General features: G+C 70.2%; 39 protein-coding genes. 23 read left to right on the forward strand and 16 right to left on the reverse strand.

Translation table 11 applies throughout. The features are described from left to right. The 6 genes from FMP39_RS24125 to FMP39_RS24150 all read left to right on the forward strand — a co-directional run. Positions 1 to 2,058: AAA family ATPase (locus tag FMP39_RS24125; protein ID WP_141592580.1), on the forward strand; the 2,058-nt coding region annotated here is incomplete at its 5' end. Positions 2,059 to 2,152: 94 nt separating this feature from the next. After that, the gene (locus FMP39_RS24130; protein ID WP_141592581.1) at positions 2,153 to 3,298 is read left to right on the forward strand and encodes an LOG family protein; all 1,146 of its coding nucleotides are present in this window, start codon (positions 2,153 to 2,155) and stop codon (positions 3,296 to 3,298) included. Positions 3,299 to 3,460: 162 nt separating this feature from the next. Then, a complete protein-coding gene (locus FMP39_RS24135) occupies positions 3,461 to 4,144 on the forward strand; it encodes an HAD family hydrolase (protein ID WP_141592582.1) in 684 nt (227 codons plus the stop codon). After that, positions 4,135 to 4,944 (forward strand): STM4013/SEN3800 family hydrolase, encoded by an 810-nt coding sequence (locus FMP39_RS24140; protein ID WP_194858540.1) that lies wholly within the window; start codon positions 4,135 to 4,137, stop codon positions 4,942 to 4,944. The genes FMP39_RS24135 and FMP39_RS24140 overlap by 10 nt, the downstream gene beginning before the upstream one ends. Continuing rightward, positions 4,941 to 6,257: an STM4012 family radical SAM protein gene (locus tag FMP39_RS24145; protein ID WP_141592584.1), complete on the forward strand. Its 1,317-nt coding sequence runs from the start codon at positions 4,941 to 4,943 to the stop codon at positions 6,255 to 6,257. The genes FMP39_RS24140 and FMP39_RS24145 overlap by 4 nt, the downstream gene beginning before the upstream one ends. After that, complete coding sequence (locus FMP39_RS24150) at positions 6,254 to 7,165, forward strand: STM4011 family radical SAM protein (RefSeq protein ID WP_141592585.1); 912 nt, start codon at positions 6,254 to 6,256, stop codon at positions 7,163 to 7,165. The genes FMP39_RS24145 and FMP39_RS24150 overlap by 4 nt, the downstream gene beginning before the upstream one ends. Here the strand turns inward: FMP39_RS24150 and FMP39_RS24155 are convergent. The 11 genes from FMP39_RS24155 to FMP39_RS24205 are packed head-to-tail and all read right to left on the reverse strand — an operon-like array spanning position 7,153 to position 21,508. Then, the gene (locus FMP39_RS24155) at positions 7,153 to 8,286 is read right to left on the reverse strand and encodes an STM4014 family protein (RefSeq protein ID WP_141592586.1); all 1,134 of its coding nucleotides are present in this window, start codon (positions 8,284 to 8,286) and stop codon (positions 7,153 to 7,155) included. The two genes, FMP39_RS24150 and FMP39_RS24155, sit on opposite strands and share 13 nt — an antisense overlap. A 9-nt stretch (positions 8,287 to 8,295) precedes the next feature. Continuing rightward, on the reverse strand, positions 8,296 to 9,645 hold the full coding sequence (locus FMP39_RS24160; protein WP_141592587.1) for a WGR domain-containing protein: 1,350 nt from the start codon (positions 9,643 to 9,645) through the stop codon (positions 8,296 to 8,298). A 29-nt stretch (positions 9,646 to 9,674) separates the two neighbouring features. After that, positions 9,675 to 11,030 carry a WGR domain-containing protein gene (locus FMP39_RS24165; RefSeq protein ID WP_141592588.1) on the reverse strand — a complete coding sequence of 452 codons (1,356 nt, stop codon included), beginning with the start codon at positions 11,028 to 11,030 and terminating at the stop codon, positions 9,675 to 9,677. 50 nt (positions 11,031 to 11,080) lie between these two features. Continuing rightward, entirely contained in the window at positions 11,081 to 12,580 is a 1,500-nt protein-coding gene (locus tag FMP39_RS24170) for a hypothetical protein (protein ID WP_141592589.1), read from the reverse strand. A 7-nt stretch (positions 12,581 to 12,587) separates the two neighbouring features. Then, positions 12,588 to 13,610: an AAA family ATPase gene (locus FMP39_RS24175; protein ID WP_011552956.1), complete on the reverse strand. Its 1,023-nt coding sequence runs from the start codon at positions 13,608 to 13,610 to the stop codon at positions 12,588 to 12,590. Continuing rightward, on the reverse strand, positions 13,607 to 16,879 hold the full coding sequence (locus FMP39_RS24180; RefSeq protein ID WP_141592590.1) for a hypothetical protein: 3,273 nt from the start codon (positions 16,877 to 16,879) through the stop codon (positions 13,607 to 13,609). The genes FMP39_RS24175 and FMP39_RS24180 overlap by 4 nt, the downstream gene beginning before the upstream one ends. After that, positions 16,879 to 17,145 carry a hypothetical protein gene (locus tag FMP39_RS24185; protein WP_011552958.1) on the reverse strand — a complete coding sequence of 89 codons (267 nt, stop codon included), beginning with the start codon at positions 17,143 to 17,145 and terminating at the stop codon, positions 16,879 to 16,881. The genes FMP39_RS24180 and FMP39_RS24185 overlap by 1 nt, the downstream gene beginning before the upstream one ends. Further along, positions 17,138 to 19,258 carry an AAA family ATPase gene (locus FMP39_RS24190; RefSeq protein ID WP_141592591.1) on the reverse strand — a complete coding sequence of 707 codons (2,121 nt, stop codon included), beginning with the start codon at positions 19,256 to 19,258 and terminating at the stop codon, positions 17,138 to 17,140. Before FMP39_RS24190 ends, FMP39_RS24185 begins: the two co-directional genes overlap by 8 nt. Then, positions 19,255 to 19,821 carry a hypothetical protein gene (locus FMP39_RS24195; protein WP_141592592.1) on the reverse strand — a complete coding sequence of 189 codons (567 nt, stop codon included), beginning with the start codon at positions 19,819 to 19,821 and terminating at the stop codon, positions 19,255 to 19,257. The genes FMP39_RS24190 and FMP39_RS24195 overlap by 4 nt, the downstream gene beginning before the upstream one ends. Continuing rightward, positions 19,818 to 20,903, reverse strand: coding sequence for a hypothetical protein (locus tag FMP39_RS24200; protein ID WP_141592593.1), 1,086 nt, complete (start codon positions 20,901 to 20,903; stop codon positions 19,818 to 19,820). The genes FMP39_RS24195 and FMP39_RS24200 overlap by 4 nt, the downstream gene beginning before the upstream one ends. Continuing rightward, positions 20,900 to 21,508, reverse strand: coding sequence for a 4Fe-4S single cluster domain-containing protein (locus tag FMP39_RS24205; RefSeq protein WP_228558289.1), 609 nt, complete (start codon positions 21,506 to 21,508; stop codon positions 20,900 to 20,902). The genes FMP39_RS24200 and FMP39_RS24205 overlap by 4 nt, the downstream gene beginning before the upstream one ends. Positions 21,509 to 21,719: 211 nt before the next feature. On the opposite strand from FMP39_RS24205, the gene FMP39_RS24210 reads away from it, so the two are divergent. Continuing rightward, a complete protein-coding gene (locus FMP39_RS24210; protein WP_194858541.1) occupies positions 21,720 to 23,510 on the forward strand; it encodes a sigma 54-interacting transcriptional regulator in 1,791 nt (596 codons plus the stop codon). Between the two features lie 10 nt (positions 23,511 to 23,520). Here FMP39_RS24210 and FMP39_RS24215 read toward each other — a convergent pair whose 3' ends face one another. Then, a complete protein-coding gene (locus FMP39_RS24215; protein WP_228558290.1) occupies positions 23,521 to 24,861 on the reverse strand; it encodes a hypothetical protein in 1,341 nt (446 codons plus the stop codon). Between the two features lie 566 nt (positions 24,862 to 25,427). On the opposite strand from FMP39_RS24215, the gene FMP39_RS24220 reads away from it, so the two are divergent. After that, positions 25,428 to 26,273: a ThiF family adenylyltransferase gene (locus FMP39_RS24220; protein WP_228558291.1), complete on the forward strand. Its 846-nt coding sequence runs from the start codon at positions 25,428 to 25,430 to the stop codon at positions 26,271 to 26,273. Positions 26,274 to 26,301: 28 nt separating this feature from the next. Here FMP39_RS24220 and FMP39_RS24225 read toward each other — a convergent pair whose 3' ends face one another. Then, a complete protein-coding gene (locus FMP39_RS24225; protein WP_011552966.1) occupies positions 26,302 to 26,748 on the reverse strand; it encodes a hypothetical protein in 447 nt (148 codons plus the stop codon). A 214-nt stretch (positions 26,749 to 26,962) separates the two neighbouring features. Further along, positions 26,963 to 29,383, reverse strand: coding sequence for an acylase (locus FMP39_RS24230; protein WP_305036077.1), 2,421 nt, complete (start codon positions 29,381 to 29,383; stop codon positions 26,963 to 26,965). Positions 29,384 to 29,616: 233 nt separating this feature from the next. Here FMP39_RS24230 and FMP39_RS24235 point away from each other — a divergent pair, with 233 nt between their 5' ends. The 13 genes from FMP39_RS24235 to waaL all read left to right on the forward strand — a co-directional run bounded on the left by FMP39_RS24235 (position 29,617) and on the right by waaL (position 49,496). Further along, entirely contained in the window at positions 29,617 to 30,261 is a 645-nt protein-coding gene (locus FMP39_RS24235; RefSeq protein WP_141592598.1) for a phosphatidylcholine/phosphatidylserine synthase, read from the forward strand. A gap of 156 nt (positions 30,262 to 30,417) precedes the next feature. After that, positions 30,418 to 33,384: a choice-of-anchor D domain-containing protein gene (locus FMP39_RS24240; protein WP_194858542.1), complete on the forward strand. Its 2,967-nt coding sequence runs from the start codon at positions 30,418 to 30,420 to the stop codon at positions 33,382 to 33,384. 112 nt (positions 33,385 to 33,496) lie between these two features. After that, a complete protein-coding gene (locus FMP39_RS24245; RefSeq protein WP_090492734.1) occupies positions 33,497 to 33,883 on the forward strand; it encodes a hypothetical protein in 387 nt (128 codons plus the stop codon). Between the two features lie 130 nt (positions 33,884 to 34,013). Next, on the forward strand, positions 34,014 to 36,347 hold the full coding sequence (locus tag FMP39_RS24250; protein ID WP_141592600.1) for a serine/threonine protein kinase: 2,334 nt from the start codon (positions 34,014 to 34,016) through the stop codon (positions 36,345 to 36,347). 20 nt (positions 36,348 to 36,367) lie between these two features. Next, entirely contained in the window at positions 36,368 to 38,818 is a 2,451-nt protein-coding gene (locus tag FMP39_RS24255) for a serine/threonine-protein kinase (protein WP_141592601.1), read from the forward strand. Positions 38,819 to 39,125: 307 nt separating this feature from the next. Then, positions 39,126 to 39,650: a MerR family transcriptional regulator gene (locus tag FMP39_RS24260; protein ID WP_090492740.1), complete on the forward strand. Its 525-nt coding sequence runs from the start codon at positions 39,126 to 39,128 to the stop codon at positions 39,648 to 39,650. 42 nt (positions 39,651 to 39,692) lie between these two features. Continuing rightward, entirely contained in the window at positions 39,693 to 40,184 is a 492-nt protein-coding gene (locus FMP39_RS24265) for a sigma factor-like helix-turn-helix DNA-binding protein (protein WP_002635080.1), read from the forward strand. Between the two features lie 105 nt (positions 40,185 to 40,289). Continuing rightward, entirely contained in the window at positions 40,290 to 41,834 is a 1,545-nt protein-coding gene (gene purH, locus FMP39_RS24270) for a bifunctional phosphoribosylaminoimidazolecarboxamide formyltransferase/IMP cyclohydrolase (RefSeq protein WP_141592602.1), read from the forward strand. A gap of 3 nt (positions 41,835 to 41,837) precedes the next feature. Beyond that, positions 41,838 to 44,681: a zinc-ribbon domain-containing protein gene (locus FMP39_RS24275; protein ID WP_141592603.1), complete on the forward strand. Its 2,844-nt coding sequence runs from the start codon at positions 41,838 to 41,840 to the stop codon at positions 44,679 to 44,681. A 1-nt stretch (position 44,682) separates the two neighbouring features. After that, on the forward strand, positions 44,683 to 45,948 hold the full coding sequence (gene purD / locus FMP39_RS24280; protein ID WP_141592604.1) for a phosphoribosylamine--glycine ligase: 1,266 nt from the start codon (positions 44,683 to 44,685) through the stop codon (positions 45,946 to 45,948). Next, the gene (locus tag FMP39_RS24285) at positions 45,945 to 47,057 is read left to right on the forward strand and encodes an LptF/LptG family permease (RefSeq protein WP_141592605.1); all 1,113 of its coding nucleotides are present in this window, start codon (positions 45,945 to 45,947) and stop codon (positions 47,055 to 47,057) included. Before purD ends, FMP39_RS24285 begins: the two co-directional genes overlap by 4 nt. Then, complete coding sequence (locus FMP39_RS24290) at positions 47,054 to 48,169, forward strand: LptF/LptG family permease (protein WP_141592606.1); 1,116 nt, start codon at positions 47,054 to 47,056, stop codon at positions 48,167 to 48,169. The genes FMP39_RS24285 and FMP39_RS24290 overlap by 4 nt, the downstream gene beginning before the upstream one ends. 1 nt (position 48,170) lies before the next feature. Then, on the forward strand, positions 48,171 to 49,496 hold the full coding sequence (waaL, locus tag FMP39_RS24295; RefSeq protein ID WP_141592607.1) for an O-antigen ligase WaaL: 1,326 nt from the start codon (positions 48,171 to 48,173) through the stop codon (positions 49,494 to 49,496). On the opposite strand, the gene FMP39_RS24300 is transcribed toward waaL, so the two are convergent. Further along, the gene (locus tag FMP39_RS24300; protein WP_228558293.1) at positions 49,493 to 50,626 is read right to left on the reverse strand and encodes a glycosyltransferase family 1 protein; all 1,134 of its coding nucleotides are present in this window, start codon (positions 50,624 to 50,626) and stop codon (positions 49,493 to 49,495) included. The genes waaL and FMP39_RS24300 overlap by 4 nt on opposite strands. A gap of 86 nt (positions 50,627 to 50,712) precedes the next feature. On the opposite strand from FMP39_RS24300, the gene FMP39_RS24305 reads away from it, so the two are divergent. Both FMP39_RS24305 and wbaP read left to right on the forward strand, forming a co-directional pair. After that, positions 50,713 to 51,858, forward strand: coding sequence for a glycosyltransferase (locus FMP39_RS24305; RefSeq protein ID WP_141592609.1), 1,146 nt, complete (start codon positions 50,713 to 50,715; stop codon positions 51,856 to 51,858). A 218-nt stretch (positions 51,859 to 52,076) separates the two neighbouring features. Further along, positions 52,077 to 53,471: an undecaprenyl-phosphate galactose phosphotransferase WbaP gene (gene wbaP / locus FMP39_RS24310; RefSeq protein ID WP_141592610.1), complete on the forward strand. Its 1,395-nt coding sequence runs from the start codon at positions 52,077 to 52,079 to the stop codon at positions 53,469 to 53,471. 68 nt (positions 53,472 to 53,539) lie between these two features. On the opposite strand, the gene FMP39_RS24315 is transcribed toward wbaP, so the two are convergent. Then, a partial coding sequence (locus tag FMP39_RS24315; RefSeq protein WP_194858543.1) for a PPC domain-containing protein occupies positions 53,540 to 54,203 on the reverse strand: 664 nt, incomplete at its 5' end.

Consider the following 54,203-nt stretch of genomic DNA (forward strand, 5'->3'; position numbering starts at 1 on the left):
GTGTGGTTGATGGGGGAGGCGGGGATGGGCAAGACGCGCATCAAGGACGCCTTCGTGGAGCGCCTGGCCTCGGATGGCTTCGAAGTCTGGGAAGGCAGTGGCCTGGCGCTGCCGGGCGCACCGGCGGGCATCTTCCGGGAGCTGCTGGACGCCACGCGGGCGCTCAGCCCGCCCGCCGGGACGGGCCGCGTGTCCAGCGCGGACGCGGAGCGAATCCAGCGCTTCCTGGAGGGCCGCGAGCGCCAGGGCATTCCGGCGAGCCTCGCCTCCGAGCGCACCGCCCTCTTCGACTCCCTGTGCCACGCGCTGATGCCCCACCGCCGTCCGCGCCTGCTGGTGCTGGAGGACTGGCAGCATGGGGACGCGCTCAGCCATGCGCTGGTGGAGGAGCTGGTGTCGCGGCTGTCGCACACGCCGCTGCTGTTGCTGGCGCTTCAGCGCCCCAGTGGCACGGCGCCAGCGCCTCTCACGGCGGAAGTCCTGACGGTGGGGCGGCTGGGGCCCACCGAGTCCGCGGCGCTGCTGGAGGGCCGGCTGCGGAACCGGGGGACACTGACGCCCGAGGCCCGGGTGGCGCTGCTGCGCGGCAGTGCCGGACACCCGCTGCACCTGCTGCACGCGGTGACCCTGCACGAGGAGCAGCCCGAGCAGGAGGTACCACTCACCGGCGAGGCGGTACATGCGGCGCGGCAGGCCTTGCTGCCTCCGGCAGAGCGGGAGGTGCTGCGGGCGGCGTCGGTGCTGGGCCCGTCGTTTCCCCGGTCGGTGCTGGTGGCGTTGGCGGGTGGGGTAGGGCCGCTGGCGCTGCTGGAGACGGGGGGCTGGCTGCGCTCCGTCGCGGGAGGCAGGTACACGTGGGCGGTGGAGCCCGCCCCGGGCGTCGACGAGCTGCCGGAGGCGGAGTTGCCCGCGGCACACCGGCGGGCCGCGGAAGCCTATGAGGCCCTTCCGGAGCCGCTGCGCCAACGCGCCTGTATGGAGTTGACGCGGCAATGGCTGTCAGCGGAGGAGTCCTCCCGGGCACTGCCTTATCTGGTATCACTGGCAGGCTGGAACCTGGCGGCATTGGAACCGGGGCCCGCCATGGCTGTGTATCGCTTCGCGTTGGGACTGGCGGATGCGCTCAAACCAGATGCCGCGCGGGAGTGGCAGCGCCGGCTCTGGGAATACATGGGCGATGCGCACCGGCTGGCGGGCGAGCCCGCGGAAGCGGATGCCGCGTGGCATACGGCGCGGAAGCTGGATGATGAGGGGTTGGCGTCTCCCGCGGGGGACCGGGCCCGGCGTCTGTTCAAGCGGGCGTCGGTGGTGCTCGCGCTCGGCAGGTATGAGGAGGTGCTGGGGCTCGACAGGGAGGGGCGCCGGGATTGTCTGTCCGCGGCGCCGCTGTTGTCCGTGTCGCTGGACGCGCTGTCCGCGTTGGCGCTGTCCGCGCTGGGGCGGTTCGAGGAGGCGCGCGCGAGGATTGTCCTGGCCCGCGAGCAGTTGCAGCAGGCGGTCCGGGAAGACGGCCCCGCGTGGGCGGGCGTGGAGGCGCTGCTCCACCGGGCCATGGGCAGTGTGCAGCTCGGGCTGGGATTTCCGGAGGCCGCGGCGTCCGAATACGCCCAGGTCCTGCGCTGGAGCGAGCGCGCGGGGGATACGTGGGAGCACTCCACCGCGCTGCTGAGCCTGGGCGATGCGTATTCGCGGGCGGGAGACAGGGAGCGCGCGGCGCACTTCTTCCAGCTCGCGCTCGAGCTGGACTCCCGCACGGGAGACCGCCGGGGCATGGCCTACACGCACCATGGCCTGGCGCTGCTGCACACGCGCGCGGGCGCGCCCGAGCTGGCGAAGGAAGATGCGCTGCGAGGGCTCCAGTTGGCCTCCATGCTGGAGGACCGGCGCCTCCAGTCGTTGCTCCGGTGCGTGCTGGGGCGGGCCCAGTTGCAGTTGGGCGAGTTGGATGAAGCCGGACGTCAGCTCCAACTCGCGGCGAGAGATGCGTCCGCCGCGGGAGCCCGCTTGGAGCTGCTTCAAGCGGAGGCGTGCCTGCGGGTGCTGGAGGCGCGGCGCTGAGCGTCAGGGGCCCATGGGCCCGCGAAGATGCACATTCGCCTTGAGCTGCACTCCTCGCTACCCACAGGGCCGCGAGGCATGAAATTGTTCATGCGTGATCGAAATCGAGACCATCGAGGCATTCGAGCGGCACCTCGCGGCGGGCGTCGGGTTCGCCAACGTCATCATCCAAGGGCTGGATCTGCGGCGGTACACCCAGGAGCTGGCCTCCGCTGAGCTCGTGGGCGCCGTCTTCCTAGGCTGTGAGCTGGAGAAGGATGCGCTGAAGGCCACCGTGGAGCACGGGGCCATGGTGTTCCCGCCCATCTCCGGCGTGCCCTATCAGCCCTACCGTGGCGCGCTGTACACGCCGGAGGAACTGTACGCGGGCTTCGACCCGGCTCGGCCGGAGTCCTACGCGGACACGCCGGATGCGCGCATCTACGCGCACTGGGCGGCGAACGGGCGCGGCAGTCCTCCCACGCTGCTGGAGACGCTGGCGCAGCGGCTCCACGACCACTCGGTGACGGCGGCCATGGAAGGGCTGTTGTACCGGTCCGGGGGCGTGCGCAAGGTGGTGGCCATCATGGGCGGTCACTCCATGAAGCGCGGCCAGTCGGATTATCGCGCGGTGGCTTCCCTGGCGCGCGAGCTGGCGCGCCGTGGCTTCTTCATGGTCAGCGGCGGTGGCCCAGGCGCCATGGAGGCCACGCACGTGGGCGTGTGGTTCGCGCGGCGCACGGATGCGGAGCTGGACGCGGGACTGGCCCTGCTCGCGCAGGCGCCCAGCTACACCGACCGCGAGTGGCTCTCGCGCGCCTTCGACGTTCGCCGGGCGTTTCCCCTGGGCGAGGACGACCTTCCTTACTGCTCCAGCCTGGGCATCCCCACGTGGCACTACGGGCACGAACCGCCCAACCCCTTTGCCACGCACATCGCGAAGTACTTCGCCAACAGCGTGCGGGAAGACGGTCTGCTGACCATCGCCAAGGGCGGCATCGTCTACTCACCCGGCAGTGCGGGCACCATCCAGGAAGTGTTCCAGGACGCGTGCCAGAACCACTACAACTCGGTGGGCGTCATCAGCCCCATGATCTTCCTGGGCACCGAGTTCTGGACGCGCACCCGGCCCGTGTACCCGCTGGTGCACCAGCTCGCGCAGGGCTACGACTACGCGCGCTACCTCATGCTCACGGATTCGCAGGAAGAGGTCGTCCGGGCGCTGGAGGCGTTCAACCGCGAGGCGCACCCGTCCCGCTGAACGTCCGCTGCTTCGCCGGGAATCTCCGAGTCCCCCGCCTTCCAACGGGCAGGCACGGGGGCAGGGGCCCGGCGAATCCGCCTGGATGCGGTCGCCCCACTGCGTTGTCGCTGTTCGACGCAGCCGGGGCGGCGTATCTTCGCCTCGGGAAGGAGTGCTCGGATGCGGCCCCGGGCCGTCTTCTTTGACTTGGATGACACGCTGATTGACCGCGCGGGCGCCTTCTCGCGCTACGTGGACACGCTCGTCTCCCGTTACCTGTCGTTGCTCCCCGAGGTTCGGCGTGCCGAAGCCGTGGCCTGGATGCACGAGGTGGATGGGCGTGGCGGCGCGTCCCGGAGTGCGTTCTGCCAGCAGGTGACGAAGGCGTTCCCATGCCTGGGCCTCACGCCAGACGCGCTCTGGGAGGACATGGCGTCGCGCCTGCCTCTGCTCGTCCAGGAGGACGCGGGCGTCTGTGATTGGGTGGCCTCCGTGGCCCGCTGCCGGCCGGTGGCGGTGGTGTCCAATGGCTCGGCGCGGGTGCAGCGCACGAAGCTGGCCCGCGCGGGGCTCGCGAAGGTGCTGCCGGATGTCTTCCTCTCCGGTGAGGTGGGCGCTTCGAAGCCGGATGCCCGCATCTTCGAGGCCGCGCTGGCCCACGTCGGACGTTCGCCGGAAGAGGTGCTGCACGTGGGCGACGACCCGGCGCGGGACGTCGTGGGCGCCGCGCGGCTGGGAATGGCCACTTGCTGGGTGTCTCACGGCCGCCCGTGGCCGTCCGCGCTGCCTCCGCCCATGTTCACGGTGGAGTGCATTCCATCGCGCATCGACGACATCGCCGGAGTGCTCACGCGATGGACATGAACGCGGTGGTCGGCACGCACGACCTGCTTTTCATCACCCTGGACACCCTGCGCTACGACGTCGCCGAGGTGCTCGCGACCCAGGGGCGCACGCCGAACCTCTCCGCGCTGCTGCCCGGAGGCCGGTGGGAGCAGCGGCACTCTCCCGCGAGCTTCACGTACGCGGCGCACCACGCCTTCTTCGCGGGCTTCCTGCCCACGCCCGCGACGCCGGGGCTGCATCCCCGGTTGTTCTCGATGCGCTTCGAGGGCAGCGAGACGACGGCCTCGGACACCTGCGTGCTGGACGCGCCGGACCTCGTCACCGGGCTGGCGGGCCGCGGGTACCACACCGTCTGCATTGGTGGCGTGGGCTTCTTCAACAAGCGCAATCCGCTGGGCAACGTGCTCCCCGGGCTCTTCAAGGAGAGCCACTGGAGCCCCGAGCTGGGCGTGACGGACCCTCGGTCCACCGAGCACCAGGTGACGCTGGCCGTCCAGCGGCTGGAGGCGCTGCCGCGTGAGCAGCGCGTCTTCCTCTTCATCAACGTGTCGGCGCTCCACCAGCCGAACCGGCACTATGTGCCCGGCGCCATCCAGGACTCGCGCGAGTCGCACGCCGCGGCATTGGCGTACGTGGACTCGCAGCTCCCTCCGTTGTTCGCCGCCTTGCGGCGCCGGGGCCCCGCCTTCTGCATCGTCTGCTCGGACCATGGCACTACCTACGGCGAGGACGGCTTCACCGGCCATCGCCTGGCCCACCCCGTGGTGTGGACGGTGCCCTACGCTGAATTCCTGCTACCTCGAGAAACCGCACCATGACGCGTCTGGAGCAGATGCTCGAAGGGTCGCCCTACGTGGCGTACCTCTACGGCTACCCGCACAAGACGGCCTACCGGCCCTTCACGCCCGCGCTCCCGTTGGAGTCCGTCTGGGCGGAGGAGCGGCGCGACGCGCTGTTCCTCTACATCCACGTGCCCTTCTGCGAGATGCGCTGCGGCTTCTGCAATCTCTTCACCGCCGCCGGGCCGAAACAGGACGTGGTGGACGGGTACCTGGGCGCGCTGGTGCGCGAGACGAAGCGGGTGAAGGAGGCGCTGGGGACGGCGAGCTTCGCCCGGGCCGCCATTGGCGGCGGTACGCCGACGCTGTTGGACGTGGCGGGGTTGAACACCGTGTTCGACATGGCCGAAGGCGTCATGGGCGCGGACATGAAGAACATCCCCGTGTCGGTGGAGGTGTCTCCGGAGACGGTGGACGCGCAGAAGCTCCAGGTGCTGCGCTCGCGCGGCACGGACCGGGTGAGCATGGGCATCCAGAGCTTCATCGAGGCGGAAGTGGCCGCGGTGAAGCGGCCCCAGAAGACGGCGCAGGTGGAGGCCGCGCTGGACCTCATCCGCTCCACGGGCTTCCCCACGCTGAACCTGGACCTCATCTACGGCATGGAGGGGCAGACGGAGGAGAGCTTCCTCTACTCGCTGCGCACGGCGCTCCGTTACTCGCCGGAGGAGATTTATCTCTACCCGCTCTACGTCCGGCCGCTGACCTTCCTGGGCAAGAAGGCGCGAGCGTGGGACGACCTGCGCCTCTCGCTGTATCGCGTGGGCCGCGACTTCCTCCTGTCGGAGGGCTACACGCAGGTCTCCATGCGGATGTTCCGTGCGCGCCATGCGCCGGACGCGGGCGGTCCGGTGTATCGCTGCCAGGAGGACGGCATGGTGGGGTTGGGCTGCGGGGCGCGCTCGTATACGGGCGGGGTGCATTACTCGTCTGAGTACGCGGTGGGCTCTCGCGAGGTGCGCTCCATCATCTCGTCGTACAGCGAGCGGACCGAGGCGTCCTTCGGCGAGGTGGGCTACGGCTTCCGCCTGGACTCCGCGGAGCGGCGGCGCCGTTACATGCTGTTGTCGCTGCTGGCAGATGGCGTGGACCTCGCCGTGTACCGGCAGCGCTTCTGCACCGACGCGCTGGAGGACTTCCCGGAGCTGGAGGAGCTGGAGGCGCACGGACTGGCGCGGAAGAACGGTGGCGTGGTGCAGCTCACCGCGGCGGGCGTGGAGCGCTCCGACATGATTGGCCCCTGGCTGCACTCCGACCAGGTGCAGGCGATGATGAAGGAGTACGCTTGGCGATGAAGCTCACCGTGCTCTATCGAGGCCCGCTGTCCAGTTGCAACTACGGCTGCGAGTACTGCCCCTTCGGCAAGTGGAAGCACACCGACGAGGAGCTGGCCAAGGACCGCGCGGACCTGGAGCGCTTCGTCGCGTGGGTGGAGGCGCGTACGCAGGACACGGTGTCGGTGTTCTTCACGCCGTGGGGCGAGGCGCTCATCTGGCCCTGGTATCAAGAGGCGCTGGCCCGCCTGTCGCATCTGCCGCATGTGGAGCGACTGGCCATCCAGACGAACCTGTCGTGCAAGCTGGACTGGGTGGCTCAGGCGCGAGCGGACAAACTGGGCATCTGGGCCACGTACCACCCGGAGTGGACCAGGCGGCACCGCTTCGTGGCCCAGTGCGCGAAGCTGACCGAGCTGGGCGTGCGGCACAGCGTGGGCGTGGTGGGGTTTCTCCGCTTCACGGAAGAGGCGGAGGCCCTGCGTGCCGAGCTTCCCCCGGACACCTACCTGTGGATCAACGCGGTGAAGGACGGGCAGGAGGAGCCGTACACGGCGGAAGACGTGGCGCGCTTCACGCGGTTGGACCCGCTCTTCCCGGTGAACAACACGCGCCACCCGAGCCTGGGCCGCGCGTGCCGAGGCGGGGAGTCCGTCATCTCCGTGGACGGCGAGGGCACGGCGCGGCGGTGTCACTTCATCGATGAGCCGATTGGCAACATCTACGCGCCGGACTTCGACGCTGCGCTGAGACCCCGGCCGTGCGCGAAGCAGACCTGTGGGTGCCATATCGGGTACGTCCATCTGGAGTACCTGGAGTTGGACCGCGTCTTCGGCCCTGGAATCCTGGAGCGTGTCCCGGCCACGCCCTTGTGGAAGGCCGGGCTTGGGGGGGCTCCCTCCGTAGGGGGTGTCCGTCACGGAAGCTGAGGCAGGGCTTCTTGAATCTCCCACTCGTAGACGGTGAGCCCATCGCGGCGGAGGTTGGGGAGCAAATCGCCGAAGGCGTTGGCCTCCAGCACCCGGTGCCCGGTGAAGTGCTCCTCGTACATGAGGTCGATGCCAACGTGCAGGCAGTCATGGGCACGCGCCACCGTGCGGCAGCTCTCCATGGCATCCGCGAGTTCGTTCCGTGGCACCGCCGCGTGGAAGTCGCCCAAGTCGCCCCGCCAGCCGCCCAGGTGCAGGTTGGTGATGGGCCGCATGCTCTGCCGCACCACCGTGAAGGCCGGTTCGCCTCGGACCATCAGCACCCGGCAGTCGAAGTAGTCGCCGCCCAGCCGCGCCTTGGGAATCGAGCGCTCCACCTGTGAGCCCTCGCCCAGCAGATACGTGAGGATTTCATCCACCTGCGCTGGGGCCTCGACGCGGCGGACCTTCAGCGAGTTGTACCAGCCCGTCTTCGCCACTTCGATGGTGGTGGTCAGCGTGTCCGCCGAGCGCCCCCGCCGGTAGATGGCGAGGCACGACGCGGAGGAGCCACACGACACCTTCACGAACACCTCGCGGCAGTCCTCCTCCCGCATCCGTTCGCGGAGTGATTCCACGTCCGTGACACCGTCCAGCGGCTCGGGAACCGGCACGCCCAGGGCGGCGTAGCGGCGGGAGGTGATGCGCTTGTCGAAGAGGTCCGCGATGGCGGAGGGCTTCTGGAGGATGCGCCAGCGGGGATGCGCCGCGAAGATGGACTCCAGCTCCGCCAGGACTCGCAGGAAGCCCAGGTGGTGCTGCCGGGGGCTGAGAATGCGGCCACGGTCCACGGGCAGGCGGTCCACCTGCTCCGGCGTCAGGACGGAGCAGCCCTGGCCCACGGCGTCCGCGTAGCCCCGCTTGAGCAGGGCCTTCTCCACGTCCCAGTTCTCGCCCGTGGAGTCGATGCGGACGAGCGCCTCCGAGTCTGGCAGGTCCGCCAGGAGGCCCGGCGACGCCAGCAGCTCGCGCCAGGGCACGACGTGCGCGGTGGGGCGCCCCTGCCTGGCGAGGGCGTCCTGGAACAGCGTGACGCGCCGGTTCTCCGGATTGCCGATGAGGATGAACGGAGGCGCGCCCATGATGCCGGACTACTCGCTTACCGCGACGTATCGGCCGCCTTCGCCATCGTCGTAGATGTCGCGCTGGTTCCCCGCCGCCACGTCCGGGCACAACGAGGCCAGCAGCTTCACGCCTTTGCGCGTGAGCTGGTTCTGCGACACATCCAGCTTCTTGAGGTGTTTGAACGCCGCCGCGTTCGCCGCCAGGACCTCCGCGTCGGTGTCCATCAGCGTGCCCTTCGACAAGTCCAGCGACTCCAACTGCTTCAGCACCTTGGCCTTCGGCAGCACGGTCGCGAGCTCGTCGGAGAAGGCCGCGTTGCAGAGCCCCAGGTGCTTCAGGTTCGGCAGCCCCGTGGCGTCGAGGATGGGCTGGATGTCGCTCGGGCGGAACCGTCCGCCGTACTCCTCGCTGCCGAACCAGACTTCCAACTGCTCCAGCTTCGGCCACTTCGCACTGGCGATGGACTGCACCGCGGGCCGAGGAAGGCCGCCTGACTCCATCGTGAAGCGCCGCAGCTCCGGCAGCTCCACCGGCCCCAGGCGCACCTCGCCGCCACGCAGCCTCAAGGTGGTGAGGTGGGGCAGGGCCTTGAGCAGGGGCGCGAGGTTCCCCAGCTTGACCCATGAGATCTCCGACTCGTCCGGGAAGACGAAGTCACCGATGAACAGCCGCTGAAGCGTCTTCGGCGCCAGCCTGGTGACGACCTTGATGAGGTCGCCGTACTCGTTGTCACCGTCGTTGTCCGGCAGGCCGAGCGTCAGCTCCTGGAGGAACCGCGCGGAGGGGCTGCGGAGCAGCATCGTCAGTGTTTCGACGACGTCGAAGTCAGCGTCCGAGTCGAACCCCGGCGCCGCGACGCGCGCGCCCCGGATGAAGCCCAGGTGCCACTCCAGCATCAGGGCTTTCTCGCCGAGCATCGACGTGAGGCCCACGCCCAGCAGCGCTCCCTGGTGCTTCTTGTACAGGGCCGCGACCTTCCGCTTGAGGTGGGTGGCCTCCGCGCCCTGCGCCTGACGCTGCGCGTGCTGGAGGGCCATCAGCTCGCCGCGCGGGTCGCCCTGGCCCTGGAGCCAATCGGCGTAGACGAGGTAGCCGTCGTCAGACTCCGGAGCCTGGAGGATGGCGGCCTCCAGCTCCGGGTTCGTCTTGGACGCGGGCGCCGTGTCCTTCGGCTTGATGCGCGTGTAACCCTTCTTCGTCTTCTCCAGGACCTGCTTCTGGTACGCCTGCCGCGCTTCATACATCTGCTTGAACTTCTGGGTCTTCTCCTGGCCCTCCGCGCCGATGCGGCCCCAGCGGGTGGTGACGACGGTGTCCTTCCGTTCGATTTCCCAGAACTTGCTCGAAGTGCCTTCGGTGTACTCGAAGCGCGGCATGGTGTGTCCCCCTGGAGTTCGCCGCGACGCTACTCGCCCACCGCGGAGTAGCGGTACTCCTCTTCGTAGTCGCGCTGGTTGCCCACGTTGGCCTGGGGAATCGCCTTGGGCAGCAGCGCCTGGCCTTCGTCCGTCAGCGTGTTCTCCGTGACGTCGAGCTGCTTGAGGTGGGCGAAGGCCGCCGCCTTGTCCGCCAAGGCGCGCGCGCCCTCGTCGGACAGGGTGCCCATGGAGATGTCCAGCGTCTCCAACTGCGGGAGCACCTTCGCGGTGGGCAGCGCCTGGGCGAGCGCGTCCGTGAACTCGGAGTTGCGCAGGCCGAGCTGCTTGAGGTTCGGCAGGCCCTTGCCGTCAAGGATGGGCTGGATGTCCTCCACACCGCCCTCCGCGCCGTAGTTGTCGCTGCCGAACCACACCTCCAGGCGCTCCAGCTTCGGCCACTTCGCGTTGGCGATGGACTTGACGGCCGCCAGCGGCAGGCCGCCCGTCTCCACCGTGAACTCGCGCAGCTCAGGCAGGTCGATGGCGCCCAGCTCCAGCTCACCGCCGCGCAGCCGCAGCTTGCGCAGGTCGGGCAGCACCTTGAGCAGGGCGGAGATGTCGGTCAGGTGCGTCCAGGAAATCTCGGTGTCGTCCGGGTACTCGAAGTCACCGATGAAGAGCTCCTGAAGCGTCTTCGAGCCCCCGGCCTCGACGAGCGCCTGGACGGTCTCGCCATACTCGTTCTCACCGTCGAAGCTCGCCATGCCGATGGTGAGGCTGCGGATGAAGCGCGCGGAGGGGTGCTTGAGCAGCGCCCCAGCCATCTCCGGGACGTTGAAGTCAGAGTCGTATTCCTTCTGGCCCACGCGCGCGGAGCGGATGAAGCCCAGGTGCCACTCCAGGGACAGCTCCTCCGACTTCACCCCGGCCGCCAGCTCGCCGAGCAGCAGCGTCTGGTACTTCTTGATGTGCGCGGTGGCCTTGCGCTTCAGGTCGCTGGCCTCCGTGCCGCTGGCCTGGGAGGCCGCGTGCTGGATGGCGATGAGCTCGCCGCGCGGGTCGCCCTGGCCCTGGAGCCAGTCGCTGTAGACGAGGTACGCGTCCACGTTGTCCGGGTCCTTGAGGATGGCGGCCTCGAGCTCCGGATTGGATGCAGGCTCCTCACCCCCACCGCCTTCGGAATCGTCACCGTCGCTCTTGTCGGCCAGGACGTAGCCCTTCTTCTCCTTCTCGCGGACGAGCTTGTCGTGCTCCTTCTGGGCCTCGGCGGGAGAGCCGAAGGTCTGGGTCTTCTCCTGGCCGTCGGTGCCGATGCGGCCCCACCGCGCGGTGAAGCTGTTGCCGGAGAGGTTGATTTCCCAGAACTTGCTGGAGCTGCCTTCCTTGAACTCGTACCGCGGCATGGCCCGTCCTTCGTCCGTTGCGCCGAGTGGGGCGCGTTGTGAGACGGACGCTAGAGAAGCCCTTGCGCAAGCTCAAGCGTTACGCCGAGCCATGCCTCCCAATGCGCGCTGCCGAGGGCGGCACCCAGCGGCGCTTCCGACTTTCGAGAATCCAGGTCTTCTCGCTTGTCTCGGATGGTCCGCACACGGGGGGAGGGGCCGCTGAGGTCGAGCACGTGTCGCTCGATGCGGGAGGCGCCGGGATGAGACACCTTCTCGACTTGACTACTTGCGTCGAGGAGCACCAGGTCCACCCGCGCGCGCTTCGCACGCGCTTCCGCATCCGTCAGGACCTCGTCGAGCGTGGCGGCGGTGAGGACCTCCGCCGTACCACGGGCGCGCCACTCGCGCAGCAGCAGCTCGCAGAGGCCGCGTTCAGCCTCCAGGGGCGCCGAGCCGTCATGGGCGTGCAGGAAGACGGCGCGGAAGTGGAGCTCCTCGCTGCCCAGCCAGAGGGAGAGCCGCCGCACGAGGCAGAGCAGCAGGCCCATCGACACCACGACGCGCTGCCAGCGGACCCCCGCGTCCTTCACGCGCGCATCCACGAGGTCCGGCGGCAGGACGAAGGTGATGACTCGCCGGCGGCGAACGGAGATGCTCTCGTCGCGCGTGTAGTAGAGGAGTTCGCCCTCCACATAGCGCACGTCGAAGAGGTCGAGGTTCGGCTCGTCCTCCATGTAGACCAGCTCGGAGGTGACGAGGTTCTCCAGGCTGCCCACGTTGGACACGGAGGAGAATCCACCTTGTGGGAAGGCGGCCTCGTCCTCCAACGCCATGGGGAGCGGTGCGGTGCTCACCGGACGGGCGCGGAGCTTGGGCGGCAGGGTTCGCGACAGGGCCTCGGCCGCCTCCACTGCCTGCTCCAAAGCCATCCGCTGCGCCTTGCCCTGGAGGTGTTCCAGGTTCTCCAGCGTGAAGGACTCAGCATCGCCGAGCAGGGCATGGGCGCGCCGGGCCGCGCTCGCCAGGGCTTCGTAGCCTTCCGTGAGCCGTTCCAACGCGGCGCTGGTTCCTGATTCGCGCAGGGCCGTGTAGCCCGCCTGGAGCAGCTCCGTGGGCGGACGCTCCAGGACGCGCCGGGCCAGGGCGGGGCTCACCGGGCTTCCCGCGGTGAAGCCCATGCGGGTCAGGACGCGCGCGACGAGGAAGGCGACCCCTCGCGGCCGGAGCGTTTCGGGCAACCGTGCGAGGGCGGCGGAGACCGCCTCCAGGTGGGGCTCCGCGGCCAGGCGCGCCAGTACGTGGTCGTCATACGCGCGCACCGCCGCGCGCAGCCGAGGCTGGGTATCGGGAACGGGCGCGGAGGGCGCGAGCGGAACGCCCGCGACGAGCCGGCCGAGGTCCGCGATGAAGGCGGGTGGGGGCAGGGCAGGCGACTCCGCGAGCGTGGCGAGGAGCCACGGCACGGCCGAGGTCAACGCGTCGGCCGTGAGGTCCTCGTGCCGAATCAGGCACAGCCCCGCGCAAAGCCAGCGCTCCGTGTCCTGAGGGCTTCTCAGCTCCGAGCTCATCCGCGACTCACGAGAGGCCCAGCAGCCGGGGCACCTTCTCCTCCAGCAGGTCGATTTCTTCTCGCGTCTCGCCCAGGTACGAGAGGAGCTGGAGGTCCTGCCGCTCCACTGCGCCGCCGTGGAAGATCCACGCCCGCGTCCGGAGCAGGCGGTAGAGCTTCACCAGCTTGCGGTCGCTGATGAACACGCCGTCCTCGCGCGTCAGCGTCTGCACCACGCGGCGGAACTCTCGCAGCAGGTCATCGCGGAAGAACAGGTCGCGGTCGCGCAGCTCGCGGCCATCCGGGCCCGTCTCGCGCTTGCCCATCATCAGCGTCAGGTAACGGTGGGCCTTGAGCACGTCGTCCAGCGTGGCGTGCCCTTCAGCCCAGGGCTTCTGGTTCATCTCACGGTGCGTCTGCGAATCCAGGCCGGAGTCCAGCAGCTCCAGGAAGTAGCGGTCCTGCACCGGACGGCACGCGGCCTTGAGGCAGAAGCGGTCCTTGAGCGCGCCCAGCTCGGCGTGTTCGGGCAGCTCGTTGGTGGCGGCGAAGAGCACCTTCAGCTTCACCGGCTGCGGCGCGCCGTCCTGGTAGAACTTGCGCTCGTTGATGACGGTGAGCAGCGCGTTGAGGATGGCGGAGCTGGCCTTGAAGACCTCGTCGAGGAAGACGAGCCGCGCGGTGGGCAGCTTGCCGCCTTCGCGCCGGATGTAGCGGCCCTGGCGCAGCAGGTTGATGTCGATGGGGCCCAGCACCTCCGACGGCTCGGTGAAGCGCGTCAGGAGGTACTCGAAGTAATCCTCGTTGGGGATGCGCAGCGCGTCCCGGAACTTGAGGACCAGGTCCGACTTGGCCGTGCCCGGTGGGCCCACGAGCAGCAGCGGCTCCTGCGCCACCGCCGCCACCGTCATCAGGTCCACCAGCGTCTGCTTGCCCACGAAGTGACGGCCCAGCGCCAGGCGGAAGCGGTTGAGGCGCTCGCGAAGGCCGTGGGCCTCGCTCGAGAGCGCGTCGAACGTCAGCTCGGAGATGGCGGGAAGACTGCTCATGTGCGCTCCTCCAGCTCCCGATGGATGCGCCGTCGCACCAGGAATTCGTCTTCGTCGAGCCAGCTTCGTGCGCGCTCTCCGGTGCCTTGCGCCACCTCCACGTGGCCCTGCACCAGTGCGTCCGCCAGCTCCACCACGGAGAGGCAGAAGTGGCTGTTGGTGTTGTAGCTGTCCGTGATGATCGGCAGCCCTTCCGAGATGCGCGCCAGCCCCGGAAGCGCCAGCTCCACGGGGGCATGTGCCAGTGCGCTCGCGAGGCTGCGCATCAGCGCCAGCCGCTCAGGGAGTCCGCCCTTCGCCGCGCCCAGTGACTCGAACGCGGCGTCGAACACGTCGACGGCCTCGGCCGTGCGCCCCTGCATGGACAGGCCCGCCGCGACGCCGAGCCGCGCCGTCAGCGGTGTCTTGGGCCCCGTCAGGCGTTCTTGCGCCGCGTCCACCAGCTCGGCGGCTTCGCGAGACAGGCCGACCCGGCGCAGGCCGCGCAGGCTCACCCCCAGGATGCCCTGGCCCCATGCGGGCGACGTGGGAGCCAGCGCCGTGAGCACCTTGCGCAGCCGAGCCGCCAGCGTCATCGCGTGGTCCGCGCGACCGAAGAGGGCCGCCAGCGTCAGGGCATCCCCCAGCATCACGGCCTGGGCTTCACCGGGAAGCGCCTCCATCGATGAGACGAGCCGATTCAGGAGTGGAAGCGCACGCGCCGGCGCGACGCGGGGCAGCGTGTCGAGCAGTCCTCCGATGAGCCGCTGCCGTTCCTCGGCGGGCAGCGTCGCATCGGTGGCCCGGCCCGTCAGGGCCTCCACCTGCGCCGCCACCTGCGCCGGGTCCTTCAAGTCGCGGAGGGCGGCGAACTCCTCTCCACGCAAGTCCCTCGCGCCACGCCCGAAGGCCCTCGCGGGGTCGAGCCGCTCGCTGGGCTCCAACAGCGCCGACGCCTGCCGCAGTCGATCCACCTTGTACCGCTGGAAGGTCCCCAGGGCATTCAGTTCGGCGGCGATGTCGGAGGGCAGCGGTGTCTCGGGCGGCTGGCCTTCCAGGGCCTGGGCCACGCGCGCGCCGTATGCCCGGGAAAGGAAGCCGTGGATGGCTTCCGTCGCATCGACTGCCTTCGCCGCCTCGGACGCCAGGGTGCGGGCACGGTCCGCCTGCCCGAGCCGCGCGAGTCCCACGGCGAAGACATAGCGGACATAGGCCAGCGTGAGGGCGGGCGCCGCTTCGATGGACGAGCGGCGGCGGGGCGTGTGCTCGAACCGATTCAGCAGGGCTTCGAGCTGGGCCAGCACCCGGGGCGCATGGGCCGAATCGGTGCCACCTCGCAGGAAGCGCGGCACGTCTCTCGCGAGGGAAAGGCCTCGCTGAAGCAGCTCCAGCAGCCGGTCGCCCGCACGTGCAAGGCCGAGCGCATCGCCACCCGCCAGCGTGTCGAGCGCCGTCCGCGTGAGCCAGAGCGCCCGGACGTCGAGCTCCGCGTCATGCCTGTCCAGCCACCGCTGAAGTGCCGCCACGTCGACAGGCGCGGGCGCACCTGGGACGCACATCGCGCGCACCAGGCTGCTGGCGACGCCGCGCACGTCATCGCCCGTGGGCGCGGGTGACGCCATCCTTTCGGCAGGGGAGGCGCCTCCTTCGTTTTCTGAATCGGACCAGCGCCGAGCAAGCTCGGTGGCCTCGGCGTCGGACGCTGACCACAGCGCGCGTGTCCAGCACAGGCTCGCGTCGCGCTTGCGGCCCAGCCGTCCGTTCAGCTCCGCCATGCGAGTCCAGAGCTCCTGCCGCTGCGGCGAATCGGCGGGCACCTCCAGGGCCAGGAACGCCTTCTCCAGAGAACTCAGCTCTTCTTCCACCGCGCTGGATTGCGCGGGCGTGAGCGGCGCCAGGCGGACGCCGGTGGGCACGGGTTGGGCGACGCGGACCGCGACAATGGGGGGCGGGCTCGCGGGCGTCACGGGGGGCGCCGGCACTTCACGGCGGCTACGGCGCGCGCCTCGCGGGCTCCGGTCGTCGTCTTCGTCCGGTTGCATCGCGCGGGCCGCGCTCTGCCACTCACCCTCCGCGGCCTCGAAGGCGGCGAAGTCGAAGCTGGCGCTCCGGACCCACGGCATGAGCACGCCGGCGTTGGCATCCACGACGTAGTCCACCCACGTGTCGAGCGGCTGGAACGCGGATTCCGGCAGCCGTTCCGCGCGGAAGCCTCCATCCCCGGTGGGGTGGAGCCACGTCACGGTATCGACCTGGGGCACGAGCAGCGCGCGCAGGCGGTCCCTTCGCACGGGGGGCTCCAGCAGTCCGTCACACGGCAGGAAGAGGTCCGCGAGCTGAGGCAGCGGCGCGTACGCCATGCCTGACAGGCCCAGCTCCGGGGGCCGCTCCCGGCCCGCTCGGGCACGGAGCACGATGCACGGCGCCTCCGGTGGCCCCGTGACAGCGAAGCGGAGCTGCGCGAGCAGCGGCTCCGGCACCGTGTGGACCAGGGACTCCACCTGGGCGAGCGCATTCTCGCGCAGCACCCAGAGGCTCGCGGGTTCCGTACGTGCGGCTCGCGTGAGGCGCAGCGGCACCGTCAGCCGGCCCGGGGTGGGCGCGGGCGTCCAGTCCTCGCCCGGGGCTGGGAGCCGCAGGTCGGTGTGTTGGTACAGGTCCGTCCACGGGCCGTCCGGCGCGGTCAGCCAGGGGGCTTCGCCGCGGACGAGCAGCAACGTCCCCGCGGGCGCTTGCAGCGTGCGCGCGAGTGGATGCGTGTAGCCCACCTCGACCCAGACGGCGTGTTGCCCTGGGACAGCGGGAACGAAGGCGCGCAGCGGACCCGAGGCGTCCAGCGCGCTGGTGAGGGTGAAGTAGGGTGGCGCCATCGCGCGCAGCAAGGCGCGCTGTCCGCTTCCCCCCGAGGCTTGGGCGAAGCACACCTCCTGCCGGTCGCACCCCAGGCGCAGCATCTCGCCCGCCAAGGGGAGGAGTGCATCGGCGCTCGGGGGCAGGAACAGCACCGGGCCGGTCGGTGCGCTCTCCAGCGGCACGCGCCGCGCCGTCACCAGCTCCGCCCAGCAGAGGACCGGCGTGGCCTCGTTCGCGCGGCTCCGCGTCACCTGCACGCCGAGGGACGCGAGGTGCGCGAGCACCTCCTTCGCGGGCATCACCTCCGGCAGGACGTGAAGCGCGCCGTCGGGCGTCCGATGATAGCGGGCGGGTTCGGCCTGGACTTCGGCGGGGATGAGTCCGGAGGTCAGCGCCAGGTGGAGCGCCTCCTCACTGGTGAAGACGAGCATGGACATCAGGCCTTCTGGCTGACCTTTTCGGAGGCATCCTCGGCGGTGGAGGTGGGCTCGGCCGCCTTGCCCGACGGCGTGTCGCGCTGGACGATGACGCGGCCCAGTTCGGAGGCCTTCAGCGTGCCGCCCTGGATGAGCGAGTCCACGAGCCGCCGGTGCTCGTCCTCGTGCTCCATGGGCAGCGCGTCCGCGTCGCTCTCGTACTGGATGATGACGTCCTTGCGGCCCGTCGCCGGGTCCACCTGGAGGCGGAGGATGAGGCTAGCCAAGCGCGGGCTCCTTTCTCGGCGCCACGGGCGCGGGCACCAGATGGGTGAAGGCCTCGCGGTCCAACACCTTGCGTTCGATGAGCAAATCTCTCAGGGCCACGACCCGCTCCTTCTCGCGCTGGAGGATATCGCGGGCCCGGGCCCGTTGGACGGCCAGGACTTCCTGTATCGCGGCCTCCAGCGTGCTTCGCGTCGCGTCGGACAGGGCATGCCGGTCCCCCTGCCGTCCCGGTGCATCAAAGCGCCGCACGGGCACGCCGTCTCCGCCCATGCCCAGGTCCTCCACCAGCTCGCGCGCAATCTCCGTGGCGCGCTCCAGGTCGTGTGCGCTGCCCAGGGAGAGGTCATCCAGGAGCAGCGCCTCCGCCTCCCGGCCGCCGAAGAGCATGCAGATGCTGTCCAGCAACTGGCCTCGCGTGACGACGTACCGGTGCGCGGGGTCCGCGTACTGCACGTGCCCCAGCGAGCCCGCCAGGTCACCCCGGATGCTGATGCGGTCGATGGCGGGCGCGTGCTCACAGAAGAGCGCGCACACCGCGTGCCCCGCCTCGTGTGTGGCCACGACGCGCTCCTCCATGGGCGTGAGCTCCGGCCGGTCCAGGAACTCCGTGAGGGCGCGCTCCACGTCCACCGCTTCGGTGGGGCCCTGGGCGCCATCGCGCAACCGCCGACGTGCGAGTGCCCGGCACAGGGCCTGGATGTGGTCGCCGGAGAATCGCGTGCCGGTGCCTTCCACCCGGTCGCCCGTGCGCTTCACCGCGTAGTCCAGCGCGCGCTCCGTCATCTCCAGGCCCAGCTTCTGGTTGTAGATGGACAGGATGGCGCGCCGGTCCGCGCTGTTGGGGTAGGGGATGCAGAGCTGGAACTCGAAGCGGCCCGGGCGCAGCAGCGCAGGGTCCAGGGACTCCACGAAGTTGGTGGTGCCCACCACGAAGACCAGCTCCTCCTTGCGGAAGCCGTCCATCTCCGTGAGGAGCTGGTTCACCATGGAGTGCTCCACGCCCGAGCCCGTGTACGTGCCACGCGCCGACGCGAAGGAGTCCAATTCGTCGAAGACGATGATGCTGGGCGCCGCCTGCCGCGCGCGGACGAAGATCTGCCGGAGGTTCTCCTCGCTCTCGCCCACCCAGCGGCTCTTGAGCTCGGGGCCGCTCACCACCTGGACGGCCGCGCCCAGCGACGAGGCCATGGCCTTGGCGAAGAGCGTCTTGCCGGTGCCGGGAGGGCCCCAGAAAATCATCCCGCGCGGCAACAGCGCCTCCACGCGCTTCACCGCCTCCGGGTCGCTCAGCGTGTCCTTGTGCGCCAGGACGTCCAGAATCTCCTGCTGGAGCCGCTGCTTCACCTTGGCGTAGCCGCCGATGTCCGCGTGCAGCTCCAGTTCCGGCACGCTGAGCGAACCGGTGAGCGTGGCCGAGCGCAGTTGCGCATACGCGGGCTTCGGGTTGGCGGGGTAGTCCTCGCCGGTGATGGCGCCCAGCAGGCGACGCAGCCGCACGGCGTTGACGCCGGAGACGTGCTTGTAGAGGGCGTAGGGCTGCAGGCCCCTTCCGAACTTGCGGCACTCGCGCTGGGTGATGAGGTAGCGCAGCCGGTCGCGCCCCACGCCGAGGATGCTCTCCTTGTGGGGGAAGAGGTTCTCGATGACGCGCGGCACGGGGAAGGACGGGTCCTTGAACCCGACCCAGACCATCTCCGGGTTTTCGTACAGCAGGGGGATGACCTCACGCGCCTCGCTGGTGAGCCCGCCGCTGCTGGTGGTGAGCAGGTCCAGGTGGGGCAGCACGACGATGCGCTCGCGCACCGCGCCACGCACCGCGTCCCGGAGCTGCGCGATGAGCGTGGCCATCATGCTGGGAGCGGGCATTCCCGGTGGAGGCTCCTGCGCGGTGCGGCCGTCCAGGTAGAGGAACTGCTTGCCGTCCTTCTTCAGCCTGTCTCGCAGGCACTTGTAGAAGTAGGGCGTCAGCTCCTTGTCCGCCTCCACCATGACGGGCAGCCCGCGCAGCAGCGCCTCGCAGACACGGTTCAGCTCGGCGGGGTAGGCGGCCTCGACGGCGGCGAAGGGCGACAGCTCCGTGGGCAGTGACTCCTCGGGGATGCGCTGACTCATACGCGCACCTTGATGGTGAGTGAGCCCGTCGCCGCGTCCTCGTGGACCTCCTCGATGGTGCCGAGCTGCCCGGCGCGCACCTTGAGCGCCTCCGCCGTCACCTTGTTGGAGATGGAGTCCAGCTCTGACTTGAGGTCTTTCAGCCGGCCTTCGAGCTTCTGGGTGACCTGCTGTCGCAGCGTGTCCGTGGCGACGTCCGCCGCGTCCTCCAGCCGCGCGCGCGCCAGGTCCTGGGCCCGCAGCTTCGCCTGCTCCACCTCGTGAGGGCTCTCCACGGCCAGCTCGCCGCGCGCCTTCAGCTCCACCTCCTGCTCGCCGCTGAGGGTGACGCTGACGTCACCGGTGGTGACGTCGATGGCGATGCGGACACCATCCGCCTCGGTGCGCAGGGCCACGTCGCCCTCTTGCGTGAAGCCCCGGTTCGCCAGCTCGGCCGCGAGCAGCCCAGCCAGCTCCTCGCGCGACAGGAGGGGGAGCAGCTCCAGCTTGGAGCAGAGGCCGTCCTCGGCCTGGACCACGCGGTTGAGGGACTCGGAGACGGAGACTCGGTAGGCGCGGCTCATGAAGCGCTCCCGGCGGAGGAAGGTGGAGGTGTGGCGGAGGCGCCGCTGGCGCTGGTGAGGGCGGTGGCCAGCTGCCGGGCGTGGTCCTCGGCGCGGCGGAAGCCTGCTTCACCGAAGGCGTTCCATTCAGACAGCAGGTGCTGGGCGGCGTCGTAGTCGTCGTCGAAGAAGCGCACGGCGCGGTGCTCCGCGTCCCAGCGCGACAGCCGTCCCAGCGCGCGCAGGAAGGCTGCGGCGGCACGAGCTGCCGCGGCCCGCGAGGACAACGTCGTCGAGGAAGACAGCCCCTCCACCCAGCGCGTGGCGGGCTGCTCCAGCAACGGGCGCGCCGCTTCGAGGAGGAAGCCCGCGAGGTCCCTTCGGCCCGCGCCATCCACCGCGTCGAGGAACGCGGCGAGCACGGCCTCCTGCGCGGTGCCCAGGGCCAGGGCCCCCTCGGGAGACGCGATGTGACGCTTGGACTCCTCCAACCCACGCCAACGCAGCACGAGCTCCAGCCGCAGCGCCTCCAGCAGCCACGCGCCGTCCGCCAGCAGTGGCGCGAAGGCGGTGGCATCGAACTCCGGACGGTGCGTCCCGAACTGCTCCGGGAAGCCCAGCCAGCAGAGGGCGGAGCGGCGGAAGAGGTGCTGTGCGCCCAGGGCCGGCGCACAGGGGGTGCCCGCCACCAGACGGCAGCAGAGAAAGAGGATGAGTTCGTCGGCGAGCGTGGGGGTTCCGTCCACCTCCAGCGGCATGGCCCCGTGTTTCGTCAGGGGCTGTTCCAGAAGCCACTTCAGGACGTGGAAGGTGAGGGGGGAGAAGCGCAGGGGGGGCGGAGCATGCCGCTCCCAGAGCCGGCCGGTGTGTGCCTGCCCGTCGCGCACCGTGAGCTGCTGGCGCCAGCCGCCGCATCGGGCGAGCGCCAACACACTGCCCTTGGCGAGCGTGTCCCGCAGGACCTGCATCGCGCCGGGACTGAGCTTCGCTGGGACGGCGTGCCGGTTGCGGAGCAGGTCCTCCACGGGGGCGTACTGCCCCAGGCCGACGATGGCGCGGGCGAGCGTGAGCAGCTCGAGCTCGGACGGAGCGACGCGAATCATGGACGGAGCCGGTCGGCGAGCGCGGGCCAGCCGTTGATGACGAGCTTGCCGCCGACGAAGTGCACCTCCGCCGTGTTCGGGGCGGTGAAGCACGCGTCGTCCTGAGAGTAGCGGCCGGTGAGGAAGTGCATCACCTGGTTGCGTGAGCCAATCCACCGCCGCGCCGTCTCCGGCTGGTCCTTCTCGAAGCGGCCGTCCACCAGCAGGTCCACCGTCGCGAGGAGCCGGTCCACGTCGTCCCGCGCCTGGGCCCGCAGCTCCGCGAGCGTGTGGCCGGTGAAGACCATGATGCTCAGCCCGGCGGCGCGGACGCGCTCGCACAGCGCCGCGGCGGGACCGGGCTGGGAGAAGGGCTCGCCGCCCAGCAGGGTGAGTCCCTCGATACCGGGCGTGGCCAGGATTGCCTGGGCCAGTGCCTCCACCGTCTCCACGGTGCCGCGCTCGGTCGCGAACATCTCCGGGTTGCAGCACCCCGGGCAGCGCAGGGGGCAGCCCTGGACCCAGAGGGCGTAGCGCACACCGGGGCCCTCCGCTTCCGTGCGGGGGACTCGCTGGGCAATCCGGAGCGTCGGGCCGGAGCTGGGGGTGCCTGCGGCGATGGCCATGAAGACGGCTCCAGCATGCCAGCAGCGGCGGCGCAGGGGGAGCGCGAGGACGTGTCTCATGCCGCGAGACGGGCTCGTTTGCTTGTTGATACCTTCCGCCGCCCGGTCGTTCATGACCTGTACCTACATCCAGGTCGAGTGATGGCTGGCGAATCTTCTCGCGTCGCAAATTGTCAACGCCGCTTCATCCCTCAAGTAGACTGTGGTGGTCATGACGCGGCCTGTGTCCGCCTACGCCCCTCGAAGCGAACGCAAGCCGTTGTACGTGAAGGTGGTGACGCAGCCCGCGCTCCATGGGTGCTGGGCCGTCAACATCAGTGAGACGGGCATCGGGCTCATCGCCACGCCGCACACGCCGTCCGAAGGGCCGCGTGAGGGCGAGGACGTGGAGCTGTCGTTCTCCCTTCCGGACTCCGGTGAGCACATCCGCGTGCGCGGCGTGGTGCGCTGGCGTCACGACGCGTCTGGCGCGGTGGCGGCCATGGGCGTGAGCTTCCGCGCCTTCGAGGAAGCGGACGGCGTGAAGCTGGCGCGCTACCTTGCCTCGTCGCACCTCCAGGTGGTGGTGGCCTTCGCCACCGAGCAGGAGGCGCGCGCGGTGACTGCCGCGCTGGAAGGGGTGGCCAAGCTCCACTTCGCCGCCAGCCCGTCGGACGCCCACGCGCTGGTGACGCGCGGGGACGCGGCGTGCCTGGTGGTGTGCGGTCAGGACGAGGAGCAGGCCCTGGCCCTGGTGGAGTCCCTGGCCGCCCGCCGCGCGGACGCGGACCCTTCCGGCGCGGGGCCGCCCAGTGACCTGGCATCGCGAATCGTCTACTGCGCGCCGGCCGCGCCGGAGCGGCTGGTGGCCCTCTTCAACGCCGGGCGCATCTTCCGCGCGCTCGGGCCTTCACCCACGCGGGAGGCCCTGCACCAGGCGGTGCTTCAAGCGGGGCGCGAGCACGGCGTGCGCACCGAGCAGTGGCGCATGGCGCTGGAGCTGGAGCGCAGCTTGCTGCGCGAGCGCGCCCTGTCGCAGAAGCTGCCGCCGGCCCCCGGTGGGCGCGGCGGGGACGAGGTGGGCTTCCGCAGCGCCGCCATGCAGCGGGTGATGGAGCTGGTGCGCCTGGTGGCGCCCCACCGCGTGGCCGTGCTGCTCCAGGGCGAGACGGGCACGGGCAAGGAGGTGCTGGCGCGCATCCTCCACCGGCTCAGTGGCCGGGGGGACGTGCCGCTCGTGGTGCAGGACTGCGGCGCGCTGTCGGAGACGCTGCTGGAGAGTGAGCTCTTCGGTCACGTGAAGGGCTCCTTCACGGGCGCGGTGGCGGACCACCCCGGGCTCTTCGTGCTCGCCAACGGCGGCACCATCTTCCTGGACGAAATCGAGAACACCACCGCCAACCTCCAGGCCAAGCTCCTCCGCGTGCTGGAGACGGGGGACGTGCGTCCGGTGGGAGGCACCCAGGTGCGCCACGTGGACGTGCGCGTGGTGGCCGCCAGCAACAAGGACATGGGCGAGGAAGTGCGCGCCGGCCGCTTCCGCGCGGACCTCTTCTACCGGCTCAACAGCTTCACCGTGGACATCCCCCCGCTGCGGGACAGGCCGGAGGACGTTCCGGAGCTGGCGCTCTACTTCCTGGAGTTGTTCAACCGCACCTTGCGTCGCTCAGCCAGCGGCATCGCGCCGGACGCGGTGGACGCGCTGCGGGCCTACGCCTGGCCGGGCAACGTGCGCGAGCTGCGCAACGTCATGGAGCGCTCGGTGCTGCTCTCCCGCCCGGGCGAGGTGGTGTCGCGGCGGCTGCTGCCGCCGGTGCTGGGCTCCACCTTGGCCCTGCGGAACGAGCCGGGTGGGGATGGCTCGCTGCGCGCGCGGCTGGATCGGGTGGAGCGGGAGTTCATCCGCGAGGCACTGGAGCGCCACGGCGGGGTGCTGCGGCGCGCGGCCGTGGCGCTGGGGATGGACCCGGTGACGCTGGGCCGGCGGGTCCGGCGCCACGGCTTGTGGAAGGGAGACACCTAGCACTTGCGCCTCAGTGGGCGCGAATCCACTGGAGCATGGGCTTCCAGACGCGCACGCGCGCGTCGTCCGCCAGGAACAGGTCCGCGTGCCCGTAGTCCAGGGCGCGCGCGGTCTCCGGCAGCGTGCTGATGTTGAGCAGGGTGACGTCCCGGCTGCCCAGCAGCGTGACGCTGTGCTCGCCGTAGCGGCCCACGCCGCCCGCGGCGCCCACGTACAGAACCGGCACCTTCACGTCGCGCAGGCGGTCGCCGTAGGGCACGTGCTTCCCGCAGGCCCACGCCTCCGTCTCCACCACCTCGTTGATGCTCTGGTACGGGGCGGCGCGCTGGCCGAACTCGAAAAGGTAGCCCTCGTGGGTGAAGGCCAGCCGCTCCGGCAGGCCCAGGGTGTCCGGCGTGCTGCCCATCAGGTGGTAGGCCGGGACAACCGGCTGCAACGGCGCGAAGAGCACGCTCGTCGCGCCCGCCGCGACCAGGGCCAGCTTGCGGTTCGAGGGACGGCCCGTGCCCGGCCCGAAGATGTCGTCCTGCACCAGCGGCGACGGCGCGGCCGGCTGCACCGCGGCGAGCTGGCCAATGGCCTGCAGCATGATGCCCGGCGCCGGCCCGAGCAGGCCACCCTCCAGTTGGCCCTCCTGGCGGGCATTGCTCAGCGCCTCATAGCGCTCACACGCCCACGCCTGCTGCTGCGCGTCCTCCGGGGAGAAGCGCACCGCCATGTCCATGGGGATGAAGCCGTCCACCAGGCGCAGCGCGCGCGGCAGCCGGGCCTCGCGGTTGAGGTACGCGTAGCCCACCACCGCGCCCCGGCTCCAGCCCAGCAGGTGCATGGTGCCCATGAAGTTGCCGCCCGCCAGCCGCAGCAGTTTCGCCACCCCCAGCGCCACGCCCACGTCGGCCGCGTGCGTTTCCAGCGTCCAGTTCTTCATGAAGCGAAAATCCTGCGTGTTCTGCGGCACGCCCGCCCACCGCAGGTCGATGCCCCACACGTCCACGCCCTCCTTCGCCAGGTACGCGGCGATGGACTGCTCCGGCGGAACGAATGCGGAGCCGATGCTGGAGAGGAACGCGGCCTCGAATCCCCACCCGTCGCCGTGCACCATGAACACCGCGCGCGTCGCACGCGCCGGCCGCCACGCCCGGTCCTCCCGCACCACCCGGTGCAGGGTGATGACGTCCTGCTGCGACGGCCCCACCTGCAGGCGGTAGCGGTAGTGGGCCACGTCGCCGAACAGCGCCACCCGCTCACTGCTTCCCAGATTGCTGGAACCGAGGAGCGCGGCGCCGACCGGCGCGCCTTCCGCCAGCGCCACGCCCTGGAGTGCCGCGGCCCGTGAGACAGCGTGTCGCATGTCATCAGAAGGAGCCCCTTCGGCGGTTCGAGCCAACGACAGACATGCCAACGAGACGCAGAGGAAGAACACGGAACGCATACAGACCTCGGATCGGCTGAAGAGGTTCGGGGGAGTCGAGTTACGCCGGCCCATGACGCCCCTGACGTGTCGCCCCCCCGAGCAGAATTCACGCCAATCATTAAACCCCTGTAACTCCTGGAGTGTTATCCAGACAGGGACTTCATGGGTGAATGCCACTGTGGATCGAACCTCTGACATCCCCTGCCAGGTGGGGTACTTCGGCGCGTGCTTCATCGCTGAAGCCCGCGCATCACCGGTGCGGCTTCCGGGGCGTCACGAGGAACCCAGCAGGGATTGAGAGGCGTGGGTGACGAGCGCGCGCAAATGACCACAGGCGACCAGAACGGGCAAGAACCGATTAGCTCTCCAGTACGGGTGGACTGACGGGGTCCGAACGGCACCAGGTGACGTGGGAGGGGTGCTGAACACACGCGCCCGTGGGGCTCTCGCCACCCTCCTGGGTGGGGGGCACATGGAAGCCAGACTTCAACGTGAGGCGGCCCATGTTCGAGCAGCGGTTCCAGCGCAATCTGGGCGTGGTGGATGCGGAGACGCTGGACAAACTGTCACGCACGCATGTGTTGGTGGCGGGCGTGGGCGGCGCGGGTGGCCAGTGCGCGGTGGACCTGGCGCGGCTGGGGTTCGGCGGCGTGACGCTGGCGGACTTCGACGTCTACGAGCGCCACAACATGAACCGGCAGGTGGGCTGCTTCGAAAGCACGTTGGGCCGCTCCAAGGTGGAAGTGGTGGGGCGGATGTGCCGGGACATCCACCCGGCCCTGCGGCTGCGGGAAGTGCCAGAGGGCATCACCGAGGCCAACGTGGAGGACGTGCTTGGCGGGGGCGGTGCGCTGGGGCCGGTGGATTACGTGGTGGAGGTCATCGACATCGCGGGGGCGCATGAGAAGCAGGTGCTCCACCGCGCCTGCCGCCAGCGTGGCGTGCCGGTGATGACGGGGCTGATGTTGGGATTCGGCGCGGCGCTGCACGTCTTCCAGCCGGACGCGCCGCTGTACGAAGCGCTCTACATCCTGCCGGATGGGCGCATCGACCTGCCGGCCATCATCCCCCACCTGGGAAGCTACATGCTCCGCGAGTACATGGACGCGTGCTTCCAGGGCCGGGGCCACGCCCCCACCTGCGTGGTGGGCGCGACGAGCGCTGCGGGGATGATGGTGACGGAGTTGACGCGCGCGGTGATGCGGGGCCCCCGGTCCATGGTGTCGTGGCCGGAGTATCTCTATGTGGACTTCTTCGACCACAGCTTCGTCCGGGGCACCGCCGCGTCGGCCCTGGCGCGGCGGGCGGTCCCGGCGTCGCGGGCCGGAGGTGCCCCGGCCGCGAGCTGACGTCGCTGGACGGAAGGGCGGGCCGCGCTCACACCACGCCGCGCGCCCGGGCCTCTTCGATGACCTTCACGCCGTCCACGCCCAGGCTCTTGCCCAGATAGGGGGCGACGAGGTCGGCGTGCTTGTGCACGCGGTGGAAGGCCTCGTCGAAGGTGCGCGTCACCAGGTTGATGCCGGAGATGATGACCCGCTGCAGGTTGTATTGCAGGTCATTGCCTTCGACGATGGCGTGAATCTCCGTGAAGAGGGGGCGCGCGTCCGAATGGAAGGTGGACAGGTTGCGCCGCTGCTCCGAATTGGGCACGGAAGACTTCGGTGAAAGGCTGGCGACGAGGACGAGCGGGTGCTGAAGCTGCTCGTGCGCGCCCTTCATCTGCTGGAAGACGGTGTGGATTTCTTCCTGACTGGGTGGTGCCTCCCAGCGGAGGAAGAACACTCTGCCGATGATGGCGGTCTTGTAGACGGATGTGGCCATGATGTCCCCCTGCTGCTGCCGCGGTGATTCCACCGGGAAATCCCGGTGCCCCTTCGCCAGGAACGAACGGCGGCGCCTGGCGGTCTGCGCACCCATTGGCGCGCGTCCCTGGAGCAGACGGAATCAGACTGGAGGGCGGACATCCGCGGCCCGACATTGCCCCGCCGGGCCGCGAGGTGTCCGGCCCCCGACGAATCGGGGGCCGGCGGGGACATCAGTTGCCGGTGAGGGTGATCTGCTCAGCCGGCGCGGCGGCGATTTCCTCGGCGGTGAAGAGGATGGGCCGCCACTGCTTCTGGGAGAACAGCCGCGTCTGGTCCGCGTAGTACGGCGAGGCCGGGTTGCTGGACTCGCTGTAGGTCAGCAGGGCGCTGGCCTGCACGCCGGTGGGCGTGAACTCCATGGCCATGATGAAGCTGCTGCCGTTGTTGATGACGTAGCCGCCGTTGGCCAGGGCCGTGCGTCCGTTGACGACGGTCCGCGTGGCGCTGCCCACCTCGGCTTTGGGCGTGGTGGACTTCAGCGTGCCGAAGCCGACGATGTTCGCCGCGCCATCGTAGTTGCCGCCGCCGTGGATGGGGATGCGCTCGCCGCTCACGCGGGGGGTGAACTGCGCCTCGCCCAGCGGGAGGTCCAGCGCCAGCCCCGCGCGCGTCAGCGTGGTCACGGCCTGGGCCAGCTTGGTCAGGACGGGGTCGGTGCCCTGGGCGGGCGCGGGCGCCAGCGTGTGGGGCGTGGCGATGGGGTCGGCCGGGTCGAAGGGCGTGGCGTACAGCGCCGGGCTCGCCTGCAGCTCGCCCATGGTGAACGTGCCCGCGAACTCGCGCCACACGATGGCGCCCACGCTGTCCAAGTCATAGCGGCGGTCCCACTGGGCAAGCAGCGAGCACGCCTGGCTGATGTCCACGGTGTCCGCGCCGTACGGCACCGTCGTGTGGCCGGTGCAGCGGGCCACCACGTCGTCGACGAGCAGCTCGGCGATCATGCCGCGGTTGTTGAGGATGGCGTCCTGCAGCTCGGTGCGGGTGAAGAGGCCATCCGCGCCGGACGCGCCACCTTCGACCTGCTCGGTGAGCATGACGGCGTTGAGGCGCGTGCGCGGCGTCTGGGGCACGTCCTCCAGGCCGTGCAGGGGCGAGAAGCCCTTGAGCGGCGCGGCGGGGTTGGTCAGCCAGTAGCTGTCATTGGCGTTGAAGACGAAGTCGGTGCGGTCCAGCTTGGGCACCTTGCTGAAGGGGACCAGGCCCGGGCTGCGGGCGCCGGGCTCATCCTGCCACTCGTTCTGGCTGTTGCTGCCGTCGAGCAGCACCAGGCCCATCTGCTGCCAGATGGCGGTGGTGGCCAGGTCCGCGCCCTGGCGGGCGAAGTTCCAGGTGGTCAGGGCCGCTTGGGACAGGTTCGGCGTGGGCGTGGCATCCGTGTACCAGGTGTTGCCCGCGCGGTCGGCCGCCATGGTGTTGACCCAGGGGATGCCCTGCTCGCGCGCGTAGACGGCCTTGAACTCATCCATGCTGCGGGCCTGGTTCATGCCCAGGAACTGCGCCAGCAGGGTGTCGTTCTCCAGGTTGGCGTCGCGGTAGGTGAGCACGGACTGCTCGGTCCACTCCGCGGTACCGGGGATGGAGATGATGGGGCCGTAGTGGCTGCTGTACATGCGGCGCGTGACGTTGACGAGCGTGCCGTTGTCGAGCAGGACCAGGATGGTGATGTCCTTCCAGGTCATCTCCCGCTCTTCGTTGTCGTAGTAGTACGAGGTCGGCTTGCCCGGCACCAGGCGCAGCCCGTACAGCGTCATGCGCTGGCCGGAGGAGAAGGTGTGCGTCCAGGCCACGTCGTTGTTGAAGCCGATGAGGACCGCGGGCACGCCCAGCAGGCCCACGCCGTAGATGTCCAGCTCACCGGGGACGGTGAGGTGGCTCTCCCACAGCTTGAGCTCGCCTTCCCAGGGGAAGTGCGGGTTGGCCACCACCATGCCGTGGCCGGTGGCGGAGCGGTCGCGGCCAATGGCCCAGCCGTTGCTGCCCACCTGGTGCAGCTCGGGCCGCTGGACCTTGACGTAGTCGCGGTCCGGCGTGCCCACGGTGGTCGCCGTCACGTCGGGCGGCGTGGCCGCGGCGAGGGCGAGGGCGACCTGATAGCTGCTGCCCGTCAGCGCCACGCTGTAGGCGTAGGCCAGCAGGTCCACCTCGGAGATGGGGCGCACCCACTTGGCGCCGGTGCAGGGCGCGGGGAGCTGATCCTTGGGCGTCTCCTCGAGGTAGCGGTTGAAGCCGGCCGCGTAGCCCTTGAGCATGGCCTGGAGGGTGGCGGGCTGCGTGCTGAAGCGCTCCGTGGCGCGCGCGTGGAGGCCCAGCGAGCGGTAGGCGAAGTCGCTGCCCGCGTAGGTGCTGCCGGGGCCCATGCCCATGAAGCGGGCGCGCTCGCCGCGCACCTTGAGGATCTGATCCGCGAGGATACAGACGTGGTCCTGGGCGAAGGCATAGCCATTGCCGTACGCCACGCTGCCCATGTCCTTTCCGGTGATGTGGGGGACGCCGTGGGCGGTGCGGCGGATGGTGACTTCGTAGGTGGGCGTCGGGGTCGGAGGCGTGCCTTCGTCGTCGTCACCACAGGCGGAGCTGAATAGCAGGCTCACGCCTGCGAGAAGGGAGAACTGCCAGCGGGTGCTCCGCGTACGCCGGAGCACACCGCGCCGGAGGGGCGAGGGAGATTTGGGGTGCATGACAGTCGTCGAGCGTAGGGAGTGGCTGATCACACCGTCAAAATGTTTCTGAAACTGGAATGGTTTCTCACACCGCCGGGCACAACGCAGTGTGGCAAGAACGAGCTTCCGGCCGAGCGGGAGGGGTGTGGTAGGAAATCGCGCATATGTCGACCGAGCCGTCCCGTGCCCGCCGCCCGCGCCGTCACTTTTCGATGATTCGCACGTTCGTGCTCGCTGACTTCGTGACGCTGGGCAACGGCTTCGCGGGCGCGGGCGCCATCCTTTCCTCCATGCAGTACCTGGCTTCCGGGGACGTGAGCTGGCTGTGGGTGGCCTTCGGCCTGATGCCAGTGGCGCTGGTGATGGACGTCATGGACGGGCGCATCGCGCGCTGGCGCTTCAAGAAGTCGCCTCTGGGCGCGGACCTGGACTCACTGGCGGACGTCATCTCCTTCGGCATGGCGCCGGCGGCGCTGGCCTTCGCGGTGGGGATGCGCGGCTCCCTGGACGTGGCGGCGCTCCTCTACTTCGTGGCGTGTGGCATCAGCCGGCTGGCGCGCTTCAACGTCACGTCGGCGGACCTGTCGGACGAGTCCGGGAAGGTGAAGTACTTCGAGGGAACCCCCATTCCCACCAGCCTGGCGCTGGTGATGGTGATGGCCGCAGCGACGTGGGCGGGGCGCATCGGTCCTGACCTGTGGGGTGGTGAGTGGCGCCTGGGACCCTTGGTGCTGCACCCGTTGGCGCTGATGTACGTGGCCAGCGGAAGCGCGATGATCAGCAAGACATTGCGCATTCCGAAGATTTGATAGCGGACACCCACCCACCCCTGGGCGCGGGGTTACCCACGCATGGCCGGTTGCCCACCCTGAAGTGGGTGCCTAGCTTCGCCACCGTTCCTTCCGCCGTCCCCCATGTGGGGCGCGCGGCGGCCAAGGTTGACGGTAGTGGGGAAGGGGTGGGCCATGACAGGGCGCTTGGGCTGGGTCGCCCTCGCGGTGGTGGGGTTGCTGGTCGGTTGTGCGGATCGCGAGCGCTCGGCGCTGGCGGACGGAAGGCTGACGGCGACGCCGGGTGGCGTCGACTTCGAGCGGGTGGCCATCTTCGATGCGCGCGAAGCGGAGATTTCGCTGCGTAACGTGGGCCGCGCACCCGTTGACGTGAACGAGGTCTGGGTGGAGGGCCCCGAGGGGGCCTACCGCGCCGAGTTCACCCATGAGGGGCCGCACAGCTTGCAACCCGGGAGCGCGTGCTCGCTGCGCGTGCGCTTCGCGCCGCCCGCCGAAGGTTCCCTGCCGGGGGTGTTGGTGGTGCGCTCGGATACGCGCATCGAGCCCCTGCTGCGCATCCCCCTGACGGGCACCGGCGTGGACGCCTGGGCCCGCGTGTCGCCGCGTCGGCTGGACTTCGGCCGCATTGAAGCGGACGCCACGAAGACGCTGCCGCTGCGGCTGGAGAACCCCACGGAATTATCCGTGGAGGTGACGCCGCGGCTGGTGGGCGCGGACCGCGACGAATTCAGCGTGGCGCCGGTGACGCTGGCGCCCGGTGAGAGCCGCGAGCTCATGGTGACGTTCCACCCGGTGCGGGTGGGCCGCAAGCAGGTGGCGCTGGCGGTGTCGCCCTGCCGCGGCTGCGCTGACGTGACGGTGCAGGTGGCCGCCGAGGCGCTGGAGCGCGCGGTGGTGGCCGAGCCGGAGGTCCTGGACTTCGGCGCGGTGCCCGTGGACCGGGACGCGGTGCGCGAGTCGAGCATCCGCAACATCAGCACGGAGCCGGTGACGGTGACGCAGCTGACGCTGGAGGGCCGTGACGCGTCCTTCACCCAGAACAACGCTGGCTTCCCCTTCGTGCTCCAGCCGGGCGAGGTGCGGACCTTCACGTTCCGCTACAGCCCGGACCACCAGGGCGCGGCGCAGGACACCGCGCTGTACCACGTGGAGAGCCGCCGCCATCCGACGACGCCCGTGCAGCTGCGCGGCTACGGCGGCGCGCCGGAGCTGTGTGTGTCCCCGTCGTTCTACGACTTCGGCACGCAGCCGCTCGGCGCGAAGGTGCGCGTCATCATCAACGTGAAGAACTGCGGCGCGTCCAATGAGGGCGGGCTCACCATCAACACGCTGGACTGGCTGCCGCAGCAGGGTGGGGCGCCTCAGTTCAACCACACGCCGCTGGCGCTGCCGGTGACGCTGCCGCCCGGCGGCGAGGTGAACCTGGAGGTCTTCTACGAGCCCACCGAGCTGCGCGCGGCGGAGGGCTCGCTGGTGATGACGACCAACGCCTTCTCCGCGGCCATGGTGCAGATGGACTTCCGCGGCAACCCGGAGGCGCACGCGCCCTGCGAGCTCACGCTCACGCCGCAGGCCCTGGATTTCGGCACCATTCCGCCGGGGCAGGGCGCGGTGCTGGGACTCAAGCTGGAGAACCGCGGCACCGATTTGTGCCCGGTGAAGAACCTCCGCCTGCGAGATGACGGCGGCGGCGTCTTCACGTTGCCGGGCGGCGACATCTACGGCGGCATCATGTACCCCGGCGACTGGTTCAGCTTCCAGGTGGCCTTCATGGCGCCCGTGGCGGGCGGCCACTTCACCGGCACCGTGCAGATTGAGCAGATGCAGCCGGCGAACCCGGTGCTGCTGGTGCCGCTGGTGGCGAACACGCAGGCGGTGTGCCTGGTGGCCTCGCGCCGCTACATGGACTGGGGCGTGGCCCGGCCGGACTGCCCCGCCGAGCCCATGGAGGTGAACTTCCTCAATGCCTGCGCCGCGCCGGTGACGGTGAACGACGTGTGGATTGGGCCGGGCACCACGGATTCGGAGTTCGGGTTTTCGGCGGTGCCGGCCTCCATCCCCTTCGTGCTGCCGCCCAACGAGGCCTTCACGGTGGGCGTGGAGTACTTCGGCCTGGTGTCGGGCATGAACCTGTCGCCGCTGTACGTGGGCTCCAGTGACTTGCCGGCGCCGCTGATGGTTCCGCTGGTGGGCGAGTCGTCGATGCGCGTGGAGAAGACGGACAACTTCATCCAGCAGGACGTCAGCAAGGTGGACGTGCTGCTGGTGGTGGACAACACCGCCTCCATGGCGGTGGAGCATCCGCGACTGGTGGAGGCCATTCCGACCTTCGTGCAGACGGCGCTGGACCGGGGCGTCAGCCTCAACGTAGCGGTGACGACGACGGGCATCCATCCGGTCACGCCGACGGACCCGGCCAACGCGTGCCCGGGCGGCGCGGAGGGTGGCGAGGCGGGCCGCTTCTTCCCGGTGGACAACTCGCTGCCGCGCATCCTCACGAGCGCGACGCCGAACCTGGCCCAGCAGCTCCAGCAGAACGTGCAGGTGGGCCGGTGCGCGGAGGTGGAGCAGGGCTTCGAGGCGATGCGCCGCGCGCTGTCCCGGCCGCTGGTGAACAGCGCGGATGACCCGCGCACGCCGCTGCCCAACGACGGCAACGTGGGCTTCCTGCGCGAGGAGGCCGCGCTGGTGGTGCTGTTCGTCAGCGACGAGGACGACCACTCGCCCGACGCGGTGGACACCTACGTGGACTGGGCCCAGCAGCTCAAGGGGCAGAACCAGCCGCAGCGCGCGACCTTCTATGCCATCGCTCCGCCGGCTGAAGGCTGCGCGACGGCGGGCGGCGCCGGTACGCGCTACGCGCAGGCCACCTCCCGCACAGGAGGCGAGGTGGTGAGCGTCTGCGCGGAAGACTACCGGCCGCTGTTGCAGGCAGTGGGTGACAAGGCCTTCTCCGCGCAGGAGCGCTTCCCGCTGAGCGACATGCCGGAGCCCGGCACCGTGACGGTGACGGTGAATGGCACGCCGTCCACGTCCGGCTGGACCTACGACGCGGCCACCAACAGCGTGGTGTTCGACGTCGTGCCGCCAGCGGGCACCCGCATCGCCATCAACTACCGCCGTTCGTGCGACGCGATGTAGCGAACGCACCCGGAGGGCCGGACATCCGGCCCTCCACAGTGGTGTCAGTCCCCGGTGCTACAGGTCTGCTTCCGCCTGTGCGGATGACCAGAAAATTGGAGGTCACCTCGCGGTGTGTACCCTGAGGTCGTACCTGCAGCTGCCGAGGAGGCACCCGGTGAACTCCCAGGATTTTGAAGGAACGATGACGAGCGCGGCCCGCCCCTCTGGACGGGCTCCAGGACTGCGCGTCATCAAGGGAGAAGGGCAGCGGAGGGAGGAGCCGCTCGCCTCCCGGGACGCCGTGGCCCGGGTGCTGATGGAGGCCGGGGCGGACCTGCTGCTGCGGCGAATCAGCCCGGCGCGGGCGGGGGAGATTGAGCGGAAGGTGGACCGGGTCCTGGACCTGTTCGACCGGGTGGACGTGGCGCCGGTGCTGATGCCGGTGCTGAAGCGGCACCTGGATGAGCTGGAGGCCCTGATGCGAGAGACTCGCGAGGTGCGGGCCGCCCGGAGGTAGCCACAAAGGCCGTTTCCGGAGCAGTTGGGGGTTTGACCCTCCTTCCCGGTGCGCTTACGCTCGGGGCCATCCCGCGCCCGGAACTCGGGGCCACTCCAAGGGTGGTTGTCCAGGGGCCGGTCAGGTCGCCGTGTCCATCGAAACCTATGGCAGGTATCAGCTCCTGAGTCGTCTCGCCACGGGCGGGATGGCGCAGATCTATCTTGCGCGGCCTCAGGGCGCGGAGCCTGACAAGCGGGTGGTGGTCAAGCGGATCCTTCCGCACCTCGCGGAGAACGACGACTTCGTCAAGATGTTCCTGGACGAGGCGCGCATCGCCGCTCGGCTGAACCACCCCAACGTGGTGCAGATTTTCGACCTGGGCGCCCAGGACGACTCCTTCTTCATCGCCATGGAGTACATCCACGGCGACGACCTGCGCCGGCTGTGGCGGCAGTCGGAGCTGATGGGCCAGCCGCTGCCGGTGCCGCTGGTGTGCCGCATCCTCATCGAGGCCTGCGCCGGCCTGGACTACGCACACAAGCGCACGGACCCGACGACGGGCCGTCCGCTGGGCATCGTCCACCGGGACGTGTCCCCCCAGAACATCCTGGTGACGTTCGAGGGCGGGGTGAAGGTGGTGGACTTCGGTATCGCCAAGGCGGCGGACCAGGCCACGGTGACCCGCTCCGGCGTGCTGAAGGGGAAGTATTCGTACATGTCCCCGGAGCAGGCGGCGGGCATGCGGGTGGACTGCCGCGCGGACATCTTCGCGCTGGGCATCGTCCTGTACGAGCTGCTCACCAGCACGCGCCTGTTCAAGCGCCCCAACGACATCCAGACGCTGACGGCGGTGTCGGAGTGCCGGGTGTTGCCGCCCTCGCATGTGACGTCGCGCGTGCCGGCGGATCTGGACGCCATCGTCCTCAAGGCGCTCGCGAAGGAGCTGCCAGACCGGTACCAGGAAGCGGCGCACCTCCAGCACGCGCTGGAGGAGTGGCTGCGCGTGCACCAGGCGCCCGCCACGTCCGCGCACCTGTCCGCCTTCATGAAGGAGGTCTTCGCGGAGCGGCTGGCCGAGGAGGCCCGGGCGGGCGACGTGCTGGGCGAGGACTCGGATTCGGGGACGTCGAGGCAGGAGGCTCCGCCGCGCCGCACGGGCCTGCGGCCCGCGTTGCCGCCGCGTCCACCGTCGATGTCTCCGGAGGACGACGCGACGGCGGCGCTGCGTCCACGACCGGCGTCCCGCACAGGCCGCTTCGAGCTGGAGCCGGAGAAGCCCGCGCCGCGGCTGACGGGACAGCGCCGGGCGGTGGAGCCCGAGCGGCCCTCTCGCTCCGGCATGAACGTGACGCCTCCGCTGCCGCCGCGCGTGGAGGAGGACGCACCCACGGTGGATGCGCGCGCGCCCGCGTCCGTGACTCGGACGGACGTGAAGCTGGGCGGGGCCGCTGCTGCCGCGCCGACGGAGCCTCGTGGCGCTCCGCGGCCTTTCGGCGGCACGGGCCGCTTCGACCTGGGTGCGCCGGTCCTCCCCGTGGATGACGAGGACGCCCCTACGGTGGATGCCCGCGCTGGCGCGCGCTCGCAGGCGCGGGGTGGGTTCGTCGTGGAGGAGGACGCGCCCACCATCGCCATGATGGAGACGGGCCGGCCTGCGCGGGTGGTGATTCCACTGCGGGACGGGGAGCCGCTCGAGGAGGACGCCCCCACGCTGTCGCTGGGCATGTCACGCGCGGCGAAGCGCCCCGTGGCGGCCGCGGGCAGCAAGACGTGGCTGTACGTGGGGCTGGTATTGCTGGTCGTCGTGGCGGTGGGCGTGGTGCTCTGGTCGATGCGGTCGCCGGAGCCCATGCCGGTGTCGTTGGACCCGGAGGCCGTGGTGCCCGCGCCCGTGCCCATGAAGGCTGAGGCGCCGGTCCAGGCTCCGACGGAGCTGCGGCCCCCGCCCGTGGTGCCCCAGCCTCCCGCGGAGACCGCGCCGGCGCCGGTGCGGCTGCGTATCGAGACGCAGCCCGCGGACGCGGTGGTGCTGGTGGATGGCCAACGCCATGACGAGCGGCCGGTGATGCTCGAAGCGGCGGTGGGCCAGCAGGTCGCCGTGCGGGTGGAGGCCGACCGGCACCAGGCGCAGACGCGCACGGTGACGGTGGGGGAGGACGCGGAGCAGGTGGCGCGCTTCACGCTGGCGCCCGAGCCCCGGGCGGTGGCTGCTGCGCCCGTGGCGGCGGTGGTACGCGAGCGTCCGGCCCGGCCCGAGCCCCGGCAGGAGGGGCGACTGGCCCGGGTGCGCTTCATCGTGCACCCTTGGGCGGAGGTGACGTGCGGTGGCAAGCGGCTGGGCGAAACGCCCTTCGAGGCCGTGGAGCTGCGCGTGGGCAGCTATGACTGCCGCTTCGTCAACCCCGACCTCAAGAAGACGCTCAGTCGACGTATCGAGGTGAAGCCCATCGACCTCAACGTCGTGAGCGTGAAGTTCGAATAGCACATGCCTTGGATGCTCCCGTGACGCTCGAAGCCGGCACTCACATCGGCAAGTACGTCGTCCGCCGCAAGCTCGCCGAGGGCGGCATGGCGGAAATCTACCTGTGCACGGCGCGCGGCGCGGAGGGCTTCGAGAAGGAAGTCGTCATCAAGCGGGTGCGCGCCTTCCTCGCCAGCGACCCGGAGTTCGTGGGGATGTTCATCGCCGAGGCCCGGCTGGCCTCGCGGCTGAACCACGCGAACGTGGTGCAGATATTCGACTTCGACAAGCACGAGGACACGTACTACCTGGCCATGGAGTACGTGCGCGGCTGCTCATTGTGGGAGCTGCGCAAGCGCGGCAAGGAGCTGATGGAGCCGGTGCCGCCCATGCTGGTGGCGCACATCGGCGCGGAGGTCGCCCGGGGCCTGCACTACGCGCACCGCGTCCGCGTGAATGGCCAGCCGCTGGACCTGGTGCACCGGGACGTCACGCCGCACAACGTGCTGCTGTCCTTCGATGGCGCGGTGAAGCTGACGGACTTTGGCATCGCCAAGGCGGGCAACAAGCTGACGCAGCCGGGCGTGCTGAAGGGCAAGTTCGCGTACATGTCGCCCGAGCAGGCCCGGGGCGAGGCCGTGGATGCGCGCACGGACATCTTCGCGCTGGGCGTGGTGCTGTGGGAGATGCTCACCGGAGGCCGCCTGTTCGACGGGGACTCCGAGGTGGCGGTGCTGCGCGCGGTGCAGCAGAGCACCATTCCGCCTCCGGCCCGGCTGAATCCGGACGTGCCCGCGGACCTGGATGCCGCCGTGGTGCGAGCTCTGGACAGAGACCCCGCGCTCCGCTTCCAGACGGCCGCGGAGTTCGAGCGCGCCCTGGCTCAGTGCGTGCTGACGCATGCGAGGTCCTTGGACGACACGGACCTGAGCGCCTTCATGCGCCGCTTGTTCCCCACCAGCCTCACCCAGGCGATTCCCACCGTGCAGGAGCGCACACACGTCGTGGAAGGGGAGCCGGCACCTGGGGCGGAGGCGTCGCCCGTGCCGCGCGAGCCCACCGCGGTGATGGTGTCTGCTGGCCGCAGCGGCCTGGCGTTGCCGACGTCTCCGGACGAAGACGTCAATGCGCCGACCTTCGTGTTGCCGCGCAGGGGCGAGGAGGCCGCGCTGGATGCGGCGCCACTGCCGCCCATGGCCACGCCGATGATGCCGCTGCCGGCGGTGGCGTCGTCGCCGGTGCCTCGCGGCGCATCTTTCGAAAGCGCGCCTTCCACTCCGGGCCGGCAGAGCCGTCCGGAGGGTGTGGTCGCGGTGTCGGGGCCTCCCTCTGGCGGAGCCGAGGATTTTCGCGGTGCCGCCTCCAGCGAGGATGCACGGGCCGAGAAGACGCCGAGCAGGGGCTCAGGTGTTCCGGCGGTGTCCGGGAGCGCGCGGCCCCCGAGTCGTCCGGAAGGAATCGCCGCCGTCGCGTCACCGTCAGGGTCATCCGGGAGTCTGAAGCTGGCCAGCGCCTGGGACGATGAGGACGACGACGAGGAAGGTACCCCGTCGAATACGGAGCCTGAGGCGCATCCCGGGATGTGGGCAGCCGTGCCTGGAGCTTCCGAGGTGCCTGCGGCGGGCGTCCATGCGTCCGGCCCCGAGGGCTCTGCGGCGAGTGCCCGTGCGTCCGGAACCGGGGTTCCTGCGGCGGGTGCCCATGCGTCCGGATCCGGGATTCTCGGGACGAGTGCCCGGGGCGCCGGAGCCGAGGTGCCTGCGGCGGGTGTCCATGCTTCCGGATCCGGGGTTCTCGGGACGAGTGCCCGGGGCGCCGGAGCCGAGGTGCCTGCGGCGGGTGGCCATGCGTCCGGCCCCGAGGCTCTCGAGGCGGGTGCCCGTGCGTCCGGCCCCGTGGCCTCGGTGGCCGTGCCGGCGGCGCGCCGTCCGTGGGCGCTGGGACTGGCCGTGGCGTTGGGGCTCGCCGTCGTCGGAGGCGGCGTTGCTGTGATGCGGGGGACCGAAGCGGCTCCTCCGGTGGCGCCGGCAGAGCCCGTGGTGGCCGCACCCGCTGTGGATGAACCCGTGCCGACCGCGCAGCCCGCGCCTTCCGCGGTCCCTGGGAACGCCGAGGGCGGGGAGACCGGGCCCGCCGATACCGCCGACACCGAATCCGAGGTGGACGGGCTGATGCGCGAGGAGGTGCTCGCCGCTGCCGCCACCCCCCCGGCCTCCGACCCCGCGCCGAGTGCGGCTGGCACCCACCAGGAGCCGGAGCGCGTGCGCGCGGCACCGGCCAGCGGAACGCTCCAGGTCCAGGCCGCGCCCTATGCCACCGTGTTCATCAACGGCAAGCGCATGGGCGAAGTCACGGGGCGAGCGTCGTACCGGTTGCCCGTCGGCAACCACAAGCTCGTCTTCCAGCACCCGTCCGGCGAGCGCCGCTACGACGTCACCGTCACCGCGGGCGGCACCGTCAGCCGCGAGTTCCGCGCCCCCCGGGGGCGCTGAGCCAGTCCGGCTCCCGGCACGGCGGCCTCACCGGCAGCCGTGCCGCAACCTGAGCCCAGGTCCGAAGTCACCCGCCGTGCCCGTGCTCGCTTCCGCTTGAGCACCCCCAACGTCCACTCCTGAACGCTGCTGCCTCGCACCCAGCGGGGCCGCCTTCGGGCTGTCACGCCTACCTTGTCCCACCTGCCGCTCCGCCTGTTCAAAGGCGCGCGATTCGTCCGTCGCCGCTTGCCTGCCTGGTGGTCTGCCTTGACACCCAACCGCCCGTTCTGGCACTCAGTGGCCCCCACTCAGTGGATTATATTCAATGGAATCCATGGACCTGCTGGCTCCTGAGGAGATTGCTCGGATCGAGCGCGAGAACGCGGGCGGTCTGCCCGCGAGCGCCATCCTGGAAATCTTTCGGCCACGGGGCGTGCGCCTGTCGGAGGCGACGTTCCGGAAGTACGTGCAGGCGGGCTTGCTACCCAGGAGCCGTCGGGTGGGCCGGAAGGGGAAGCATCAGGGGAGCGTTGGGCTCTACCCGGTGGAGGCGGTGCGCCGCATCAATGTCATCAAGAAGATGATGGCGGAGGGGCACACCCTGGAGGACATCAAGCGGTCCTATGTCTTCCACAGCAACTACATCGACCAGTTGGAACGGGACCTTGCAGGCCTCCTGAACGGATTCCAGGAGGAGCTGGGGGACCGCGCCTTTGGGGGGGAGCATCGGCGTACGCTTGAGGCACAGCTAGCAACCTTGCGGCAAAGAGCGCAGGATCTGGTCCGGGATGTCGCCCGGCTCGGTAGCGCCGTGACCGCACGCGCAGACGAAACCATCCGTTCGCAATAGAATACCCGGGAACCGGGTAGACTGGCCTCACGTGGAGGGGACATGTCGGAAGTGAAGCAGCTACAGGAGGAGGGGGGGGACCAGGAATCGGACCAGGCGCAGGAGCGCCGCCGTTCCAAGACCATGTCGCGCAAGGAGATGGCGCGCGACCTGCGGAGGCGTCGCCTCACAGGTCAGGTGGACCCCGAAGAGGCCGACCTGCTGAAGCAGATGGACGACACGCGGCCGCGTACGCGCGCGGACTGCATCAACGGTCCCCGGCCGTGCAACTTCGTCTCCTGCAAGCACAATCTCTACCTGGACGTGAACCCGGAGACGGGGTCCATCAAGCTCAACTTCCCGGACAAGGAGATCTGGGAGCTGGAGCACACCTGCGCCCTGGACGTGGCGGAGAAGGGCGGCATCACGCTCGAGGAGGTGGGAGAGATCATGAACCTCACCCGTGAGCGCATCCGCCAGGTGGAGACGCGCGGGCTGATGAAGCTGCGCGAAGCCACCGAAGCCGAGCCGCCGGTTTCGGCTCGTAAGCCCTGATGTTCGCGGGTGGTTTCCACCCGCCAACGGAGGGCCGACGTGTTGCGTTGACACCCCAGGGGGTGGTTGCTACTACCGCCGCTTCCCGCACACCGAGGCCCACACGTGCTGGCTCTCCTGAGCGTTTCTGATAAGCGAGGTCTGGTTCCCTTCGCCCAGGGGCTCGTCCGCCTGGGCTTCCGGTTGTTGTCCACCGGGGGCACGCTGGAGGCGCTCAAGGGCGCGGGGGTGCCCGTCAAGAAGGTGTCCGAGCACACGCAGAGCCCCGAGATTCTGGGTGGCCGCGTGAAGACGCTCCACCCCCGCATCCACGGCGGCATCCTGGGACGGCTGGAGCTGGAGGCCGACCGGGAGGAGATGAAGGCGCACGGCATCGAGCCCATCTCCCTGGTCGCGGTGAACCTGTATCCCTTCCGGCAGACGGTGGCCTCGGGCGCCGCGGAGCCGGAGGTCATCGAGCAGATTGATATCGGCGGGCCCGCGATGGTGCGCGCCTCCGCGAAGAACTTCCGGCACGTCTCGGTGGTGGTGGACCCGGACGACTATCCGGCGGTGCTGGCGGAGCTGGAGCAGCAGAAGGCGGTGAGCGAGGACACGCGGCGCCGGCTGATGCGCAAGGCCTTCGCGCACACGGCGGCCTACGACGCCTCCATCTCCGCGTGGCTGTCCGTGCAGGCGGGCGAGCCGTTCCCGGGGGAGCTGTCGCTGGCGTTCCAGAAGTCGCAGGACCTGCGCTACGGGGAGAACCCGCATCAGCGCGGCGCCTTCTACCGCGAGCACGCCGCGCCCCAGGAGCCGACGGTCGCCTTCGCCAAGGTGCTGCAGGGCAAGGAGCTTTCGTACAACAACATCCTGGACCTGGACGCGGCGCTGGGCCTGCTGCTGGAGTTCCCGGAGGCCCCCGCGGCCGTCATCATCAAGCACAACACGCCGTGCGGCGTGGCGGTGGATGCCGCCCTGGTGAAGGCCTACCGCACGGCCCGCGCGGTGGATGAGGTCTCCGCCTTCGGGGGCATCGTCGCGCTCAACCGCGAGGTGGACGCGGCCACGGCCCAGGCCATGGCGGAGACGTTCCTGGAGGCGGTCATCGCGCCGTCCTACTCCCCGGAGGCGTTGCAGGTGCTGGCGGCGAAGAAGAACCTGCGGCTCCTGGAGGCGGGCCCCGCGCTGGCCAGTCCCCAGGCCCGGCCGCGTGCCCAATTGGACGCTCGAAGCGTGTCCGGTGGCATGCTGCTGATGGACCGGGACTCGGTGGAGCCGCCGCTGTCGTGGAAGGTGGTCTCCAAGCGGGCTCCCACGCCGGAGGAGGAGCGGGCCATGCGCTTCGCCTGGAAGGTGTGCAAGCACGTCAAGAGCAACGCCATCGTCTTCGCCTCCGGTGACCAGCTCCTGGCGCAGGGTGGGGGGCAGACGAACCGGGTGGACTCGGTCCGCATCGCGATGCAGCGCGGCGGAGCGGCCCTCAGGGGCAGTGCGGTCGCCTCGGACGCCTTCTTCCCGTTCCGGGATGGGCTGGACGAGGCCGCCCGGGCGGGGGCCACCTGTGTCGTACAACCCGGCGGTTCGGTCCGTGACGCGGAGTTGATTGCCGCCGCGGATGAACATGGGATGGCCATGGTGCTGACGGGAGTGCGACACTTCCGGCACTGAGCCATGCGCATCGTCTGTCAGAAATGTGCGGCCGCCTACGCGATTGATGACAAGCTCATCACCGCCAAGGGCGTTCGCGCGCAGTGTCCTCGCTGCCGGAACCTGCAGTTGGTCCGGCGCGATCCCTCGGCCGTGCCCGCTGCTGGCGCGCCGGCATCACAGCCCGCGGCGCCCGTCACGCTGACGCCTGTCTCCGGCGCCGCGCCCGCGGCGAATCCCGCGGACGACCTCTTCGGCGACTTCGGGGCGCCGCCGCCCGCCGCGCCCGCACCTGGCGCTGCTCCGGCTCCCAAGCCTGCCCGGGGGGAGGGCCGCTCGGCCTCGGACCTGTTCGGCGACTTCGGGGCGATGCCCTCGCCTGCTCCCGCGTCCGCGCCGCCCGTGGACCCCTTCGCGAACGTGGGGGCGCCGGCTTCGGGAGGCGGTGGGGCTGGTGCGGAGGACCCGCTGCTCGACTTCCTGGGACCGCCGCCCTCCGCGCCGCAGGGGCTGGAGTCCCAGCCTTCGCGCCCGGCGAAGCCCGCCGCCGCGAAGCCCGCGACCTCCGGCTGCCGCGTCTGCCAGAAGCCGCTGACGGACTCCTTCGACCAGGCGCTCGGCATCTGTGATGACTGCCGCCAGCCTGGTTCCGCCCAGGCGCCGGCCGCCGCGAGCCGTCCGGCCGCTCCGGCGGGGAACTCGGACTTCCTGCCGCCCATGGCGGACCTGGGTGGGGGCTCCGCATCGGTGGCGCAAGCCTCGGAGCCAGCGCCCGGTGCCGAGCCGCGTAGTGGCGCGCGCGTGCCCATCAGCACCGACATCATTCCGGACATGGGGCCGGAGCCTCGCAGTGGCCTCCGCGCCTCCTCGCCGCAGCTGGGAGCGGAGCCTCGCAGCGGCTCGCGCTCCGCGCCGGTGCTCGTCACGGATGGGCGCTCCCGTGGGGGCAAGGGCGGACTGGTGGCGGGCCTCGTGGGGCTCGTCGTCGTGGGCGGAGGCGTGGGCGGTTACTTCCTGTACCAACAGCAGCAGGAGGCGTCGCGCCGCCAGGCCGGTCCTCCGCCCGTGGCCGCCATCCCGGACGCGGTGCAGGCGGTGCTGCCTCGCTGGAAGTTGAAGTACCTGGAGATTCCGGGCACCAGCGCGGAACGGCTCGCGCAGGGGCAGCAGCAGCTCGCCCGTGACGAGCGCTTCGCGTACGCGGAGGCGGAGGAGTCCTTCCAGCAGGCGCTGGTGCTGGACCCGACCAGCGATGCCGCCATCGCGGGCTACGTCCAGGCGCTGGCCCTGGGTCGCGGCGCGCGCATGGACGACGCGACGTTCCAGGAGGCCCGCGCGCTGCTGTCGGCGGCGGAGTCGCGGTCCGGCCGCACGGCGCCGTTGCTGCTGGCGCACGCGAACCTCCTGCTGGCCCGCTCCGGTCAGCCCGAGCAGGCGCGCCCGCTCGCGGAGGAGTTGCTGGCCCGCGCGGAGCTCCCCGACGCACAGAAGGCCGAAGCGCACCTGGTGCTGGGCCGCGCGTGGCTGTCGTCGTCCCGCGAGCTGGCTCGCAGCCACTTCGACTCCGCGCAGAAGCTGTCGCCGGACATCAAGCGGCTGCACTACTACCGCGCACTCGCACATGTGTCGGGCGGTGAGTACTCCGCCGCGCTGGACACGTTGCGCAAGCGGCTGGAGGCGAGCCCGAAGGACTGGGAGAGCCTGGCGCTCACCGCCCGCATCTACCAGGAGGTGGGTGAGCCCGCGGAGGCGCGCAAGTTGTACGAGGCCCGGGTGAAGGCGGAGCCCGGCGAGCTGCGCGCGCTGTTGCCGCTGGCGATGCTGCGCTACCAGGCGGAAGGCAACGCCGCGGGCGCGGTGCGGGACTTGCGCGCGCTGATGAAGAACCGGGCGCGCTACGACGGGCCCGAGGTGGCCGAGGTGCTGGTGCACCTGGCGGCCGCGGAGCGCACCGCGGGCAGTCAGGACGCGGCGGTGAAGTCGGCGGAAGAGGCCCTTCAGCTCGTGAAGGGACTGCCGGAGGCGCACCTCCAGCTCTTCCTGGTGGCCCTGGGCCGCCGCGACGCGGAGAAGGCACGGACCCATCTGCCGGGCTTCCGCGGGCAGTTGGAGGACGGCGCGCTGGAGAAGGTGCTGGAAGGCCGGCTGCTGCTCCTGGAGAAGAAGCCGCTGGAGGCGCTGGAGGCGTTCCAGGAAGCAGTGAAGCTGGACGCGCGGCGGCTGGACGCGCAACTGCTGGCGGGCGTCGCCGCGGCGAGCGCGAGGCGACGGGACGATGCCTTCCGCGCGCTGCACCAGGCGCTGCAGTCGGACCCGCTCCGGCTGGAGCCGAGGCCCGCGACGTCCGCCTACTGGCTGCGCCCGCGCGAGACGGTGGAGGGCGTTGAGGGTGCCATCCTCGCGCTGTCCGAGGGACCGGAGGACCCGTCCCCACTGTTGTACGAGGGCCTGCTGCGCTTCCACCAGCACCAGTTCGACGCGGCCGAGCGTCACCTGCGCAGTGTGTTGGAGGTGGACGCGAACAACGCGGGGGCCCTGGCCTACCGCTCGCTCATCGCGCTGCAGCGAGGCGCTACCGCGGACGCCCGGCGCCTGGGCGAACGCGCCGCGGCGGCGGGGCGGCAGATGCCGGTGTCGCATCTGGCGCACGGCCTGGCGTTGGCGGAGGCCCGGCAGGTGGAGCCGGCCAAGCGCGCGCTGCGGGACGCGCTGGCCCTGGCGCCCACGCTGCTATCGGCGCAGGCGCGACTGGCGCAGTTGGAGTCGGCCCGGGGCAAGGACGTGGCGCGAGACACCCTGGTGAAGGTGGTGGGGTTGGATCCGGCATACCTCCCCGCGAAGCGGATGCTCTACCTGTTGGAACGGTGAGGTGGATGTGAAGGTCCTGCTGCTCGGTTCCGGTGGCCGTGAGCACGCGCTCGCGTGGAAGCTGTCGCAGAGCCCCTTGTTGACCCAGCTCTTGTGCGGTCCGGGCAACCCGGGCACGGCGAAGCTGGGCACCAACGTGGCCCTGCGCGCGGACGCACCGGAGGAAGTCGCCGCGTTCGCGAAGCGCGAGGCGGTGGACCTGGTGGTGGTGGGGCCAGAGGCGCCGCTGGTCGCGGGGGTCGCTGACGCGCTGGCCGACGCGGGCATTGCCTGCTTCGGGCCCGTGGCGGCGGGCGCGCGCATCGAGGGGTCCAAGGCCTTCGCGAAGGAAATCATGGCCGAGGCCGGCGTGCCCACCGCCGCCTTCCAGACCTTCACCGACATGGCGGCGGCGGAAGCCTACGCGGTGGAGCAGGGTCGCATCGTCGTCAAGGCGGATGGCCTGGCGGCGGGCAAGGGCGTCATCGTCGCCCACGACGTGGAGGCCGCGCGCGCGGCGGTGCGCGCCGTGGGGGCCATGGGCGTGGCGGGCCAGACGATGGTCCTGGAGGAGCTGCTGGAGGGAGAAGAGGTGTCCGCGATGGCGCTGTGTGATGGCGAGCGCTACGCCATGCTTCCCTTGTCCCAGGACCACAAGCGCGTGGGCGAAGGCGACACCGGGCCGAACACCGGCGGCATGGGCGCGTACAGCCCCGCGCCTTTCCTGTCCGCCGCGCAGCTCGCCGAGGTGGGCGAGCGCGTGGTCGCCCCGACGCTGGCCGTGTTGCGCCGGCGCGGAATTCCCTTCCGGGGCGTGCTGTATGCGGGGCTGATGCTCACTCGCGGCGGCCCGAAGGTGCTGGAGTTCAACGCGCGCTTCGGTGACCCGGAGACGCAGGTGTTGATGATGCAACTGGGGGAGGACCTGCTGCCGTTGCTGGACGCGTGTGCCCGAGGCACGCTCGTGCCGCGGACGCTGGTGTCCGCGCCTGGTGCCTCGGTGGGCGTGGTGCTGGCGGCGCGGGGCTATCCGGACGCGCCGGAGAAGGGCCAGCGGATTGAAGGGCTGGACGCGGTGCCACCCGACGCCATGGTGTTCCTGGCGGGCACGGAGGCGCGCGACGGCGGCGTCGTGACAGCCGGAGGCCGGGTGCTGACGGTGTGCGCGCGGGGCGAGGACCTGGCGCAGGCGCGTGAGCGGGCCTACGCGGCGGTGGCGGCCGTGCGCTTCGAGGGCATGCACTTCCGCCGGGACATCGGCGCGCGAGGGATAAAGGCCGCCCCGTGAACCGCCTTTCGCGCTACCTGCTCGGGGAGCTGCTGGTCCCGCTCGGCGTGTGGGTGGCGTTCATGTTCCTGCTGCTCTTCGTCATGCAGTTCCTGCGGGGCACCGACGTGCTGCTGGGTTCGTCGGTGACGCTGGTGGACATGGCGCGGCTGCTGGCGTACCTGGCCCCGCACTTCCTGATGATGGCGCTGCCCATCGCCTTCCTGCTGGCCATCCTCCTGGGGCTGGGGCGGCTGGGCGAGGACCGGGAGCTGGTTGCGCTCCAGGCGTTGGGCATCGGGCCGGTGCGCCTGCTGGCTGCTCCAATGGGCATCGCGGTGGCGCTCAGCGTGCTGATGCTGGTCATCACCTCCACGGCGCAGCCCTGGGGCCTGGCGGGCTTGAAGGTGCTGGTGAGCGAGGTCATCCGGAAGAACGCCGTGGGCGATGTGAAGTCCGGCGTCTTCTACGAGGACCTCAGCAACTTGACGCTGTACGCGGAGCAGGTGTCCGCGGACGGGAAGTGGACCAACGTGCTCCTGCATGACGACCGGGAGGCGAATTCGCCGCTGCTGGTGCTGGCGCAGCGGGGGCAGGTGGGCACGTCCACCAGCGGCGAGGTGCTGCGCTTCGCGCTGGAGGCGGGGGAGGTGCACCGCTCCGCGGGCCGCGAGACCGAGGAGTACAGCATCATCCGGTTCGACCAGGCCGAAATCAGCGTGGGCGTGGGCACTTCCATGGGCAAGCGCAGCCGCTTCTCCTTCTCCCGTGAGGAGCTGACGCCCGGCGAACTGATGGAGGCGGCGCGCGAGGCGGAAGCGCAGGGCGAGGATGCGCGCATGTACCGGATGGCGCTGCACAGCCGGTTGGGGAGCGCGCTGGCGCCCATCGCCTTCGCGCTGCTGGGCACGCCGCTGGCCATGGGCCGGCGCCAGTCGGGCCGGGCGTGGGGCTACCTGCTGACGCTGGGAGGCTACGTCCTCTACTACCTGCTGAGCCGCGTCTTCGAGCAGATGGGGCAGAAGGGCCAGATGCCCGTGGGCCTGGCGGGGCAGATGGCCAATTTGATGTTCGTCGCAGTGGGGCTGGTGGCCCTGTACCGGGTGAGCCGCTCGGGGACGGTCAAGTGAGGGGGACGCTCTTCATCTACGTGCTGCGCACGTACCTGCGCTTCGCCCTGGGCATCCTCGGGGGCCTGGTGCTGGTGTTCGTGATGGTGGACTTCGTGGACCGCGCGAAGCTGTACACGGGCCCGGGCTGGGTGCGGGACGCGGCGGAGCTCTACTTCTACAAGGCGATGATGTCGGTGCAGCAGCTGGGGCCGGCGGCGCTGTTGCTGGCCGCGGGCACCACGGTGTCCGCGCTGCGCAAGCAGGGCGAGGTGACGGCCATCCGGGCGCTGACCTTCGGCCCGTCCGCGCTGTACCTGCCCATCCTCGTGGCGTCGTTCGTGGCCTGCGTGGGCCTGGTGGCCTTCGACGAGCGGGTGGCGACGTACTCCGGCCGGCGCGTGGACGAAATCACCACCCAGCGCTTCAACAAGTGGGGCGACTGGCGCTTCTACTACACGCCGAAGCAGTGGTTCCGGCGTGGGGACAACATCTTCTTCCTCCGGGGCGGCAGCGCGCAGGAGGGCTTCCAGGACGTGTCCGTCTTCACGGTGACGGAGTCCTTCGACCTCCAGCGGCGCCTGGACGCATCCGGCATGTTCCCGGTGGAGGGCATGCGCTGGCGCCTGACGGACGTGGTGGAGCGCACCTTCGACGGCGAGGGGAAGACGGCCGTACGGCAGCTCCCGGAAGCGGAGTATGACCTGGGCGTGGCCGTCACCGCGTTCCGCATCCGGCCAGGGCGTCCGGAGCAGATGCGGGCATCCGAGCTGCGCGAGCAGATTGTCGCGCGCCGCGATGTGGGCCTGGCGACGAAGCAGTTCGAGCTGGCCCTGCACAACCGCTTCGCCTACCCGATGGCGGCGTTCCCCGCGGCGCTGCTGGGGGTGGGGCTGGCCCTGCGCGCCAACCGGCGAGGGCACCTCACGGCCGCCATCATCGAGGGCCTGCTGACGGCGGTGGCGATGTGGGGCTTGATGATGGTGTGCCGGACCCTGGTGCTCACGGAGCGGTTGTCTCCTGGCGTCGCCGCGTGGACGCCCACCGTGCTGCTGGGCCTCATCGCGGGCGCCGTGTGGTTGCAGCGTGAGGGCCGGTTGCACCTGCCGCGGCGTTCGCTGCTGGTGAGATAGCGTGTCCGCGCTCATGGGAACCGCGTCCGAGCTTCCGCTGGACCTGCGCTGGCGCCGCGCCATCAACGCCGTGCTCGTGCTGTGGACCGTGGGCCTGGTGCTGGCGGAGGTCGTCCTCCAGGTGGCGACGGGCGCGGCGGTGTTGCTGGCGTTGATTCTGCTGGTGCGAGGGCGGCTCCGCCTGGCGCCGGACGTGCGCGCCTACGTCGGGGCCAGTGGGGTGCTGTGCCTGTGGCAGGCGGCGTCGCCCGCGGTGGCGCTGCTGACGGGCGCGGCGGAGTCGTGGCCGCGCGGCGCGCGGTACGGCCAGGTGCTGGACTCGGTGGCGGGCGCCGCGGCCGCGTGCATTGGCGCCGTGGGCGTGCCGTGGCTGCTGCTGGCGGGCGTCCTCGCGGGAGGGTGGCTGCTGGCCGCGCTGCTGGGCATGTTCCAGAACCGGGTGCGCTGGTCCGTGGAGCTGCCCTCCTTCCTCAAGCTCAACCTGGGGCGACTGCACGAGAACTTCGGCACCGAGGAGTCTCCGCGCTACGCGGCGGGGGGCTTCTTCTCCCACCGGCTTCGCTTCGCGCACGGCGCCATCGCGGCGCTCGGGCCCGCGCTGTCGGTGCTGGGCAGCGCGGACCAGGCGCGGCGGCGCATCCTGGCGGGGGCGGTGGTGATGGGGATGCTCATCTCCATCTACAACGCCTTCGCGCGCGCGGCGCTGGGCGCGGCGTTGCTCGTGAGCGTGGTGGCGTTGCTGCTGCTGGTCCAGGGCTCCGCGCGGAAGATGGGGCTGGCGCTCCTGTTCGCGCTGGTGGCCGTCGTCTCCATGAGCCCGGCCTGGCGCACACGATTGGAGAAGGCGCTGGGCAACATCTATGGCGGAGAGCGCGAGCACGCCATGGCCGTGGGCTGGAGCCTGGTGCGTGAGTACCCGCTGACGGGCGTGGGCTTCGGCAACCACAAGCCGGCGGCCCTGGCCACGCAGGACGAGACGGGCATCACCGACCTGCTGGCCACTGATTCGCACAACCTCTGGCTGACGGTGTGGGCGGAGACGGGCCTGGTGGGGCTGTTGCTGATGCTGGCGATGCACGCCCTGCTGGGGCGCGCCCTCATCCGGCGCTACCGCGAGGGCTCCATCGCGGCCACGGGCGCGCTGCTGTCCTGGGTGGGCTTCCACATCCTCGCGCTGGTGCACTACCTGCCGTTCCACTCCAGCGTGTACCTGTCCTTCTCGCTCATCTGGGGACTGGGGCTGTGCGAGGGCAGTGAACGCCTGCGCGGCCGGGAGGCCCGTCAGGGGCTCTTGGAGATGGAAGGCGCGTCCAGGTCCACGCCCTAGCGGCGAGGCGTCCCGCGCGAGCCTCCGGGCGCCGGGGACTCCAGCACGCGGCGGTAGACGGCCAGGGTGCGCCGGGCACAGTCGTCCCAGGTGAAGCGCGCCACGCGCTCCCGGCCCAGCTCCACCAGCTCCCGGCGCAGCGCGTCGTCGCGAAGCACGCGCAGCGTCGCTTCACGCCACGCCGCCGCGTCGTCCGGGGAGAGTCTCAACGCCGCGTTGCCCACGACCTCGGGCAGGGCCGTCGTATCCGACGCCAGCACCGGACAGCCCGCGCCCATGGCCTCCAGGGCCGGCAGCCCGAAGCCTTCGTAGCGCGAGGGCAGCAGCAGCGCCGCCGCCGCGCCGTAGAACAGCGGCATCTGGTCCTCGGGCAGTTCCTCCAAATCGACCACGTTCTCGTGAAGCCCCAGCTCGTGCGCCACCGCGCCCTTGCCCGCCAGCAGCACCACGGGCACCGGTAGCTCCCCGGCGAAATCCTTCAGCAGCGCCAGGTTCTTGAAGCGCTTGGCGTTGCCCACCGCCGCCACGTAGCGCGCTGGCAGCTCGTACCGTTCGCGGAACGCGGTGGCCTCGGCCTGGGTCGGCGGTTGGAAGCGGGTATCCACCCCGTTGTGAATCACCTGGAGGCGGTAGGGCGACAGCTTGAGGTGCTTCGCGAGCTCGTCGCGCGAGAACTCGGACACCGTCACCAGCGCGGTGGCCCGCTTCGCGCGAGGACCCACCACCACGCGGTAGTAGATGGACTGGGCCGGCGTGTACTGGTCCGCCAGCGCCAGGTGATTGGCGTCGTGGAGCGTGGCCACCAGCCGCCCGTTCCAGAAGAGGGGCAGTGAGAAGGACGTGGCGTGGAACGCATCCGGCGCCAGCTTCACCAGGTCCGCCGCCAGCGCCGGCTGCTCGAGGGGCGAAAGAAACCCGGCCAGCGCGCGGTGCAGCGGCATGCGCGGCGTCAGCTCACCCAGGTCGGGCGCGAGCCCTTCGGGGGGCACCAACGCGGAGAAGTGCAGGTCGGGCGCGAGCACGGGCATCCGCCGCGCCAGCTCCAGGGCGTAACGGGCAATCCCATGCAGCCGGCCGCGCACCATGCGCAGGTCGAGGAGGACGTGGGCCACGGCCTCCGCGTACCACACGCGCGGCCTCCATGGGGGGCGGGCGGGCACGCGAGGCCTCATCGACGCTTGCCGCGCCGCGCGCACCCAGTGCTAGAAGCCGTGCCGTGAAGGTTGCCCTGGTCCACGATTGGCTCGTTACCCACCGAGGTGGTGAGCGCGTCCTTGATGCCCTCTGCGAAGTCCTGCCAGACGCGGACATCTACACGCTCATCCACAAGCCGGGCTCCCAGTCGCCGGCCATCGAGTCCCGCCGCATCTTCACATCCTTCCTCCAGCACATCCCCGGCATCCACGCGCGCTACCGGCACTTCCTGCCGCTGATGCCGAAGGCCATCGAGTCCCTCCAACTCCAGGGGAAGTACGACCTGGTCCTCTCCTCCAGCCACTGCGTGGCCAAGGGCCTGCGCACGCCGCGGGGCACGCCGCACCTGAGCTACGTGCATGCGCCCATGCGGTACATGTGGGACTTGTTCGACGACTATTTCGGACCCGGACGCACGGGCCTCCCGGTGCGGGCGGCGGCCCATGCCGTCCGGCCCTGGTTGCGCCGGTGGGACCGCCGGACGGCGGCCGGGGTCGATCGTTTCATCGCCAACAGCCGACACATCGCCGCCAAGGTGCAGCGCTTCTGGGGCCGCGAGGCATCGGTCATCCACCCGCCCGTCTCCTTAGAGCGCTTCGCCCAGGTCCCTCTAGAGGGCGGAGGCCAGGGCGGCTACTTCCTCTGGCTGGGGGCCTTCGCGCCGTACAAGCGATTGGACGTGGCGTTGGAGGCGTTCCGAAGCCTGGATGCACAGCTCTGGGTGGTGGGAGCGGGCCAGGAGGCCGCGCGCCTGGGCGCCGGAAACCTGCCTGAAAATATCCGCTTCCTTGGCAATGTCTTGGATGCGTCCCTCCCAACGCTCTACCGAGACGCTCGCGCGCTCATCTTCACGCCCGAGGAGGACTTCGGCATCACCCCGCTGGAATCCCAGGCGGCGGGCCGGCCCGTCATCGCCTACGGGAAGGGGGGCGCGCTCGAGACGGTGACGGCGCGGACGGGAATGTTCTTCTCAGAACAGACACCGGAATCGCTCGCCGCCGCCGTGCGCCGGTTCGACGAATGGGAAGCAGGCTTTCGGCCTGAAGCCGCTCGCGCGCAGGCCGAGCGCTTCGGTCGCGCGCATTTCCAAAGTGCCATTCTTCGAGAGATTCGCTCGGTGCTGGGGGAGGTGTTGCCAGATTCCCCAGGCCCCGCAGCGGGACTGTGACTTCGCTGTCGCTCCTGTCTTGGTCTTTTGTGGGCAACAGGTGGACACCACCCCTGGCTGGGGGGGCGGGGCAGTCGCAACCCATTGTTTTCACGAATTTTTTCGTGCTAGCAAGCGCGGCTATCAAACGGTGATGGGCAAGCTGCGTGTCCGGATGACGAGGGCGCGAGTCTTGCACCGGGGTGGCCACCCGTTGATTACGCCACAGGAGTACTTCGGTGTTCAGTCGTCTCCAGCGTTTCTACACGTCGATCAAAGTCGTCGCCGACATGGTGATGCTCGCGCTGGCATTCGTCCTCGCGTACGCCACGCGCTTCTCCGGCATCGTGCCCGTCACGGAGGGGATTCCTCCCTGGACGGACTCGTTCTTTTCGCTGCTGATGGTGCTCGTCATCTTCCCGGTGACGTTCCACCAGTCACGCCTGTACGGCACCAACCGTTCCCGGACGAATACGGGCGAGGTGTTCGAGGTATTCAAGTCCACCATCACCGCGGCGCTCATCCTCGTGGCGGTGACGTACTTCGTGCGCGAGCGCTACTCGCGCCTCACGCTGGCCATCTTCATCGTCTATGCGTTCGCGCTGGTGACATGCAGCCGGCTGGTGACTCGCTATCTGGTGAGTGAAATCCGGCGCCGGGGCCACAACCTCAAGTCCATCCTCGTCATCGGCGCGGGGGACCTGGGGCAGCGGGTCATCGAGACGGTGGAGCACCACCGCGAGCTGGGCTTCCGGGTGATGGGCGTGCTGACGCTGCACCCGGAGAAGGTGGGCCAGTACGTGAATGACGTGCGCGTCATCGGGCTCGTGGATCAGGTGAACGAGGTGCTGGATGCGCACCCGGTGGACCAGGTCATCCTCGCGCTGCCGCTGGAGGGCCACGCCCACGTCAAGGCGCTGATGGACAAGCTGGCCCTGCGCACCGTGGACGTGCGCGTGGTGCCGGATCTGTACCAGTACATCACCCTCTATGGTGGCCTGGAGGAGTTCGGCGGGCTGCCCATCATCCGTCTCCAGGGCGACCCGATGGAGGGCTGGAGCCGGGTGGCCAAGCGGGCCTTCGACATCCTCTTCTCGTTGCTGGCCATCCTCATCACCGCACCGCTCATGGCCGCCACCGCGCTGGCGGTGCGGCTCACCAGCCGCGGGCCCATGCTCTACCGCCAGGAGCGCATGGGCATGGATGGGCGCACCTTCCCCATCCTCAAGTTCCGCACCATGTGCATCGACGCCGAGCACGGCGGCGCGATGATGGCCTGCCCGGACGACCCGCGGCGCACGGTGATTGGCACCTTCCTGCGGAAGTACTCCCTGGATGAGCTCCCTCAGTTTTTCAACGTCCTGCGCGGCGACATGAGCCTGGTGGGTCCGCGCCCGGAGCGCCCCGTCTTCATCGAGGAGTTCAAGCGGCAGATTCCGCGCTACCACCTGCGGCACAAGGTGAAGGCGGGCATCACCGGCTGGGCGCAAATCAACGGCTTGCGCGGCCAGACGTGCATCGAGAAGCGCATCGAGTACGACCTGTACTACATCGAGAACTGGTCGCTGCTGATGGACCTGAAGATTCTCGTGCGCACGGCGCTGGGCGGCTTCCTGTCGAAGAACGCCTACTGACGCCGCGAGCCCGAGCGGTGGCGCTTGCCACGGCTCGGGCCCGGGGGTTCAACGCTGCTGCGTGGGGATTACTGGATGCTCCACACCACGGTGCCGGTGCAGCTCCCGCTGGAGTAGCAGCCCGCGCGAATCTGCAGGGTGGTGGCCGTGGACGAGGTGTACGTCAGGCTGGAGCCACGGCCGCTGCACGCGTCGTCGTTGACCGCCGCCTGCGTGGCGCCGGCGAAGAGGCGCAGGTAGGTGTCGCCCGTGAAGGTCGCGCCTGTCACGCCGCAGGTGGCCACGGTGATGCTCTTGCCCGCGGCAATGGCGACGTCGTGGTTGGTGGTGTTCTGCTGCGCGCTGTTGGTGTTGCTGCCGCTGAAGTTGAAGCTCCCGCTGGTGGGGCCGCCTGAGCCGCCGGAGATTTCCCAGACGACGCGGCCGGTGCAGCTCCCGGTGGAGTAGCAGCCGGCGCGGACCTCGTGGTTGCCGGCGGTGGTGGCGGTGAAGGTGATGCTGGATCCGCGGCCGCCGCAGGAGTCGTCGTTGGTGGCCACCTCGGTGCCGGCGGGGTTGCGCAGGCGCAGCCACGTGTCACCGGTGAACTGCGTCCCCGTGAGGCCACACGTCGCGACGGTGAGCGTCTGGCCCGCCGTCAGCGCGATGGTGTGATTGGTGGTGTTCTGCTGTGCGCTGTTGGTGTTGCTGGCGGTGTAGTCGAACGAGTTCTCCGGGGGCGGGGGCGGGGGC

Origin of the sequence: Myxococcus sp. AB056 (assembly GCF_006547365.1) — a bacterium.
Taxonomy (GTDB): Bacteria; Myxococcota; Myxococcia; order Myxococcales; family Myxococcaceae; genus Myxococcus; species Myxococcus virescens.

What these genes read in the sequence shown, in the direction of transcription:
- FMP39_RS24135 (WP_141592582.1), top strand. Translation starts at nt 3,461, where the DNA reads ATGCGGCCCCGGGCCGTCTTCTTTGACTTGGATGACACGCTGATTGAC.
- FMP39_RS24140 (WP_194858540.1), top strand. Translation starts at nt 4,135, where the DNA reads ATGGACATGAACGCGGTGGTCGGCACGCACGACCTGCTTTTCATCACC.
- FMP39_RS24145 (WP_141592584.1), top strand. Translation starts at nt 4,941, where the DNA reads ATGACGCGTCTGGAGCAGATGCTCGAAGGGTCGCCCTACGTGGCGTAC.
- FMP39_RS24150 (WP_141592585.1), top strand. Translation starts at nt 6,254, where the DNA reads ATGAAGCTCACCGTGCTCTATCGAGGCCCGCTGTCCAGTTGCAACTAC.
- FMP39_RS24155 (WP_141592586.1), bottom strand. Translation starts at nt 8,286, where the DNA reads ATGGGCGCGCCTCCGTTCATCCTCATCGGCAATCCGGAGAACCGGCGC.
- FMP39_RS24160 (WP_141592587.1), bottom strand. Translation starts at nt 9,645, where the DNA reads ATGCCGCGCTTCGAGTACACCGAAGGCACTTCGAGCAAGTTCTGGGAA.
- FMP39_RS24165 (WP_141592588.1), bottom strand. Translation starts at nt 11,030, where the DNA reads ATGCCGCGGTACGAGTTCAAGGAAGGCAGCTCCAGCAAGTTCTGGGAA.
- FMP39_RS24170 (WP_141592589.1), bottom strand. Translation starts at nt 12,580, where the DNA reads ATGAGCTCGGAGCTGAGAAGCCCTCAGGACACGGAGCGCTGGCTTTGC.
- FMP39_RS24175 (WP_011552956.1), bottom strand. Translation starts at nt 13,610, where the DNA reads ATGAGCAGTCTTCCCGCCATCTCCGAGCTGACGTTCGACGCGCTCTCG.
- FMP39_RS24180 (WP_141592590.1), bottom strand. Translation starts at nt 16,879, where the DNA reads ATGTCCATGCTCGTCTTCACCAGTGAGGAGGCGCTCCACCTGGCGCTG.
- FMP39_RS24190 (WP_141592591.1), bottom strand. Translation starts at nt 19,258, where the DNA reads ATGAGTCAGCGCATCCCCGAGGAGTCACTGCCCACGGAGCTGTCGCCC.
- FMP39_RS24195 (WP_141592592.1), bottom strand. Translation starts at nt 19,821, where the DNA reads ATGAGCCGCGCCTACCGAGTCTCCGTCTCCGAGTCCCTCAACCGCGTG.
- FMP39_RS24200 (WP_141592593.1), bottom strand. Translation starts at nt 20,903, where the DNA reads ATGATTCGCGTCGCTCCGTCCGAGCTCGAGCTGCTCACGCTCGCCCGC.
- FMP39_RS24205 (WP_228558289.1), bottom strand. Translation starts at nt 21,508, where the DNA reads ATGGCCATCGCCGCAGGCACCCCCAGCTCCGGCCCGACGCTCCGGATT.
- FMP39_RS24210 (WP_194858541.1), top strand. Translation starts at nt 21,720, where the DNA reads ATGACGCGGCCTGTGTCCGCCTACGCCCCTCGAAGCGAACGCAAGCCG.
- FMP39_RS24215 (WP_228558290.1), bottom strand. Translation starts at nt 24,861, where the DNA reads ATGCGACACGCTGTCTCACGGGCCGCGGCACTCCAGGGCGTGGCGCTG.
- FMP39_RS24220 (WP_228558291.1), top strand. Translation starts at nt 25,428, where the DNA reads ATGTTCGAGCAGCGGTTCCAGCGCAATCTGGGCGTGGTGGATGCGGAG.
- FMP39_RS24225 (WP_011552966.1), bottom strand. Translation starts at nt 26,748, where the DNA reads ATGGCCACATCCGTCTACAAGACCGCCATCATCGGCAGAGTGTTCTTC.
- FMP39_RS24235 (WP_141592598.1), top strand. Translation starts at nt 29,617, where the DNA reads ATGTCGACCGAGCCGTCCCGTGCCCGCCGCCCGCGCCGTCACTTTTCG.
- FMP39_RS24240 (WP_194858542.1), top strand. Translation starts at nt 30,418, where the DNA reads ATGACAGGGCGCTTGGGCTGGGTCGCCCTCGCGGTGGTGGGGTTGCTG.
- FMP39_RS24260 (WP_090492740.1), top strand. Translation starts at nt 39,126, where the DNA reads ATGGAATCCATGGACCTGCTGGCTCCTGAGGAGATTGCTCGGATCGAG.
- FMP39_RS24265 (WP_002635080.1), top strand. Translation starts at nt 39,693, where the DNA reads ATGTCGGAAGTGAAGCAGCTACAGGAGGAGGGGGGGGACCAGGAATCG.
- FMP39_RS24275 (WP_141592603.1), top strand. Translation starts at nt 41,838, where the DNA reads ATGCGCATCGTCTGTCAGAAATGTGCGGCCGCCTACGCGATTGATGAC.